Annotated in this window: 57 protein-coding genes and 1 pseudogene (2 of these 58 only partly in view); 27 read left to right on the forward strand and 31 right to left on the reverse strand. The window is 66.2% G+C overall.

The genetic code is table 11. The annotated features are described in order from the left end of the window. The 3 genes in view from MFM001_RS01650 to MFM001_RS01660 are tightly spaced (at most 2 nt apart) and all read right to left on the reverse strand, a layout consistent with a single transcriptional unit that may run on beyond the window. A protein-coding gene (locus MFM001_RS01650; protein WP_116372898.1) for an LLM class flavin-dependent oxidoreductase crosses the window boundary here: on the reverse strand, positions 1–117 show its 5' end (the start). It extends 1,062 nt beyond the left edge of the window; the window shows 117 of its 1,179 coding nt (coding positions 1–117); the start codon lies at positions 115–117; its stop codon lies off the left edge, out of view. Then, on the reverse strand, positions 114–1,487 hold the full coding sequence (locus MFM001_RS01655) for a Rieske 2Fe-2S domain-containing protein (protein WP_116372900.1): 1,374 nt from the start codon (positions 1,485–1,487) through the stop codon (positions 114–116). The genes MFM001_RS01650 and MFM001_RS01655 overlap by 4 nt, the downstream gene beginning before the upstream one ends. Before the next feature lie 2 nt (positions 1,488–1,489). After that, on the reverse strand, positions 1,490–2,338 hold the full coding sequence (locus MFM001_RS01660; RefSeq protein ID WP_116372902.1) for an SDR family NAD(P)-dependent oxidoreductase: 849 nt from the start codon (positions 2,336–2,338) through the stop codon (positions 1,490–1,492). A gap of 156 nt (positions 2,339–2,494) precedes the next feature. Here MFM001_RS01660 and MFM001_RS01665 point away from each other — a divergent pair, with 156 nt between their 5' ends. The 6 genes from MFM001_RS01665 to MFM001_RS01690 all read left to right on the forward strand — a co-directional run bounded on the left by MFM001_RS01665 (position 2,495) and on the right by MFM001_RS01690 (position 10,009). Then, entirely contained in the window at positions 2,495–4,090 is a 1,596-nt protein-coding gene (locus MFM001_RS01665; RefSeq protein WP_116372904.1) for an SMP-30/gluconolactonase/LRE family protein, read from the forward strand. Next, a complete protein-coding gene (locus MFM001_RS01670) occupies positions 4,083–4,814 on the forward strand; it encodes a GntR family transcriptional regulator (RefSeq protein WP_116372906.1) in 732 nt (243 codons plus the stop codon). The genes MFM001_RS01665 and MFM001_RS01670 overlap by 8 nt, the downstream gene beginning before the upstream one ends. Positions 4,815–4,825: 11 nt before the next feature. Next, positions 4,826–6,379 carry an AMP-binding protein gene (locus tag MFM001_RS01675; RefSeq protein ID WP_116372908.1) on the forward strand — a complete coding sequence of 518 codons (1,554 nt, stop codon included), beginning with the start codon at positions 4,826–4,828 and terminating at the stop codon, positions 6,377–6,379. Position 6,380: 1 nt separating this feature from the next. Next, positions 6,381–7,127, forward strand: coding sequence for an SDR family NAD(P)-dependent oxidoreductase (locus MFM001_RS01680; protein ID WP_116372910.1), 747 nt, complete (start codon positions 6,381–6,383; stop codon positions 7,125–7,127). A gap of 9 nt (positions 7,128–7,136) precedes the next feature. Further along, complete coding sequence (locus MFM001_RS01685; protein WP_116372912.1) at positions 7,137–8,597, forward strand: AMP-binding protein; 1,461 nt, start codon at positions 7,137–7,139, stop codon at positions 8,595–8,597. Between the two features lie 71 nt (positions 8,598–8,668). Continuing rightward, a complete protein-coding gene (locus MFM001_RS01690; RefSeq protein WP_116372914.1) occupies positions 8,669–10,009 on the forward strand; it encodes an MFS transporter in 1,341 nt (446 codons plus the stop codon). Between the two features lie 8 nt (positions 10,010–10,017). Here MFM001_RS01690 and MFM001_RS01695 read toward each other — a convergent pair whose 3' ends face one another. The 14 genes from MFM001_RS01695 to MFM001_RS01765 all read right to left on the reverse strand — a co-directional run bounded on the left by MFM001_RS01695 (position 10,018) and on the right by MFM001_RS01765 (position 22,377). Further along, positions 10,018–10,527: an SRPBCC family protein gene (locus tag MFM001_RS01695; protein WP_238158842.1), complete on the reverse strand. Its 510-nt coding sequence runs from the start codon at positions 10,525–10,527 to the stop codon at positions 10,018–10,020. A gap of 141 nt (positions 10,528–10,668) precedes the next feature. Next, positions 10,669–11,052 (reverse strand): DUF732 domain-containing protein, encoded by a 384-nt coding sequence (locus tag MFM001_RS01705; protein WP_116372918.1) that lies wholly within the window; start codon positions 11,050–11,052, stop codon positions 10,669–10,671. Positions 11,053–11,057: 5 nt separating this feature from the next. Beyond that, a complete protein-coding gene (locus tag MFM001_RS01710; protein WP_116372920.1) occupies positions 11,058–11,531 on the reverse strand; it encodes a CAP domain-containing protein in 474 nt (157 codons plus the stop codon). 6 nt (positions 11,532–11,537) lie between these two features. Further along, positions 11,538–12,416 (reverse strand): alpha/beta hydrolase-fold protein, encoded by an 879-nt coding sequence (locus MFM001_RS01715; RefSeq protein WP_238158882.1) that lies wholly within the window; start codon positions 12,414–12,416, stop codon positions 11,538–11,540. Between the two features lie 22 nt (positions 12,417–12,438). Further along, positions 12,439–12,927 (reverse strand): hypothetical protein, encoded by a 489-nt coding sequence (locus MFM001_RS01720; protein ID WP_116372924.1) that lies wholly within the window; start codon positions 12,925–12,927, stop codon positions 12,439–12,441. Further along, on the reverse strand, positions 12,924–13,472 hold the full coding sequence (locus tag MFM001_RS01725) for a mammalian cell entry protein (protein WP_116372926.1): 549 nt from the start codon (positions 13,470–13,472) through the stop codon (positions 12,924–12,926). Before MFM001_RS01725 ends, MFM001_RS01720 begins: the two co-directional genes overlap by 4 nt. Next, positions 13,439–14,845 (reverse strand): MCE family protein, encoded by a 1,407-nt coding sequence (locus MFM001_RS01730; protein WP_116372928.1) that lies wholly within the window; start codon positions 14,843–14,845, stop codon positions 13,439–13,441. The genes MFM001_RS01725 and MFM001_RS01730 overlap by 34 nt, the downstream gene beginning before the upstream one ends. Before the next feature lies 1 nt (position 14,846). Next, complete coding sequence (locus MFM001_RS01735) at positions 14,847–15,968, reverse strand: MCE family protein (protein WP_116372930.1); 1,122 nt, start codon at positions 15,966–15,968, stop codon at positions 14,847–14,849. Next, positions 15,965–17,227: an MCE family protein gene (locus MFM001_RS01740; protein ID WP_371685017.1), complete on the reverse strand. Its 1,263-nt coding sequence runs from the start codon at positions 17,225–17,227 to the stop codon at positions 15,965–15,967. The genes MFM001_RS01735 and MFM001_RS01740 overlap by 4 nt, the downstream gene beginning before the upstream one ends. Continuing rightward, positions 17,224–18,462 carry an MCE family protein gene (locus tag MFM001_RS01745; RefSeq protein WP_116373563.1) on the reverse strand — a complete coding sequence of 413 codons (1,239 nt, stop codon included), beginning with the start codon at positions 18,460–18,462 and terminating at the stop codon, positions 17,224–17,226. Before MFM001_RS01745 ends, MFM001_RS01740 begins: the two co-directional genes overlap by 4 nt. Further along, positions 18,459–19,487 (reverse strand): MCE family protein, encoded by a 1,029-nt coding sequence (locus MFM001_RS01750; RefSeq protein ID WP_116372932.1) that lies wholly within the window; start codon positions 19,485–19,487, stop codon positions 18,459–18,461. The genes MFM001_RS01745 and MFM001_RS01750 overlap by 4 nt, the downstream gene beginning before the upstream one ends. Positions 19,488–19,511: 24 nt before the next feature. Next, complete coding sequence (locus MFM001_RS01755; RefSeq protein WP_116373565.1) at positions 19,512–20,825, reverse strand: MCE family protein; 1,314 nt, start codon at positions 20,823–20,825, stop codon at positions 19,512–19,514. A gap of 5 nt (positions 20,826–20,830) precedes the next feature. After that, positions 20,831–21,652, reverse strand: a complete 822-nt coding sequence (locus tag MFM001_RS01760) for an ABC transporter permease (protein WP_238158844.1) — start codon at positions 21,650–21,652, stop codon at positions 20,831–20,833. Further along, a complete protein-coding gene (locus tag MFM001_RS01765) occupies positions 21,649–22,377 on the reverse strand; it encodes an ABC transporter permease (protein WP_116372934.1) in 729 nt (242 codons plus the stop codon). The genes MFM001_RS01760 and MFM001_RS01765 overlap by 4 nt, the downstream gene beginning before the upstream one ends. Before the next feature lie 442 nt (positions 22,378–22,819). On the opposite strand from MFM001_RS01765, the gene MFM001_RS01770 reads away from it, so the two are divergent. The 3 genes from MFM001_RS01770 to MFM001_RS01780 are packed head-to-tail and all read left to right on the forward strand — an operon-like array spanning position 22,820 to position 24,732. Further along, the gene (locus MFM001_RS01770; RefSeq protein WP_116372936.1) at positions 22,820–23,716 is read left to right on the forward strand and encodes an alpha/beta hydrolase; all 897 of its coding nucleotides are present in this window, start codon (positions 22,820–22,822) and stop codon (positions 23,714–23,716) included. A 3-nt stretch (positions 23,717–23,719) separates the two neighbouring features. Continuing rightward, entirely contained in the window at positions 23,720–24,355 is a 636-nt protein-coding gene (locus tag MFM001_RS01775; protein ID WP_116372938.1) for a class I SAM-dependent methyltransferase, read from the forward strand. Beyond that, a complete protein-coding gene (locus MFM001_RS01780) occupies positions 24,352–24,732 on the forward strand; it encodes a nuclear transport factor 2 family protein (protein ID WP_116372940.1) in 381 nt (126 codons plus the stop codon). The genes MFM001_RS01775 and MFM001_RS01780 overlap by 4 nt, the downstream gene beginning before the upstream one ends. On the opposite strand, the gene MFM001_RS01785 is transcribed toward MFM001_RS01780, so the two are convergent. Then, positions 24,683–25,438: a DUF2182 domain-containing protein gene (locus MFM001_RS01785; protein ID WP_160117983.1), complete on the reverse strand. Its 756-nt coding sequence runs from the start codon at positions 25,436–25,438 to the stop codon at positions 24,683–24,685. The two genes, MFM001_RS01780 and MFM001_RS01785, sit on opposite strands and share 50 nt — an antisense overlap. 187 nt (positions 25,439–25,625) lie before the next feature. Between MFM001_RS01785 and MFM001_RS01790 the strand changes: the two genes are divergently transcribed. Continuing rightward, a complete protein-coding gene (locus MFM001_RS01790; RefSeq protein ID WP_116372945.1) occupies positions 25,626–30,434 on the forward strand; it encodes a cation-translocating P-type ATPase in 4,809 nt (1,602 codons plus the stop codon). Here MFM001_RS01790 and MFM001_RS01795 read toward each other — a convergent pair whose 3' ends face one another. From MFM001_RS01795 to MFM001_RS01810, 4 genes are read right to left on the reverse strand one after another with little or no spacing between them, the layout of a single operon-like run. Further along, entirely contained in the window at positions 30,435–31,652 is a 1,218-nt protein-coding gene (locus tag MFM001_RS01795) for an Ig-like domain-containing protein (protein ID WP_116372947.1), read from the reverse strand. Then, entirely contained in the window at positions 31,649–33,211 is a 1,563-nt protein-coding gene (locus MFM001_RS01800; RefSeq protein ID WP_116372949.1) for an AMP-binding protein, read from the reverse strand. Before MFM001_RS01800 ends, MFM001_RS01795 begins: the two co-directional genes overlap by 4 nt. Continuing rightward, entirely contained in the window at positions 33,208–34,077 is an 870-nt protein-coding gene (locus tag MFM001_RS01805) for an SDR family NAD(P)-dependent oxidoreductase (RefSeq protein ID WP_116372951.1), read from the reverse strand. The genes MFM001_RS01800 and MFM001_RS01805 overlap by 4 nt, the downstream gene beginning before the upstream one ends. Next, entirely contained in the window at positions 34,061–34,951 is an 891-nt protein-coding gene (locus MFM001_RS01810) for an alpha/beta fold hydrolase (RefSeq protein ID WP_238158847.1), read from the reverse strand. The genes MFM001_RS01805 and MFM001_RS01810 overlap by 17 nt, the downstream gene beginning before the upstream one ends. A gap of 53 nt (positions 34,952–35,004) precedes the next feature. On the opposite strand from MFM001_RS01810, the gene MFM001_RS01815 reads away from it, so the two are divergent. The 3 genes from MFM001_RS01815 (at position 35,005) to MFM001_RS01830 (ending at position 37,873) form a co-directional block, all read left to right on the forward strand. Beyond that, positions 35,005–35,724 (forward strand): methyltransferase domain-containing protein, encoded by a 720-nt coding sequence (locus MFM001_RS01815; protein WP_116373569.1) that lies wholly within the window; start codon positions 35,005–35,007, stop codon positions 35,722–35,724. A gap of 277 nt (positions 35,725–36,001) precedes the next feature. Further along, positions 36,002–36,415, forward strand: coding sequence for a type II toxin-antitoxin system VapC family toxin (locus tag MFM001_RS01825; protein ID WP_116372957.1), 414 nt, complete (start codon positions 36,002–36,004; stop codon positions 36,413–36,415). A 30-nt stretch (positions 36,416–36,445) separates the two neighbouring features. Beyond that, positions 36,446–37,873 carry a YdiU family protein gene (locus tag MFM001_RS01830; protein WP_116372960.1) on the forward strand — a complete coding sequence of 476 codons (1,428 nt, stop codon included), beginning with the start codon at positions 36,446–36,448 and terminating at the stop codon, positions 37,871–37,873. A gap of 3 nt (positions 37,874–37,876) precedes the next feature. Here the strand turns inward: MFM001_RS01830 and MFM001_RS01835 are convergent, their stop codons facing one another. Further along, a complete protein-coding gene (locus MFM001_RS01835) occupies positions 37,877–38,365 on the reverse strand; it encodes a hypothetical protein (RefSeq protein WP_116373571.1) in 489 nt (162 codons plus the stop codon). Positions 38,366–38,537: 172 nt separating this feature from the next. Between MFM001_RS01835 and MFM001_RS01840 the strand changes: the two genes are divergently transcribed. After that, complete coding sequence (locus tag MFM001_RS01840; protein WP_116372962.1) at positions 38,538–40,148, forward strand: cytochrome bc complex cytochrome b subunit; 1,611 nt, start codon at positions 38,538–38,540, stop codon at positions 40,146–40,148. Between the two features lie 79 nt (positions 40,149–40,227). Here MFM001_RS01840 and MFM001_RS01845 read toward each other — a convergent pair. The 6 genes and pseudogenes from MFM001_RS01845 to MFM001_RS01870 form a co-directional block, all read right to left on the reverse strand. Continuing rightward, positions 40,228–40,545 (reverse strand): annotated as a pseudogene (locus MFM001_RS01845) (PIN domain-containing protein); the annotation flags it as partial. Beyond that, positions 40,542–40,784, reverse strand: a complete 243-nt coding sequence (locus MFM001_RS01850) for a type II toxin-antitoxin system Phd/YefM family antitoxin (protein ID WP_116372966.1) — start codon at positions 40,782–40,784, stop codon at positions 40,542–40,544. The pseudogene MFM001_RS01845 and the gene MFM001_RS01850, both read right to left, overlap by 4 nt. Before the next feature lie 37 nt (positions 40,785–40,821). Next, positions 40,822–41,415, reverse strand: coding sequence for a class I SAM-dependent methyltransferase (locus tag MFM001_RS01855; RefSeq protein ID WP_116373572.1), 594 nt, complete (start codon positions 41,413–41,415; stop codon positions 40,822–40,824). A gap of 14 nt (positions 41,416–41,429) precedes the next feature. After that, positions 41,430–41,825 carry a glyoxalase/bleomycin resistance/extradiol dioxygenase family protein gene (locus MFM001_RS01860; protein WP_116372969.1) on the reverse strand — a complete coding sequence of 132 codons (396 nt, stop codon included), beginning with the start codon at positions 41,823–41,825 and terminating at the stop codon, positions 41,430–41,432. Further along, positions 41,779–42,621 (reverse strand): AraC family transcriptional regulator, encoded by an 843-nt coding sequence (locus MFM001_RS01865; RefSeq protein ID WP_192886836.1) that lies wholly within the window; start codon positions 42,619–42,621, stop codon positions 41,779–41,781. Before MFM001_RS01865 ends, MFM001_RS01860 begins: the two co-directional genes overlap by 47 nt. 83 nt (positions 42,622–42,704) lie before the next feature. Further along, on the reverse strand, positions 42,705–43,490 hold the full coding sequence (locus tag MFM001_RS01870) for a hypothetical protein (protein ID WP_238158849.1): 786 nt from the start codon (positions 43,488–43,490) through the stop codon (positions 42,705–42,707). 284 nt (positions 43,491–43,774) lie between these two features. Here MFM001_RS01870 and MFM001_RS01875 point away from each other — a divergent pair, with 284 nt between their 5' ends. The 3 genes from MFM001_RS01875 to MFM001_RS01885 all read left to right on the forward strand — a co-directional run bounded on the left by MFM001_RS01875 (position 43,775) and on the right by MFM001_RS01885 (position 45,002). Next, complete coding sequence (locus MFM001_RS01875) at positions 43,775–44,308, forward strand: XRE family transcriptional regulator (RefSeq protein WP_116372973.1); 534 nt, start codon at positions 43,775–43,777, stop codon at positions 44,306–44,308. A gap of 110 nt (positions 44,309–44,418) precedes the next feature. After that, the gene (locus MFM001_RS01880) at positions 44,419–44,664 is read left to right on the forward strand and encodes a CsbD family protein (RefSeq protein ID WP_116372975.1); all 246 of its coding nucleotides are present in this window, start codon (positions 44,419–44,421) and stop codon (positions 44,662–44,664) included. A gap of 71 nt (positions 44,665–44,735) precedes the next feature. Further along, positions 44,736–45,002 (forward strand): YdeI/OmpD-associated family protein, encoded by a 267-nt coding sequence (locus MFM001_RS01885; RefSeq protein ID WP_116373577.1) that lies wholly within the window; start codon positions 44,736–44,738, stop codon positions 45,000–45,002. A 2-nt stretch (positions 45,003–45,004) separates the two neighbouring features. Here MFM001_RS01885 and MFM001_RS01890 read toward each other — a convergent pair whose 3' ends face one another. Continuing rightward, on the reverse strand, positions 45,005–46,174 hold the full coding sequence (locus MFM001_RS01890) for a cytochrome P450 (protein WP_192886837.1): 1,170 nt from the start codon (positions 46,172–46,174) through the stop codon (positions 45,005–45,007). A gap of 24 nt (positions 46,175–46,198) precedes the next feature. Further along, positions 46,199–46,972: a spirocyclase AveC family protein gene (locus MFM001_RS01895; protein ID WP_116372979.1), complete on the reverse strand. Its 774-nt coding sequence runs from the start codon at positions 46,970–46,972 to the stop codon at positions 46,199–46,201. 187 nt (positions 46,973–47,159) lie between these two features. On the opposite strand from MFM001_RS01895, the gene MFM001_RS01900 reads away from it, so the two are divergent. The 10 genes from MFM001_RS01900 to MFM001_RS01945 all read left to right on the forward strand — a co-directional run. Beyond that, on the forward strand, positions 47,160–47,843 hold the full coding sequence (locus MFM001_RS01900; RefSeq protein ID WP_116372981.1) for a TetR/AcrR family transcriptional regulator: 684 nt from the start codon (positions 47,160–47,162) through the stop codon (positions 47,841–47,843). A 53-nt stretch (positions 47,844–47,896) separates the two neighbouring features. After that, positions 47,897–49,252, forward strand: coding sequence for a wax ester/triacylglycerol synthase family O-acyltransferase (locus MFM001_RS01905; protein ID WP_116372983.1), 1,356 nt, complete (start codon positions 47,897–47,899; stop codon positions 49,250–49,252). A 90-nt stretch (positions 49,253–49,342) separates the two neighbouring features. After that, on the forward strand, positions 49,343–50,248 hold the full coding sequence (locus MFM001_RS01910) for a metal-dependent hydrolase (RefSeq protein ID WP_116372985.1): 906 nt from the start codon (positions 49,343–49,345) through the stop codon (positions 50,246–50,248). Then, positions 50,245–50,433: a ferredoxin gene (locus MFM001_RS01915; RefSeq protein ID WP_116372987.1), complete on the forward strand. Its 189-nt coding sequence runs from the start codon at positions 50,245–50,247 to the stop codon at positions 50,431–50,433. Before MFM001_RS01910 ends, MFM001_RS01915 begins: the two co-directional genes overlap by 4 nt. A gap of 4 nt (positions 50,434–50,437) precedes the next feature. Then, positions 50,438–51,631, forward strand: coding sequence for an NAD(P)/FAD-dependent oxidoreductase (locus MFM001_RS01920; RefSeq protein WP_116372989.1), 1,194 nt, complete (start codon positions 50,438–50,440; stop codon positions 51,629–51,631). A 105-nt stretch (positions 51,632–51,736) separates the two neighbouring features. Further along, positions 51,737–52,384 carry a glycoside hydrolase gene (locus MFM001_RS01925; RefSeq protein ID WP_116372991.1) on the forward strand — a complete coding sequence of 216 codons (648 nt, stop codon included), beginning with the start codon at positions 51,737–51,739 and terminating at the stop codon, positions 52,382–52,384. Positions 52,385–52,467: 83 nt separating this feature from the next. Then, the gene (locus tag MFM001_RS01930; RefSeq protein WP_116372993.1) at positions 52,468–53,355 is read left to right on the forward strand and encodes a fructose bisphosphate aldolase; all 888 of its coding nucleotides are present in this window, start codon (positions 52,468–52,470) and stop codon (positions 53,353–53,355) included. A gap of 35 nt (positions 53,356–53,390) precedes the next feature. Beyond that, positions 53,391–53,816, forward strand: coding sequence for a hypothetical protein (locus MFM001_RS01935; protein WP_116372995.1), 426 nt, complete (start codon positions 53,391–53,393; stop codon positions 53,814–53,816). Between the two features lie 193 nt (positions 53,817–54,009). After that, positions 54,010–54,408 carry an MmpS family transport accessory protein gene (locus MFM001_RS01940; RefSeq protein ID WP_192886838.1) on the forward strand — a complete coding sequence of 133 codons (399 nt, stop codon included), beginning with the start codon at positions 54,010–54,012 and terminating at the stop codon, positions 54,406–54,408. A gap of 35 nt (positions 54,409–54,443) precedes the next feature. Next, positions 54,444–56,325: the 5' portion of an RND family transporter gene (locus MFM001_RS01945; RefSeq protein ID WP_371685120.1), read on the forward strand. It continues 917 nt past the right edge of the window; the window shows 1,882 of its 2,799 coding nt (coding positions 1–1,882); the start codon lies at positions 54,444–54,446; the stop codon falls past the right edge of the window.

The following is a 56,325-nucleotide window of genomic DNA, read 5'->3' on the forward strand; positions in this document are numbered from 1 at the left end:
AAGCGTGCCCTGCACGCATTTCCAGTCGGGGGTCGCGGGCGGCTGGCTGAAGTCGCCCGCCAACACCCTTTCCCAGTCGTGGGAGTTGTGCGCTCCGAACCCAAGGTTGACTTTCACTGTTGCGACTCCCTTTCTAATTCCCGCGGTGCACCGGTGCCCATGTAGGCGGCCAGGTTGCGGTGCAGGTTGACGGTGGCTTGCTCCATGTACGGGTTGGGTTTGGTGCCTTTGAAGCCCAGGGTTTTCATGCCCTGCTGCACCGCGGCCATGTTCGAGAAGTCCTGCGGAAACACCGTGCGCCAATTCGGATCGTCGGGTGGCATGTACACCCATTCCGCCTGTGGCTCTTGGCCTTCCGGATAGAGCTCGTAGCAGGATGCTTCGAAGATGCAGCTGCTCGGGTCGTAGCCGTTGGGCCGGGCGCTGTAGCACAGCGCGGTGGTCAGGCCCTGGCCGATCTGGAAGTTGGGGAAGATCTGCCACGCGGTGCCGCTTTGGGCCAGGTGCTCGGGATCGATGGTCGGCCAGATGACACCGCGGGCCGCGTCGTCGCGCCGCGCCGAGGACAGCCAGTGCTCGAGCACCTGGTCGGCCGGGGTGTCTTCGGGCAGTTCGTCGACCAGCCGGCGCGCCGCATCCACCAGCGTCTTGGTGGTGGTGGCGTTGGTCTCCTCCAGCGTGTAGATCTGCATCTCGGCGGTAGAAATGCGCGGGTCTCCGGACCCGAGCCGAATCTTCGACCTGGTCTCCTCTAAGTCTTTGGGCGCGTCGTAGCCGATGTTGCTGTGCTTGCCCTGTGCCTTGGCCCAGCCGCGAAAGCTGCTGAACTTGTTGAACTGCGGATGCGTGGTGGCGACGTGGTAGGTCTCGTTAAAGGCCTCCATCGCCACCTTCCAGTTGCAGCCGAAGTGCAGCCATTTGCGCCATTTACACCGCATGTTCTGCAGGCCGAACGGGTCGAGCATGGTGGCGGCGGGCTCGAGATAGTCGCGCAGCGACTCGCACTGCGGGTCCATGTTGATCCAGATCCATCCGCCCCAGGTGTCGACGTTGACCGGTGCCAGGTGGGTGTTCTGCGCCGTCAATGCGCCCTGCCAGTCCTGCTGCTCGGGGATGTGGACGCAGCTGCCCTCGAGGTCGTAGGTCCAGCCGTGAAATCCGCATACGAACGACTTCTTGTGCCCGCAAGCATTTTTCGCACCGTCGGGGGTGTCGACCAGCCGGCGGCCGCGGTGCATGCACACGTTGTGGTGCGCGGTGAAGCTCTCGTCACCGGTGCGCACGACGACGATGGAGTCGTCGAGGATGTCGTAGGTGAGGTAGCTGCCGACTTTGGGAAGGTCTTCGACCCGCCCGACCTGCTGCCACACCTTGCGCCACAGCCTGTCGCGTTCGGCACGCGCATAGTCTTCGGACAGATAGGCGTCCACCCCGATCGTCATCGGCGCGGAAAGCTGTTCGGCCGCTTCGACTTCGGTGTCGGTCATTGTCACATGCTCCTTAGCGCGGCTTTGAACGACTCATCCTTGAGGAACAACGACGTGTTGTCGGCGTCCAAATGTGTCCACTTGAGGTCGAGGCCGCCGTCCACCAGCAGGGTCTGACCGGTGATGTAGCTCGACAGGTCCGACAACAGAAACAGGATGGCGCCGGCCACCTCCTCCGGCCGGCCGCGCCGGCCCATCGCGATTGCGCGACGGTCACGTTCGCCGTCCTGGTCGACATAGGTTTGCGACGCGGGCGTCTCGGTGACTCCGGGCGCGACGGCGTTGACCCGGATGCCGTCGAGCGCCAATTCGACTGCCATCGTGCGTGTCACCGCCACCACCGCAGCTTTCGCCGTGCCGTAGGCGATATGGAAAGGGGCGGTGTTCATTCCGCTGATCGACGAAATCGACACGATCGATCCGGGCCGCTGCTGCGCCTTCAATTCCGCGGCCATCGCCTGGCTCATGAAGAACGTCGTCTCCAGATTCCGGGTGAATAGGTCACGCCAGTCGGCGCGCGTCACCCGGGTCGACGGCATCCAGGTCGACGGGTCGGCACCTCCGGCGACGTTCACCAGCCCGTACAGCTCCCCCTGTGCCCGCCGCGCGTGATCCATGGCCGCCCCAACACCGCCGTCCGTCGCCACGTCGGCGGCCACGGGCACGATCGGCAGTCCTTGCGCGATCAGCGGCCCGATGTGCTGGTCGAGGTTGTCGCGGCAGCGGCTCACCGCGATCACCGTCGCGCCGGCGCGAGCGACCATCCGGGTCACGGTGGTGCCGATGCCGCCGCCGGCCGCGCCGGCCACCACGACCACGCGACCATCGAGGGTCAGCAAATTATCCGGCATGTTTGTCCGGACAAGATAGTCTGGTGTGCATAATTGAGAACATGATTCTCTGCAAATCGCTTAGCGTCAAGGGCTGCTTTCCGCATCGGTCTTCCCTATTGTCTGGACCAGCCGCGGTTGCTAGCGTCACCGACTGAACGCGGAGGTCATCGACGGATGTTGCTGCAGCAAGGCCGCTACCCGGTCGCAAGTCCAGTCCAGCTCGCCGAAGGTTGGCGCCTGGAACGTCTCACTCCGCCGAGCCGGCTGTTCGGCGCCAACGGCCTGCGCACTGGTCCGGACGGCCGGATCTACATCGCGCAGGTGACCGGCAGTCAGATCAGCGCCCTCGATATCGACACCGGTCAGGTGGAGACCGTCAGCGCCAAGGGAGGCGACATCGTCGCACCCGACGACGTGGCGTTCGATCCGCGCGGCAACCTCTATGCCACCGAGGTGATGGACGGCCGGGTGAGTGTTCGAAGCACTGACGGCCAGACCCGGGTGCTGCGTGACGACGTTCCCAGCGCCAACGGCATCACGGTTCACGACGGCCGGTTGTTCATCGGCGAATGTCGGGAAGGCGGACGGCTTCTCGAACTTTCCCTGGACGGCGGCGCCCCGCGGGTGTTGCTCGAGGGTGTGCCATCGCCCAACGCGATGGAGGTCGGCCCCGACGGCCTGCTGTACTTCCCGGTGATGGGCGCCAACGAGATCTGGCGCGTCGACGTGAACGGCGGTGAGCCGCAGCGTGTCGCGACCGGGCTGGGCGTGCCCGACTCGGTCAAGTTTGATTCCGACGGCTACATCGTCTCCACCCAGGTTCACAGCGGCCAGGTGTTGCGGATCGATCCGCGCACCGGCAATCAGACGGTGCTGGCGGATCTGAATCCCGGCCTGGACAACCTGACGTTCGTCGGCAAGCGACTGTTCGTCTCGAACTTCACCGGCGAGATCACCGAAATCCTGGACGGCGCAACACGAACGGTGCTACCGGGCGGCCTGAACTGGCCGCTGGATTTGGCCGTCGGCGCCGACGGCAACCTCTACGTCGCCGACGGCACGTACTTCTACGTTCTGGGTCCCGACCGCACGCTGCAGACGGTGAGCATGCTCTTCACACCGGGCTACCCCGGCTTCCTGCGCGGGCTGGTGCCCGCCGGGCCCGGCGAGTTCGTCGTCACCACCTCGGGTGGTCAGGTGTCGCGCTACCGGCCGGCTGACAGCGAAAGCACCGTGCTGGCAGACGGATTCGACCAACTGTATGGCGTGACGGTGTCGGATGACACCGTCGTGGTAGCCGAACTCGGCACCGGGCGGGTGCTGTCGATCCGGGCTGGGCAGGCCGAGGTGATCGCCGCCGGCCTGCAGGACCCGGTCGGGGTCGCGATCGGTCCCGACGGCGGCTGCCTGGTCAGCGAAGCCGGCCGGGTTGTGAAGGTGAGCGGATCCAGCATCGAGACAGTGCTGGACGAATTGCAGCGACCGCAAGGAATTCTGGTGCGTGACGGGCTTTTGTATGTGGTCGACGCCGACGCGAAAGAGTTGGTCGAATTCGACCTCGAGCACGGGACCCGTCGTACCGTCGCGGCGGAATTGCCGGTCGGCGCCCCACCCGGAGTGGTACCCAAGCCGCTGAAGGGAATGCCGCCGTTCTCCGGGCCGCAGGGCCCGTTCGCCGGTATCGCCGCCGGATCCGATGGGACGCTGTATGTTTCGGCCGACGGCGACGGCAGCGTGCTAGCGCTTCACCGGGAGAACCGTCATGGCTGACGCCGATCATCGCTACCTGCAGGTCGCGCGGACACTGCGGAAAGAGATCGTCGACGGCGTGTACCCGGTGGGCTCCCAGCTGCCCACCGAACATCAACTGTGCGAGCGGTTTTCGGTCAGCCGCTACACCGTGCGGGAGGCGTTGCGGCGCCTCCGCGACGACAACCTGGTCGCATCCCGGCCTCGGTCCGGCACCCTGGTGGTCCCGCGGCCATCTGCGGATTCCTATGTGCAGGACGTCGTCTCGATCAACGATCTGCTGGCTTTCGCGACCGGCGCGCAATTCGCGATCGAGTCCACCAAGATGGTGCCGATCGACGACGAACTGGCAACCCGCACCGGACTGGCCCGCGGCGAAGAATGGCTGGCCGTCCGCGGGTTTCGGCGCATCGAGGGCGCGGACTTTCCGTTGTGCCGCACCGAGTACTACATCAATAGGGCGTTCGCCGCCGTGGGCCGGTTGCTGCAACGTCACACCGGGCCGATCTTTCCGTTGATCGAGGATCTGTTCGGGTTGAGCATCGTCGAGGTTCGCCAAGAGATCGCCGCGGTGCTGATCCCGGCCGAGCTCGCCGGCGAGCTCAGCGTCGAGCCCGGATCGCCGGCGCTGGAAGTGCACCGCACCTACACCACCTCGGACGGCGAAGTCGCCCAGGTCACGATCAACACCCATCCCGCCTCGCGGTTTCGGCACTCGATGACGATGCGACGAGTGCGCGGTTAGATGTGCATGGAATGACTGACGACGCGAGGCTGATCGGGCGGCACCGCTGGGGCGCCGGCGACGCCTACGCCCGCGGCTGGTGGGTTCGGACCACGCTGGCGGACACGCTGGCCGAGGCCGCGCAGCGCACCCCGCGGCGGGTCGCGGTGGTCGACGGCGAACACCGGCTGGACTGCCAAAGCCTCTACGAGCGAGCGGCGTCGCTCGCGAGCTACATGCTGGCCCGCATACCGGGGGGCAGCGTGGTGTCGTTCATGCTGCCCAACTGGCACGAGGCGGCGATCATCTACCTAGCGGCGACGCTGGCCGGAATGGTGGTGAACCCGATCCTGCCGTCGCTGCGGGACCGCGAGCTGCGCTTCATTCTCGAGGATGCCGACAGCCGGATGGTCTTTGCGCCACCGGTTTTCCGTGGCCACGACTATGCGGCGATGCTGGATCGGGTGACGGCACAGCTGGCGTCACCGCCCGAGGTGGTGGTGGTGCGCAGCGACGCGCCGCTGCCTGGAGACCACCCGGCCGAGCTGCCCGCGCTCGACCCGGATGCGGTGCGCATGCTCCTCTACACCTCGGGCACCGCGGGGCGGCCGAAAGGCGTTCTGCACAGCCACAACTCGATGCATGCGCTGATCTGCCAAATCCGCGACTACTGGCACGTGCAACCCGGTGACACGTTTCTGGTCCCGTCGCCGATCGCCCACATAGGCGGCTCGATCTATGCCTTCGAGTGCCCGCTGCTGCTGGGCACCACCGCCGTGCTGATGGATCGCTGGGACGCCGACGAGGCCGTCGCACTCATGCAAGCCGAGCACTGCACCCACATCGCCGGCGCCACACCGTTCCTGGAGCAACTCCTGACGGCCGCAGAGCGCGCCGGCACCCGACTGCCCGACTTGAGGTTGTTCATCTGCGGCGGCGCATCGGTGCCGCCGTCGTTGATCCGCACGGCGGCACGGTATTTCGAGCGGGCTGCCGTCACCCGCGTCTACGGTTCGACCGAAGTGCCGGTGACGACTGTCGGGGCGCCGTCGGACGCCGAGCACGCCGCCGACACCGACGGCCGCGCCGGAATCGCCGAGATCAAACTCGACGACGGCCAGATTTGCGCCCGGGGGCCGCAAATGCTCGTCGGTTACCTGCATCCCGAGGACGAGACCGGCGCATTCGACGCCGACGGCTACTTCCGCACCGGAGATCTGGGGCGCTGGGTTGACGACGACTACTTGATGGTCACCGGGCGGGCCAAGGACATCATCATCCGCAACGGCGAGAACATCGCGCCGAAGGAGATCGAGGACATCCTCATCGGCCATCCGGGCATCGCGGAGGTCGCCGTCGTCGGCCTGCCCGACAGCCGAACCGGGGAGCGCGCGTGTGCGGTCATTGTCCCCACCGATCCGCCGGGTCCGGACGTGGCGAGCCTGCGCAGTTTTCTGCAGGGCCACGGGCTGGCCCGCTTCAAAGCGCCGGAGCAGGTGGAGATCTGGACCGAGTTGCCGCGCAACGACGCGGGCAAGGTGCTCAAGCATCAGATCAAGGCGGCATTGACTAAGGCGGGCGGGTGAGATGCAGGTAGCGATCGTCACCGGAGCGACGGGCGGCATCGGTTTCGGCTGTGCGACCAAACTGGCCGACGCGGGGATGGCGGTCCTGGCGACCGGGCGCAACGAAGCCAAACTCACCGAATTGGCCGCAGCCATCGGCGATCCCGACCGAGTTGGCACCGTCGCCACCGATCTGACCGACGACTACGCGCCGCGACAGATCGTGGATGCCGCCGTCGAGCGGTGGGGCCACATCGACTTCCTGGTCAACAACGCCGGGGTGGGCAATCCCAAGCCACTACACGAAACCGACGACGACACACTGGATTACTTCCTCAATGTGATGCTGCGGGCGCCGTTCCGGCTGGCGCGCGACGTGTTGCCGCACATGCCGCCCGGCTCCGCCATCATCAACATCACGTCGACGTTCGCGGTGGTCGGCGGTCTTCGGGGTGGCGCGTATTCGGCTGCCAAGGGCGGACTGACCGCGTTGACCACCCACATCGCCTGCCAGTACGGAGCGCAGGGAATCCGTTGCAACGCTGTGGCTCCCGGCGTCATCCAGACACCGATGACCGAGCACCGGCTGGCCGACGAGCGGTTCCGCCGGATGAACACCGAGATGACACCGCATCAGCGGCTGGGCACCGTCGACGACGTCGCGAGCGCCGTCGCGTTCCTGTGCTCGCCCGGCGGCAGCTTCATCAACGGCCAGACCATCGTGGTCGACGGCGGATGGAGTTCGACGAAGTACCTGTCGGACGCATAGGGCTGGCCGTTGAACCTTTTCACGATCCTCGACCAGACCGCGACCCGCTTCCCGGATCGCGATGCCGTCTATCGCGGCGAGCGCCTGTTCTGCACGTGGCAGGAACTGCGCGAGCGCGCATTACGACTGGCCAGTTCACTACCACCGCCGGGCGCGCGCATCGCAGTTGCCAGCGAGAACCGCCCGGAGATCGTGGAACTGCTGTTCGCGATCTGGGCGGCCGAGTGTGTGGCCGTCCCGATCAACTACAAGCTGCACCCGCTCGAGATGGCGCAGATCCTCGCGGATGCCGGCGCCTCGAGGGTTTTTGCGTCGCCGTCGATCGCGGAGGCGCTGGCACCGGTGACTGATGTGCCAATCGAAGCCATTGGGACAGACGACTATTCACGCCTGCTCACCGCCTCGCCGACCACGCCACCGTGCAGCGATCCCACGGCGCTGGCGTGGCTGTTCTACACCAGCGGCACCACCGGGCGGGCGAAGGGCGCCATGCTGACGCATCGCAGCCTGATGGCGATGACGATCGCCCACCTTGCCGATATCGATGCGCCCGACGAGCATTGCAGCTTCGTGCACGCCGCACCGATGTCGCACGGCTCGGGCTTGTACATTCCCGCTTACGTGCTGCGCGGCGCCCGTCAGGTGGTCCCGGCTGGTGGCGGATTCGATGCCGACGAAGTCCTGGACCTGTGTGATCGTCATCCCGGCTGCGCTATGTTTCTCGCCCCAACCATGGTGCAGCGCTTGGTCGATACTGGTCGCGCCTGCCCGCGACAACTGCGGACGATCGTCTACGGCGGCGGCCCGATGTACGTCGAGAGCATCAAGAAAGCGCTGGCGGCGTTCGGGCCGATCTTCGCGCAGATCTACGGCCAGGGTGAGGCGCCGATGACGATCACCGGTCTGCGGCGCGGGGACCACGACGTTGCCGACGACGCGGTGCTCGGGTCGGTCGGGTACCCGCGCTCGGGTGTGCAAGTCGCGGTGCTGCGCAGCGACGGCACGCCGGCGACGGTGGGTGAGATCGGTGAAATCGCCTGTCGTGGCGATGTCGTCATGTCCGGCTACTGGAACAATCCCGAGGCCACCCGGGAGGCGCTGCACAACGGCTGGCTGCACACCGGCGATATGGGTTCCTTCGACCCGCGTGGCTATCTGACCTTGCGTGACCGATCCAAGGATGTAGTGATCAGCGGCGGCAGCAACATTTATCCGCGCGAGGTGGAGGAGGCGCTGCTCGAACACCCCGCCGTGTCGGAAGCCTGCATCGTCGGGGAGCCCGATGCCGAGTGGGGCGAAGTGGTGGTCGCGTTCATTGTCGGGACGGCCGGCGCCGACGAGCTCGACGCCCATCTGCTGTCGCGCATCGCCCGTTTCAAACGCCCCAAGCGTTACGTGTTTGTGGACCACCTACCGAAGAACAGCTACGGCAAGGTCTTGAAACGAGAACTGCGACAACAGTTGGTCTGATCCGCGAGCACTTTTGATCATGCCGCGGTTTAGCAGTGCCATCGCGACGCGCGACGCACACAATCCGACGCATGACATCGACAACGACCGACGTGTCGATCCAGCAGGAGAAGGCGCCTCTCCGCACGAGCGCGACCCGCGACTTGAGCGCGCAGATCCCGCTTCGCGACTCCTTGCTGGTGGCGGTGACCGCGGGGCTGGGGTACAGCTTCGATGCTTACGCGGTAAACATCTACGGACTGGTTCTCCCGCTGATCGCCGTCAGCTTCGCCGTCGACCTCACCACACTGGGCTTCATCGGCTCAATTTTCCTCGTCGGTTACATGGTCGGGACAATCGGCTTCGGTATCGCGGCAGACCGCTGGGGCCGCAAGGACACCCTCGGCGTGTCGATCCTCCTGTACGGGGCCACCACATCCCTTGGCGGACTGACCGCCAACATCCCGCTGTTCGCGGCGCTGCGGTTTCTCACCGGTGTGGGCGGCGCCGGTGAACTTGCAGTTGGCGCGCCGTACACGTGCGAGATGTTTCCACCGCGGTACCGCGCGATCGGCGTCGGCGGAATCATGTTCTCGCTCTTCTCATTCGGCTACATTCTTGCCGGCTTAGCCGCCCTCTACATCGCACCCCGGTTCGGGTGGCAATGGACCTTCATCATCGCGATCGTCCCCGCCGTGGCGGTCTTCGCGCTGCGGCGCCTTGTGCAGGAGTCAGTTCGATACGCCATCCAGAAAGCCGATGACAAGGTTCGGGCCGCTCAGGAACTCGAGCGTTCTTCAGGAGCGAAGGAGCGGATCTGGCGAATCCCGGGTGTGCCCAAGCGGATTGGCATCGGTTGGCTGCTGTACACAGCCAACGCAACCGGCTATTGGGGGCTTAGCGTCTTCCTCACCACGTTCATGGTGAAGAAATTCGGCGTCTCGCCGACCACCGCGATCGGCTATGCGATCGGATTCTATGTGGCCCAGTTCTTTTTCTCCTATCTGGGCACGGGACTGTCGGATTGGCGCGGACGTCGGCCGGCCGGGATTGCAGGCGCGGTGCTGATGATCACTGCCACCGTTATGGCAACGACGGCTTCCTCGCTCGGACTTTTCCTCGTCTTCGGTGCGTTGATGATGGCGTTGCTCGGCTGGCTGTGGGGCGTTGGTGACACCTATGTGAGCGAACTGTTTCCGACCCGGATCCGGGGAACGGGTTTCGGGCTGGCCGTCGGAGGGGGGCGATTCGCAGCCATCTTTGCCCCGTTGCTGGTGGGTGCCGGCATCACGGCCTTCGGCCCCACGATTCCCTTCCTGGCGAGCGCTGGACTCTGGCTGCTGACCATTGTCGGTTACCTGCTCGGCCCGGAGACATCGCGCAAGTCCCTCGAACAGATCGAGGCCGAATTCGAGGCCGCAAGCAGGAGTTGAGCGACCTGTCACGCTCCTGGCCGAAAGTGGTCGCGGATACCGGCCAGCATCGCACGATGCGCATCGACGGCCTTGCGCACAGTCATCGCGGCCAACGGTCGGGGAGCCGAGATCCGCAGCCGCTCGGTGATGCGGGTGCCCGCGGCGATCGGGTCGAAGCTCACCCGACCGCTCAGACGCACCCGAGGGAATTGACGGGCCTCGGTAGTCACGTCGCCGTGTGCCGGCACGTGCAACCGCGCCCAATAGCTCACCCGCAGGTTCAGGGCTCCCAGCGGAATCCGGTCGACCACGCAATAGGTCTGCTCATACCCGTCGGCAGTTTGATGGCGCGAGAGCGTGCGCACCGAAACAACCAGCGGGTGAACCGCTTTGATGCTGTCCAGGTCAACATAGAAGTCGCGCACAAGCTCCGCCGCCGCTGGCACCTCTTCGGTGAGCGTCCGTTCAGCGCGAGACAGAAGCCAGGGCTGCCAGTAACCGATTTCTGCAGCCCTCGGTTCTGTTTCGCGACGCATAAGAATCAGTGTAAAGAAAAGGCTTCCATGCGCCCCCGTCTCATGAGAGCGTGACCAGACGATGAATCCAAACCCGGACTACGACGCCAGCGACGAGCTGGAATACGGCTTCGCAGCGTTCGCGTGGCTCCTTCGAGGCGTCTACCCGCCGCCCTCGTATGCACCGGACCTCGGAGCGGCCGACGGCACATAGTTGGCCGCTGAGTTGCGCAGCTGCCAAATCTGAGCCGGGCACAGCAGATTCACCGCGTACGAAACCAGGTAATTGGCGGCAAACTCGTCGTCAGGGGCCACGTCACGTTTCACGTCGGCCATGACCTGGGGGTAGCCGACGCCATGGCTGACCTTGTCGCAGATTCCGTAGCCGTAGTCGACGGCGTCGGCCGGCGTCGCAAAACTGTAGTGCCGCCGCACTGTCACGTCATAGACATATTCGACCTCGGGTGCCGGAGCGGCGTGCGCCTGAGGCGAAAGCGGCAGCGTCGCTGCGACCAACGCTGTGCCGAACCACATACCGAACTTCATGACGATCAGACCGGCCTTCCGTACACTGCGACGACGACGCTGCGGTCGACGCTGTTCTCCGACCACACCCCGATTTGGGTGTTGGCGCAGTTCGACATGATCGCGTAGTAGTCGGGCCGGTAGAACCAATTGTCCATCACGTCAAGGCCGTTGATCGCCAACGACTGGTTGATCGCGACCGTCTCGGCGACCGTGCCGGTGTAACCTGCGTCCCGCGCGCGGTCTTGCGTCGTCGACCCGTCCGACCCGAGATCACCGTCAAGGGCAGGGTTGTTGAGCACGTCGAGGGTGTGACGTTGCGCAGCGGACTGCAGCTGCGGATTGATATGCAGGTCGCTCGTGCAGCCGGCGTGCTTCCTGATCGTGTCGACGTTGACAACGACGCCGTTGTTGAGCCGCGAGTTGTCCGCAGCAGCCGGCGGTACGGCGACCACGCCCGGCGCGATCAACGCAACGACGACAGCGAACCGGATTCTCATGACGCGTTACCGGATGTTCGCCACGAGATCGCCTGACATGGCGCCCAACTGTCGCCCCCACGTCGACCAGCCGTTGTCTCCGCCGCCACCCAGGTCGAAGTGACCGTTGCGGCCCCCGGCGTCTCGGTAGTGGGAGTAGAAGGTGGCGTTGGTGCCCTGCGCGATGTCCGGGTAGCCGATCATCGCCGCCTGGTCACTGGCGGCCCCGCTTCCCGGACTGTAGACCCAGAGCCTCGTGTTGTTGTCCACCAGCAGCTGAATGTTCTGGTTTGGGGAATGCCACTTCCAGCGCCCGAGTTGCGGTGCGCCCCACATGTTGTCGGTGTCGACGCCGCCGCCCTGCTTCAAGCCGTCGGTGATGGCACCGTCCACCCCGGTCCGTTCCGGCGCAAGGAAGCCCGACAGCGACCCGGCGTAGCGGAACCGGTCGGGATGGAAGGCGGCCAGCGCTGCGGCCGCATAGCCGCCTTGCGCGGCACCGACTACACCGTGGCCCCCGGGGACGAGGCCCTTGTTGGCGGCCAGCCAATCCGGTAGCTCGCGTGATAAAAACGTCTCCCATTGCCTGCTGCCGTCCTGCTCCCAATCGGTGTACATGCTGTAGGCTCCGCTGGCCGGCGCCGCCACCGAAACCCCCTTGCCGGCAAGCGTGTTCATCGCGTTGCCGGCAGTCACCCAGTTGCTGACGTCCGGGGCGGCGTTGAACGCGTCGAGCAGATACACCGCGTGTGGTCCGCCGCTCAAGAAGGCGACCGGGATGTCGCGGCCCATCGCAGCGGAGGGCACCATCAGGGTCTCGTAGTTGGCCGCGTGGGCGACGCCGGCGAATCCGGGCGCCAGCACGAGAGCGCACAGCACCCGGAGTGCCACCGAGACGCGTCTCACGTTCATCTCACTTCTCCCTTGCTCACACCGGATCGAACTGCGAGATGAGCCATCGATCGTGGACTTTGTCCAGAGCTATCCGCACACTGGAGGTCGTCTGGGTGGGCGCATCGTTGCCGATCGTGGTGGTCTGATTGATGAAAACTAAGACCACAGCGTGGTTTTGGGCCGCAGACACCGAAGCCGCGGCCGGCACTGTGGCGACAGCCGAAATGTGCTGCTGCTTGGCGCCGGGCGTAACGACGTCATTGATCAGCTGTGCGTACTGTTGACGGAATCCGCCCGTCAGCCGGTCGGCCGCTCCCGCAAGATCGTGTTCGACGGTGTCCGCACGGTAGGACAGGATCGCGATGGTGCTGTCCGTGGCGGCTTTTACCGACTGCTCGGCCGCTGCCTGTGATTCGCGCGCCGAGCCGTCGAGCCACTTCAGATAGCCGTCTCCCAGCGCGAGGAGCAACGCCAGGCCGGGCAGCACCCCGTAGGCCGCCAGGCGAGTGGTCTGGCCGCTCATGGCACGAACTCCACATTGGAGACCTTGGCGCCGTCACCCGTTTGCTCGACACTGACCCGCAGCCGCCATCTGCGCGGTTCTTGTTCCGGCGCAGCGGCAGTCGAGGTCTTCACCGACACCGCAACCAGCACCTGCGCCTGGTCATCGGCTTCGGATAACAGTCCAGCCTCGGAGACGGTACCCTCCGATTTCGACTGCACATTTTTGACCACGTCGATGAACGGCTGCGATCTCTTCTGGAAGTCATCCCGGAAGGTGCCGGTCGCCGATTCCAGGATCCGCCGGATGTCCGCGTCGACGTTGGCGTAGTCGATCGTGGTGAGGTTGACCGCAGCCTGCCGAGCGACCTGCACGTAAAGGCTGCGGTGCCCTCGCGACTCGCGGTCCTGGTACGTGCGGTACCCCAGCCAGCCGCCCACCCCGGCCAAGGCCGTGACGATGACAAGACCCACCGTGGTCACCGCGCGGATGCCCGAAAGATCCGGCAGCGCAGGGCGCTCCGCTGGTTCGGTTATCTGCTCGGCGGTAGCAACATGCTCTGCCATGTCTTACCTTTCGTGCTGTCGGCCAGGTCGGACTGGGTGGAGGGCCGCCCGTCCGGACCCACGTAGCGCCCGGTCGCCGGGTCGTAGGGGACAACTGCGGCCGGCGGGTACTGCGGCACGCCCTGGCCGCTGAGCGTCGCATTGGGATCGCCCTTCCAGTTGAGGCCATCGTTGAGCGGGACGTATTCCTCGTCGCTTTCACACAGCTCGACTGTCGGGGCGCGCTTGCCGGGCTTGCCTTCGCACGGGATGTTGCGCACGCCACGGACATTCATGTCGGAGTCCTGCGGGATACGGCAATACAACTCGCCGGCGGGCCGATCGGGGTAGTCCTGCATCGACGGCACGCGCTGCTGCTGGACCGGCAGGAAACCGGTGTTGCACGGTGGCGGCAGGTTGAGGTTCAGGTTGAAGTCGAGATAGACGCCTTTGTAATCCTGCTTGCTGTCGGAGTCCGGCAACGCGATCGCCGACATCACCGCGGTTCCCTGCGGGAAGAGCACCAGTAGCTGCTCGAGATCGTTACGGTAGGTCACCGCGATGTCACCGAGGCTCACCAGGTTGGCCAGCAGCACCGGCAGCGCGGGAGCGAGCCGATCGAACATCGCCGTGCCTTCGCGCAGCGCCGGACCCCCGACGTGCAGTAGGTCCGCGAAGGCTGCATCCTGCGCTTTGAGCTGACCGGTGATCGAGTTCATCCGTTGCGCCCAGGTCGCGATCGAATCCGACGTCCGCACTTGGGAATCGAGCACCGGCGGGGACTGGTCGATCAACGAGGCGAGCGGTGCAGTGGTCTTGGCACCGTCGATCGCCAGTGCCGTCGATCCGTCCACGAGGCGCGACAGTTCCGGCCCCAGACCCGCGACGGCCTTGGCGCTCTCGTCGACAACCGTGTGCAGATTGTCTTGCGGGATCGCCTGCAGCGCCCTGTTGGTCGCGTCGAGCAGGAAACCGATGTCGACGGGAACCTGCACCTTGCCGGCCGGGATCACATCGCCGTCGCGCAGTTTGGCGCCCGCGCCGTCGTGCGGTGTCAGCTCGAGGAACTGCTCGCCGACGGCCGAGCGGCTGTGTACGGCGGCGGTCGCGTTGGCCGGAATCGCGATACCCGAGTCCAGCGTCAAAACAGCGCGAACGCCGTTGCGAGTCACGTCGATCGACTTGACGCTGCCGACTTCGCTGCCGCGGTAGTTCACCACCGACGTCGGGTACAGACCGCCGGACGCGGGCAGCTCGACCGTCACCGTGTATCGGCCGATCCCCAGCAGCGCCGGCACTTTCACGAAGCCGAACGCCATCACGCCGACAGCGACGAGGGTGACCGCCGCGAGAATCGCCAACTGCGTCCAGATCCGGCGAGACAACCGCAGCACGCTAGTACCCGCCGAAGTGGTAGGGCACAATCAACGGATTGGCCGCGGTGTACGGGCTCGGCATCTGGCCGATCGTGCGGCCCCACTGCAGTTCGAGTTCGGTGAGGTTGCCTTCCCACCTCGTCCCGGTGAAGAAGCCGCTGTCGATTCGGCTCAAGGTCAGATCGATGACCAGCGTGATGTTGGCGAAGTCGCCGCGAAACCAGTTGGCCACGTTGCTTTTCACCCACGGGTACGTCGACAGGAAGTCCAGGCCCTTGGTCAGGGCGGGCCCGGCGTTGGCCAGTTCCCGCAACGCCGGCGCGACGTTGCGCAGGTTGTTTGCCAGCGATTCCTTGGTTTGGCCGATTGTCGAGGCGGCGACGGCGCTGAACTTGCCCACCGCATCGATGGCGTCGGCCAACTTGTTTCGCGAATCCGACAGCACGGCCAGCGCCTGCGGGATCGTGGTGAGCGCCTTGTCGACGGTCTTGTCTTTCGCGGCGACCTGTCCGGCCAACGAGTTGAGACTCTCGGTGGCCGCGATGATGTCGTCGGTCTGGGCATGCAACTCCCCGATGAAGGTGTCCAGCTGGTTGAGCAGGCTGCGCATGTCGCTTTCCCGGCCCGCCAACGCCGTGGCAAACGCCTGGTTGATTTCCTGCAGATGCCCCAGCCCGCCGCCGTTGAGCAGAATCGACACCGACGCAAGTGTCTGCTCGGTGGTCGGGTAGGTGGCGGCTCTGGCGAGCGGAATCACCGAGCCGTTCTTGAGTTCGCCCTGCGGTTGCTCGTCGGTCGGCGGGGCCAATTCGATGTGCATGGACCCCAGCAGGCTGGTCTGCCCGACCTTGGCGGTGCTGTTGGCTGGCAGATGGACATCGCCGTTGATACGCATGGTCACCAGCGCATGCCAGTCCTGTACCTCGATCTTGGTGACGTTGCCGACGTTGACGTCGGCGACACGGACCCGGGTGTTCGGCTGGATGACAACGACATCGGGCAATTGCGCCTGGATGACGTAGGAGCCCTTGCCGGTGCCTTCGGTTCCGGGCAGCCGCAGTGAATTGAGGCCTCGCCACTGGCAGCCGGTTGACGCCGACAGGCACGAAACGAGAAGCGCCGCAGCCACTATGCGTCTCATGGCGAGCCGTCCGGTGGCGCGGGCGGGGGCAGCATCAGCCCCGCAAGTCCTTGGCTGGGGTCGACGGACTGAGCGGCGTGCGGGTTGAGCCAGTCTTCGCTGTAGGTGATCTCGTTCGGGCGTGCCGATGCGCCCACGAATGGGTTGAGGCCGACCGGCGGGAAGTTGTACTGGCGGTTCTTGATGATCGGAGCCAGGTACTGCACACACAGCTTTGCCGATTGCTTTGCGCCGATTCGGGCCGCGGACTCGATAGCGCCGCAGAGGAATTGGACGGTATCAGCGAAGTTGACCGGGGCCAGAATGCCCGTGACTGCGCTCTGCGCGGGCTGGTAGATGTTCATGAAGTTCTGGAACACCGTCGGCGCGATATGCAGGGTCTGCTTGATGTCACCTCGGCTGTCGTTCATCGCGGTGGTGATCGCGTTGAGGTGGTCGAAGGTGGTGCCGAGCGCTTCCCGGTTCTCGGCGACGAAGCCACGCAGGTCGTTCACCGCGTCGTCCACGCCCTTCATCGCCTGGGCCCACTCGTTGGGGGTATCGGACAACACGGTCGTGATGTCGGCGAGGTTGTTGTTGAACGCGGCCAGCAGATCGCTGCTCGACGACAGCGCGGATACCAGCAACTGCAGGTTGCGTACCGTGCTGAAGATGTCGGTGCTGTGGTCGCCGAGCGCCGAAACCGCCTGGGAGAGCTTGATGACCGTGTCGCGTGCGGTGTCGCCCTCGCCGCGCAGGTTGGCCGCTGTGGTGTCGATGAATTTGCCCAGCGCGCTGGGTCCGCCGGGAGTGGTGGGCTGCAAGGAGTCGGTCAGCTTCTCCAGTTGCTTGCGCAGGTCGTCCCACTCGACGGGAACCGCGGTGCGCTCTTGCGGAATGGTCGCGCCGTCGGCGAGCTTCGGGCCGCCGGAGTAGGCGGGGACGAGTTGGATTGCGCGCGCGGTAACCAACGACGGCGATAGGATCGCCGCCCGGGCATCGCCGGGAACCGGGTAGTGCGCGTCGACCGTGAAGGTGACCTTGGCCGCGTCGGGCTGGGGGTCGATGTGCTCCACCGTTCCGACGGCGACCCCGAGAATCCGGACTTCGTCGCCGGTGTAGAGGCCGTTGGTGTTGGCGAAGTAGGCGACATAGGTGTTTCTGCTGATGTGCTTCCACCATGGGGTGGCGACGGTGGTGATCCCGATCCCGAGGGTCAGCACCAAGCTGAGCGCCGTCGCAATCCGCACGGCGCGTGGATGTTTCGCGAGCACGGTCACTGCCCTCCGCTCGCCGGCGGACCCGGCGGCGGCCCACCGGGCGGGGGCGCGGGTGCCGGTTCCCGGTAGGGGTAGCGAGGATCGCCCGGATTGCCCGTGATTGCGTCGGGCAGCGTCCGGTTGGGCTCGCCGCCTTGTCCGGTCCGCGGATAGGGCAACGGCAGCGGCGGTGTGCCGGGCTGCCCGGTGGGCGGGTCGACCAGTTGGGACGGCAGTAGCACGTTGGGGTCAAGTCCCAGATCGGAGAACGCGGCGTCGACGAACGGCTGGGCGAACTGGCCGGGCACCAGGTTGACCAATGAGGCTTTGAAGAACGGGCCGGACCCCAGCACCTCCCCGAACGACATCGCGTATCGGCGAAGTAGATACAACGTGCGCTGGAGTTCCTGCTTGCGGTTGTCCAGGATTCCCAGCACGCCGTTGAGCTTGTCGAGGGCCGGCTTGAGTTGCTTGCGGTTGTCGGCGACCAGACCGGAGATCTGCCGGGACGCGGCGGTCAGGTTGGTTATCAACGCGTCGACCGAATTACGTTGCGAAAGTAGCTCGGCCAGTAGTGCATTGGCGTTGGCGACGAGGCCGGCGATCTGGTCGCTGCGCTTGCCCAGCACCGCGGTGACTTTGTTCGCATCGCCGAGCAGGTTGCGTAGCTGCGCATCGCGGGTGTCGAGGGTGTCGGAGAATCGCGCCACCCCCTCCAGCGCGACCTTCAGGTCGGGTGGGGTGTCCTTGAACGTGTCGGCCAGAGTGGTGAGCGCCGAGGACAGCTTCGTGGTGTCCAAAGCGCTGATGGTGCTTGTCAGATCGCCCAGCGCCGTGGGCAGGTCGTAGGGAGAGTGGGTTCGCTCGATCGGGATGACACCGGTGAGCTTGCCGTCCCCGCGAGGGGTCAGTTCGAGCATCTTGGTGCCGAGCACGGTCTCGGTTTTGATTGCCGCCTCGGTCCGCTCTCCCAGCGCGACACCCCTGCTGACCGAAAAGGTCACCAGTACCTTCGCCCCATCCAAGGTGACGCCGGAAACCTTGCCGACCGACAGGCCCGACACCCGAACGTCGCTGCCGGTCTTGATCCCGCCGGCCTCGGAGAAGTAGGCGGAGTAGTCGGTGCTGCCGTTGACGAACGGAATCCTGTTGTAGGAAAAGACCGCAACTACCAGCGCGACCACGGCGAGTATCCCGACCACACCCACGGTGATCCGGTTGCGTTCGGCAAGCGGTTTGACATGGAGGCGCTTCATTTCGGCGTGCACCGCCCCGTCACTTGGCTCACCAGCTTGACGAACACAGGCTGGCCGTTCTTTCCGTTGACTTTCAGAATTGCGTCGCAGAGGTAGAAGCCGAAGTAGTCGCCGTAGAGTCCGTTGCGGGCGAGCACCTGATAGGCGTCGGGGAGGGTCTTGACCAGGTCGTCGACGTAGTCGTGATCCGCCTCGATTTGCCCTGCGACACGGTCGGTTTGCACGACGGTGTCTTTGATCGGTTGGCGAGCGACGGTCAACAGGTCGGCAACCGAGGCCGCCGCGGCATTGATGTAGGCGACCCCCTTGGTGATATCGGTCTTGCGCGCCGCCAGCGCCTCGACGAGCTGTGAGAGCTTGTCCAATCCCGTGGAGAACTGATCGTCGCGGGCGGCGAAGGTGTGCAGGACGGTGTTGAGGTTGGCGATCACCTCGCCGATGAGCTTGTCGCGGTCGGCCAGCGTGGTGGTCAGCGCGGAGGTCTGGGCAAGCACCGACGAGATGGTGCCGCCCTGTCCCTGGAACACCCGGAGCAGTTGACCTGACAGCGCGTTGACCTGGTCGGGGTCCAAGGCGCGAAACAGCGGCCGGAAACCTCCGATGAGTGCGTCGACGTCGAGTGCCGGGGATGTCCGGGTCAGCGGAATCGTCTGGCCGGGCCGCAACTTTCGCGTCGGGCCAGGCCCGTCTTCGAGCGACAGGTAACGGTCACCGATGAGGTTTTCGTAGCGCACCGACGCCTTCGTGCCTTCGGTGAGGGTCAGCCCTTTGTCGACGGCGAAGTCGACGGTGACGGTGCCGTCCTTGTGCAACGTTAGGTCCTTGACCTTTCCCACTTCGACGCCGGCGATGCGGACGAAGTTTCCGCCTTTGAGGCCCGACACGTTCGTGAACACCGCGCTGTAGGAGGCCCGTTGGTCGAACCGGAACTGACCGAACACCGTGACCAGCACGAAGGTGAAGGCGAGGCAGACAACGGTGAACAGCACCACGCGCGTCACGGCGCGAAAGCTGATGCCTCTCATAGCTGTTCCCTGCTCATTCGGTGGTCACGGTGACGGTGGGTTGTCCGGCGCGCCGTACGGCGGCGCTCCGGGGTAGGGCGGCAACGGGCCCGGCGCAGGGCCGCCGGGGTAGCGGATCCGCGGCGGTTCGGGCGTGCCCTTGGTGACGGGGAAGTAGTTGGCGATGCCCGGGAACCCGATACCGGGATTGGGCCGGATATCCAGACCGGTGCCGAAACCAGTGTCGGTGACCAGGTACTTGACCGGGAAGTTCTTGCTGACGTCCGGAAGGGAGCCGCAACTGGGTTTGCCGCCGGGGCCGCCCTTGGCCTGCACGACCGGCAGGTTGTCGGGATAGCGGTAGGGATCGTCGCCGAACAGCAGCGCGGCATCCATGATGACGGATTTGCCGTTGCCTCCCAGAGCGTCTCGGCCGCCGTGCTCCAAGAACCATTGAGCACCCTGAAACAAGCAGGTGTAGGTCGGCGAGTACTTCATCAGAAGGTCGGTGGTGGGCAGCAGGATATTGACCGCGCCGACCAGGTTCTGCTGGTTTTTGCCGATCGTGTTGATACCCGATTGGGCGAATCCGATTGCGGAGAGCAGCAACTCGTCGAGTTCCTTGGCATCTGCGGTGATTGTTGCGCTGGTCGCCGAAAACGAATCGAGAACCGAGAGGATGTCTTGCGCCGCATCCGAATACACGTGAGCGGTCTTGCCGAACAACTGCCAGTCTTGGCGAACCGTCGGCATTCTCGGGTTCACGGTGAGCAGCACCTGGTTGGCGCCGGTGATCGCCTGCCCGATGCGATCACCCTTGCCGCGCACTCCGTCGGCCACTGCCGAGAGCACTGCATTCAGCTTCGCGGGGTCGATGGCGTGGACGATGGCCTGGAGGTTCTCGAATACGGTGTTGACCTCGACGGTCACGTTGCGTGAGTGCAGCACGGCGCCCGGCGCCAACGGCCGGGGGCTGGCGCCTGCAGACGGAACGACGAGGTCGACGTATTTGGCGCCGAACGCGGTGCTCGACTTGATCTCTGCCTGGACATTGCTTGGCAGGTAGTCGAACTCGCGCGGAGAGATCTTGAGTCTCAACTTCGACAAGTTGACGCCGGACGAATCGGCGTAGGCATCAACCGAGGTGACTTCGCCGATCTGGACGCCGCGCAATTTCACCTTGGCGCCGTCCTCCATGACCAGACCGGCGCGGTCCGAAACCACTGTGAGCGCAACGGTTTTCCGCGGCGTTCCAGAGAACGCCATACCTGTCAGCACGCTCACTGCCGCGATCACCAGAAGCAGCACCGGTGCCCACCAGATCGGATCGATCTCCCCACGTCGAAGTGTGTTGTTCATCGCCGTCACCCCGACAGATGAAAGTTGCCGGACTGTCCGTATACCGACAGCGTGATGGTCAGCAGAATGAACACCCCGGCGGTGATGGAGGTACGCACCGCACGCCCGACCGCCTCTCCCACGCCGGCCGGGCCGCCGGTGGCGGTGTAGCCGTAGTAGGTGTGCACCGACATCACGGCCGCTGCCATCGCGAGCGCCTCGGTGAAGGACCACAGCAGGTCCGTCGGGTGCAGAAACGACGAAAAGTAGTGGTCGTAAACGCCTCTCGACTGGCCGTAGATGATCGTCGTGCCGAATCGGGTGGCCAGAAACGACATCAGCACCGCGACGGTGTAGATCGGGATGACCGCCAATATTCCGGCCACGATGCGGGTGGACGCCAGGTAGGTGATCGGCCGGATGGCCATCGACTCGAGCGCGTCGATCTCCTCGTTGATGCGCATGGCCCCGAGTTGCGCGGTGGCGCCGGCGCCGATGGTGGCCGCGAGCGCCACGCCCGCCGTGGCCGGTGCGATGAAGCGGACGTTGAGAAACGCCCCGAGGAAACCGGTGAGGGCTTCGATCCCGACGTTGGACAGTGTGTTGTAGCCCTGCACGGCGATCAGCGCGCCGGTGGTCAGTGTCAGAAAGCCGACGATGACCACCGTGCCGCCGATGACAGCCAGGGCCCCGGTACCCATCCCCATGACGGCGATCAACCGCAGCACCTCGGCGGGATAGCGCCGGACCGCGTCGGCGGTGGACCTAAGGGCGTTGCCGTAAAAGGCTGTCTGCGCACCAAGGCTGCGCGTCGAGTCGACCACTCGAGTCAGGACGGGGCTGGTCACGGCGCCACCTTCACGCCGAACGCGGTGGCCAGGATGTTGATCAGGAACAGGGCCATGAACGCGAAGACCACGGTTTCGTTGACGGCGTTGCCGACAGCGGTCGGTCCGCCACCGACCGAAAGCCCCTTGTAGCAGGCGATCAGGCCGGCGGAAAGTCCGAAAAGCAGTGCCTTGACCAGCGATACGATCACCTGCGGTAGGCCGGTGAGCAGCGTCATCCCCGCGACGAACGCCCCCGGTGTGACGTGCTGGATGAACACCACGAAGAAGTAGCTTCCGGACAGGCCCACCACCGCGACCACCGAATAGAGCATCAGCGCAACGAATGTCGCGGCGATCACCCGGGGTACCACCAGAGCTTGGATCGGGTTGACGCCGATCACCTTCATCGCGTCGATCTCCTCGCGAATCGTCCGGGCGCCGAGATCGGCGCACATCGCGGTGGAGCCGGCGCCCGAGACGACGATGGCGGTGACGACCGGGCCGACCTGGGTGACCGAGGCGAGCGCGGCACCGGCGCCGGACAGATCGCCGGCCCCGACCTCGATCAGCACGATGTTCAACGTGAAGACGATCAGAACGGTGTACGGGATCGACAGCACAAGGGTGGGGATGATCGACACCCTCGCCACGAACCAGATCTGATCGATCAGCTCGCGCAAGGCGAAGGGCCGCCGGAATGTGGCGGCGGCGGTTTCGCCGGCCAGCACGACGAAATCGCCCATTGCGACTGCGGGCTTCGACCAATCGACCTTTGACGCGGCCGGTAGCGCGAGGAGTGCGGGCACCGGTTTACCCCGTCCGCCCATAGGCATGCTCGCGCGGCACCGAGGCCATGCGTTGACCGCGCACAGAAATCACGCGGGAAATCTATGGGTAAGGCGCTTGTTCGCCAGAGGGTTGGAATCAACCAGAACAAATGTGGCAGAAATCCGGGCGTTGACCAGGGCATTTTGCCCATCCGACACATAGGGTCACACGAGCGTGACGAGCGCGGCCTGAATGGCATTACCGCCGTATCCGAGACAAGTCGAACGCCATAATTTGATCCGACAGTAGGAACTCTGCGGAGAGGAAGTGCAGACATTCCCGATTCGATGTCCGCCCGGACGATCCGCCTCGTCGACGACCCCGAGTTGCTTGTCAATCGCGCAGCGGGCGGCGTCAATGCGTGAGCTACGGCTCGACGTCAGCGAAGCGGTCGGCGAAACAGCGTCGCTGGCCGCGAGCTACTACCCCGCCGGCACGCCGCATCCGACCGTGCTGGTGTGCCTGCCCGGTGGAACGTACAACCGCGGCTACTGGCACCTGGATGTGCCCGGCCGATCCGGCTACAGCTTCGCCGAATACGCGTCGCAGCGTGGCTACTCGGTGGTGGCGATCGACCCGCTCGGCACGGGTGACAGCAGCAGACCATTGCGCGACGTCACGTTGGCGGATATCGCCGCGGCGCTCGCCTGCGCCGTGGCCGGTCTGCGGGAAATCACCGGCAGCACAGAGCGTCCCGTCGCGCTGGCGCATTCGCTGGGCGGATACCTCGCGATACTGCAACAAACCGCGGCGGCCAGTTACGCGGCGCTGGCCATCCTCGGTTGCACCAACCAACACGTCGCACCGCTGAACCTCGATCCCGAATTCATCGCCGCGGCGTCCACCCCGCATGGCCGCGCGGCACTGATCGACCAGTTTGCCGCCGTGCTCCCCGAGCCGTACATGGAAACCTCGCGGGACTGGCTGCAGGGCTGGTTTCATCTCGACGACGTCCCGCCGGACGTGGTGCAGGCCGACAACCTGACGACGATATCCGTTGCGCCACGGTGTTTTTGCGCGGCGGCGATTCCGGGCGTGACCGCCGACGAGGCGGCTTTGGTGGACGTGCCGGTTTTCCTGGGCTACGGAGAGGTGGACGTGTCGCCCGATCCGCACAGCGAAGCGCGGTTCTATCGCGGCAGTCCCGACGTCACGACGTTCGTCGTTCCGGGAAGCGCACACTGTCACAACATGGCCTCGACCCGCCGCTTGTTGTGGCAGCGGTTGCTCGACTGGACGGGGCGGTTACCCTGAACCATGGCAACGACTCGACGGCGGGGCTTCAACGAAGCCGTCACGCGGTTCTGGAGTTTCGCAGCACCCGCCTACAACCTTCCGGTTCTGCAGCGCTGGGTTTACCGTCCGCCGCAGGACGAGGTGATCGCGCAGCTACGCGCCCACGGATCTCGCCGTATTGTTGACGTCGCCTGTGGCACAGGAGTTTTGGCCGACCGCATTCAGCGCGAGCTGGAGCCGGATGAGGTCTACGGGGTGGACATGTCCGACGGGATGCTCGCTCAGGCGCGGGCCCGCTCGGACCGGGTGCAGTGGCGCAAGGGGCCGGCTGAGCACCTGCCCTTCGACGACGGCGCGCTCGATGCGGTCGTGACGACCTCGGCGTTTCATTTCTTCGACCAGCCGGCTGCCGTGCGTGAGTTTCACCGCGTGCTGGCTCCCGGCGGCCTGGCCGTCGTCGTTGCGCTCAGCGCGCGACAACCGCTGCTGCAGGCACCGGTGGCCAGCCGGTGGAAACCGGCGCACCACGCCTCGCAGGCAGAAATACGGGCGATATTCGAGGACGCCGGTTTCACCGTCACCGATCAACACCGCGTCCCCCGGCCCGCGTGGATCACGTTCATCTCGGATCTGGTTACCGCCGGGACGAAGTCATGAGCACGGTCGAGCGCTATCTGACCTGCCTGGCTGCGCATGATTGGGACGGCTTGGCCGCCACCATCTCTGACGAAAGCCTGCACAGGGAGGGCCCGTTCTGCGACGTCGTCGAAGGCAAGCAGCCCTACGTCGCCTACCTGCGCGACGTCGTCGCGCCGTTAAAGGGCCACCGGCTGGCGGTGACACGGATCTCGCAGGTGTCCGACCGGGCTTCGTATGTGGAGCTGATCGAGGGCTTCGAGGTCGACGACGCGCGAGTCGAGTACCCCGAGTGCATCCGCTTCGAGCAGGGCGACGACGGCCTGATCAACCACGTGAGCGTGTTCATCAAGCAGCCGGGCGGAGCTCGGCGATCGCAGTCAGCGTCTGAGGGCTGAGTGCAATCACGAGACCAACGGCGATAAGAGCCAACCCGATTCCGAACCGCAGCGCCCTGCGTTGAGGCCAGGCTTTTTCCGCCACGCTGACGACGCTGATCACCGCCATCCAGCTGACACTCATCACCCCGACCACGAGAAGGACTGACATCAACGCCCACGACGAGCCCACGCACCGGACACCGTGGGACAGGCCCGCGCCGAACGCATCTGCGGTGCCCAGTTGGCCACGGCCACAGTCGTTTCCAAACATTAGGTGCTTGTAGCGAGTGAACTGGTATGCGCCGGCCAGAGCTACGGCCACGCCGCCGATGCGGCTGAGCCAGGGGTTCGGGTGACCGACTTCGTTCAGAGCCGTCAATGCCGCGAAGGCGATGGCAGCCGTCGGCAACCACACGGCGAGATATCCGGAGGCCACGGCTGTGCCTGTCAGCGGATGCGTATGGCCGCTCCTGGCTATCAGCGGGATGATGCCCGGCAGCATCATCGCGGCCATCATCACGATCCACATGCCCGCGAAGCGGACCGGGCCGGTGTCGAACGGCATCCCGCTGCCCGCATGGGCGAGGCCGTCGACCATTCCCGGCATCCGTCGCGCCTCGTTGACCGTCAGCCACCAGGCCAGCGCGACGACAACCGCCAGCAGGACCGTCCCGGCGACCCGAATGGCCGGATGTACAGCCGCCCGCGGAACGCTCTGGCTCATGCGCTGTTTGTAGGCGATCATGCGGTCGGGCGGTATTCGCGACACGCGGCGGCATGCCGTCGAGTCGGTAAGCGCTCAGCGCAGCGACGTTGCTGCGGTCACCCATGTCCTGTAGTCGTGGACTATTCGTGGAAGGTGCTGGGTAAAGCGCCCGAGACGCCCCAAGAAACCATCGAAGGGTAGAGGAATGAAGGTTCCCGGTGTGGCCACCGTGGTAGGTGGCCTGACCGACGGAGCAGTGCAGGTGTTGCGCGCCGGGGTACAAAGTGCGGCCGGGGCCGCGGGGGCCGTGCAAACGCTCACCGGGCCGGCTTTGCGGACAGTCAGTGAATCGACCGGCCGGATAATCGGCGTCGACAACGGCTCCCCCGACCACGACGGGCCGCCGGTGCGCTGGCAAAGCGGGCGGCGGGTGCATCTGGACCTTGACCCGCTGCTGCCCTTTCCCCGCTGGTACGAGCATGCGGCGGTGGTGGAGGAGCCGGTTCGCAGGATTGCCGGCGTGGCCGCCGCCCATGTCGAGGGCGCGCTGGGCCGGCTGGTGGTCGAACTCGACGACGACCTAAACGGTGCAGACGACGACAGTGTCTTGGAGGCCGTGCGTGACACGGTCGCTGCGGTGGCCGCCGACTTGGCCCCGGCAACATCGGAAGCCGCGCCACGGACCGCGCCTTTCGCCGACCCGGGTAACCCGCTGGCCTTCGTGGTGCCGCTGACCGCTGCGGCGATGGACGTCGTGGCAATCGGTGCCGCGGTCACCGGCTGGGTTGTCCGGCTGCCCGCCGCACCGCGAACCACCCGCGCCGCGGCCGCGATCCTCAGCAATCAGCCCCGGGTGGTGTCGTTTCTCGAGTCGCGGCTCGGCCGGGTCGGCACCGATATTGCGCTCAGCGCCTCCACCGCGGCGGCGAACGGGCTGACTCAGGCGGTCGGCACACCACTGCTGGACCTTGCGCAACGTGCCCTGCAGATCTCGGAGGCGGTGGCGCACCGCGACAGATGGCGGCACCGGGAGCCGGAGCTCGCCTCGCCCAACCGGCCGCAAGCTCCCGTCGTGCCCGTGATCTCCTCCGCCGGACCCGGGTCGCACACACCGCGACACAGCTGGGCGGCCGCGGACGCCGGGGAGGCGTCACACGTCGTCGTCGACGGCGCCATCGACGCCGCGATCGACACCGAGAAGGGGTCGATGGCCGGACCGGTGGAGGAGTACTCGGCTCAGGCCGCCAACGGTTCGCTGGTCGCCGCGGCAGGTGCGTTGCTCGGCGGCGGGGGCACCGAGGACGCCGCCGGGGCGATCCTGGCCGGTGTGCCCAAGGCCGCGCACATGGGCCGACAGACATTCGCGGCCGTCCTGGGCCGCGGGCTGGCGAACGACGGGCACATGGTCCTCGACCCGGGCGCGCTGCGCCGCCTGGACCGGCTCAAAGTGATCCTGATCGACGGCGCGGCGCTGCGCGGCGATGCCCGGGCGGTCCTGCATGCGCGCGGGGACGCCACCGGCTGGGACGACGACCGGGTCTACGAGGTGGCCGACGCCCTGCTGCACGCCGAACAGCCGCCGGAGCCCGACCCCGACGAACTGCCGGCCACCGGGGCCCGACTGCGCTGGGTCAAGGCGCAGGGCCCGTCGGCGGCGCCCGCACAGGGCCTCGAACGCGCCGACCTCATCGTCGACGGCGAATGCGTCGGCAGCGTCGACGTGGGCTGGGAGGTCGACCCGTACGCGATCGCGCTGCTGCAGACCGCGCACCGCACCGGTGCCCGGGTAGTGCTGCGGCATGTCGCCGGCACGCAGGACCTGGCCGCCAGCGTGGCGGAGAGCCATCCCGCCGGGACGCCGCTGCTGAAGTTGGTGCGCGAGCTGCGTTCCGATCGCGGACCGGTGCTGCTGATCACCGCGTTGCACCGCGACTTCGCGTCGACCGACACGTTGGCGGCGTTGGCCGTCGCCGACGTCGGGGTGGCGCTCGACGATCCACAGGCGGCCACGCCGTGGACCGCCGACATCATCACCGGCACCGACCTCGCGGCGGCCGTGCGCATCCTGTCGGCCCTGCCCGCGGCCCGGCGGGCCAGCGAATCCGCGGTGCGCCTCGCCCAGGGCGGCAGCACACTGGCGGGGCTGCTGCTGGTCACCGGCGACTCGCGTCCGACCAGCCCGCTGGCCGTGCGGCGCTGGCTCAACCCGGTCAACGCCGCCGCCGCGACCGCCCTGGTGTCCGGAGCCTTCTCGGCGACCAAGGTGATGCGGCTGCCCGATCCCACTCCGCAACCGCTGACCGCGTGGCATGCGCTGGACCCGGAGATCGTCTATGCGCGGCTGGCGCGCGGGGCGCGACCGTTGGCGGTCGAGCCCGGGATGGCGCCGTGGCGGCGATTCCTCGAAGACCTGTCCTACAACCCGCTGGTGTCGCCGCTACGCAGACCGGCGGCCCAGGTGATGCGGCTGGCCGCCGCGACGCGTGCCGAACTCGCCGACCCCCTGACGCCGATCCTGGCCGTCGGAGCGGCGGCGTCGGCGATCGTCGGCAGCAACATCGACGCCCTTCTGGTCACCGGCGTGATGACCGCCAACGCGATCACCGGCGGTGTGCAACGGCTGCGGGCCGACGCCGCGGCCGCCGAACTCTTCGCCGAACAGGACCAGCTCGCGCGCCGCGTCGTCGTCCCGGCCGTCGCGACCACACGGCGCCGGCTGGAGGCGGCCCGGCACACCGAGCGCACGGTCACGGTCGCCGCGAGTTCCCTGCGGCCGGGTGACGTCATCGACCTGGCCGCCCCGGACGTGGTGCCCGCGGATGCGCGGCTGCTGGTCGCCGAAGACCTCGAGGTCGACGAGTCCTTGCTCACCGGCGAATCGCTGCCGGTGGACAAGCAGGTCGAGCCCGTAGCCGCCGCCGATACCGAACGCGCCAGCATGCTGTTCGAGGGCAGCACGATCGTCGCGGGGCACGCCCGGGCCATCGTCGTGGCGACCGGCGCGGCCACCGCGGCGCAGCGCGCGATTTCCGCCGTCGCCGACGTCGAGTCGTCGGCCGGGATCCAGGCCCGTCTGCGCGAGCTGACCAGCAAGGTCCTTCCGCTCACACTCGCCGGCGGTGCCGCGGTGAGTGGTTTGGCGTTGCTACGCCAGGCGTCGCTGCGTCAGGCGGTCGCCGACGGCGTCGCCATTGCGGTGGCGGCGGTCCCCGAGGGCCTGCCGCTGGTGGCGACGCTGGCCCAGCTCGCTGCCGCGCGACGGCTGTCGGCGCGCGGGGTGCTGGTCCGCGCTCCGCGCACCGTGGAGGCGCTGGGTCGCGTCGACACCGTGTGCTTCGACAAGACCGGCACGCTCACCGAGAACCGGCTGCGCGTCGTGCGGGCCGTGCCGGGCGCCACCAGCCCGCAGGGTCCGTTCCCCGCCCCGGCCGATCCGGGCGCCGTCGACGTGCTGCGGGCCGCCGCCCGCGCGTCCACTCAGCCGCAGAACGGACAGGGACACGCCCACGCCACCGACGAGGCCATCCTTACCGCGGCCAATGACCTTGACAGTTCGGATTGGTCGTTACTCGCGGAGGTCCCGTTCGAGTCCAGCCGCGGCTTCGCCGCCGCGATCGGCACCACCGGAGCCGAGCCATTGCTGATGCTCAAGGGGGCGCCCGAGGTCGTGTTGCCGCGCTGCCGGTTCGCCGATCCGCAGGCCGACCTCGATCATGCGGAATCCTTGGTGCACAGCCTGGCCGAGCAGGGCCTGCGGGTGCTGGCGGTGGCGCAGCGCAGCTGGGAGCACGGCACGTCCGACGACGACACCGACGCCGACGCCGTCGACGCCGCCGCGCACGACCTCGAATTGCTCGGCTATGTCGGCTTGGCGGACACCGCGCGGCCCTCGGCACGGCCGCTGGTCGAAGCGCTGCTGGACGCCGAGCGCAAAGTCGTGCTGATCACCGGCGACCACCCGGTGACCGCGCGGGCGATCGCCCACCAATTGGGTCTACCGTCCGACGCGCGGGTGGTCACCGGCGCCGAATTCGCCGGCCTCGACGAAGACGCCTGCACCAAACTGGCCGCCGACGTCCAGGTGTTCGCGCGAGTCAGCCCCGAGCAGAAGGTGCAGATCGTCGCGGCGCTGCAGCGCTGTGGACGGGTCACCGCGATGGTCGGCGACGGCGCCAACGACGCGGCCGCGATCCGGATGGCCGACGTCGGGATCGGGGTCAGTGGTCGGGGTTCGTCGGCCGCCCGCGGCTCCGCCGACTTGGTGCTGACCGAGGACGATCTGGGCGTGCTGCTCGACGCCCTGGTCGAGGGCCGCGGGATGTGGGCCGGGGTGCGTGATGCGGTGACGATGCTGGTCGGCGGCAACGTCGGCGAAGTGCTTTTCACAATCATCGGGACGGCGTTCGGCGTAGGCCGGGCACCGGTGGGGACGCGTCAACTGCTGTTGGTGAACCTGCTGACCGACATGTTCCCGGCGCTGGCGGTGGCCGTCACGCCGCAATACCCGCAACCCGAAGAGGCAGACGACCAGGATGCGGACGCGGCGCGATGGGCGTATCAGCGCGCGATACTGACCGACCCGGCGCCGTCGCTCGACGTGCCGCTGATGCGCCAGATCATCAGCCGCGGCGCGGTCACGGCCGCCGGCGCGACTGCGGCCTGGGCCATCGGACGCTGGACACCGGGCACTGAAAGGCGCACGGCGACAATGGGACTGACGGCTCTGGTCAGTACGCAACTGGCGCAGACGCTGCTCGCCCGTCGGCACAGCCCGCTGGTGGTGGCCACGGCGCTGGGCAGCGCGGCTGTGCTGGTGGGCATCGTCCAGACGCCGGGCATCAGCCACTTCTTCGGCTGCACACCGCTGGGTCCGGTGGCGTGGACCGGCGTGATCGGCTCCACCGCGGCGGCCACCGTCGTCTCGATCGTGGCCCCCAACTGGCTGATCAAGACAACCAGCGACGAAACACCGGCCGTGCCCGACGATGCGCCGCGGCTACACCTCGTCGAGTAGTCACTGTCCGCGCAGTGCGCTGCCTTGCCGCCACTGATCCCACGGAAGGGTCCAGTCGCCGTTCTGGGACAGCTGTAGCGGCGGACCGCCGGTGTTGCGCACTTCCACGACATCGCCGGGCTGGGAGAAGTCGAAGAACCATTTTGCGTTCTCGCCGTTGAGATTCAGGCATCCGTGCGACGTGTCGACGCTGCCCTGCGCCCACACGGTGTCGTCGAGCTGGTGCAAATAGATGCCGTCGGTGCTGATCCGGACCGCGTAGTGGATGGTCTCGCGGTAGCCGAGGCGAGAGTTCTTGGGCAGCCCGAAGGTTGACGAATCCATGATCACCGGGTTGCCCTTGTCCAAGACGGTGTAGGTGCCCGGCGGGGTCCAGAACGACAGAGTGCGGCCGTTGATCTGCTCGGTCCCGCCCATCCCCATCGATGTGGGCATGGTGCGCACCAGCCGGCCGTTGTCGAACACGCTGACTTGTTTGGTTGTGTCGTCCGCGACGGAAATGTGCGCGTCGCCGATCGTGAACGAGACCTTGGTGTCTTCTTGCCCGAAAAGCCCTTTGCCCAACTCAATTCCGTAGATTTTGGCCTCGGCGGTTACCTTGGTGCCCGGCGTGTAATAGCGCTCGGGACGCCAGTGGGCGTTTTGGTCGTCGACCCAATACCACGAACCCTGCACCGGCGGCGTGGTCGTCACGACCAACTGGCGCTCGGCGGTGGCCCGATCGCTGATCTGCTCGTCGAAGTGCGCCGCGATCACGATCCCGACGCCGTACGTGCCGCCATCCTGTAACGCTGCGTCGGACGGACTGCGGAACGTCACCTTGGTTTGGTTGCGCGGCATCAGGGTTGAGAATTTCGACACCTGAGTCGCCGGAACTCCGCCCTCTCCGCGACTGGCGACGGTGATGGTGTAGGTGCGCCCGTATCCGAGCGGCTCCACCGGATGCCAGTACACGTGGTCGGGCGTGACGACGCCCTGCACATGCTTGCCGTTGTCGTTGACCATCTGCACATCGGTCAGCGTCCCGGACTCGGCGCTCACCGACACGGGTTCCAGCGGGTCGACGTTGCGGGCATCGGGTGCCGGCTTGATCGTCACCTTCGCGGGTGCATGCAGTGCCGCGGCGTCCGGCGGGTGTGTTTTGTCGCCACTGCCGCACGCTGCCAGAAAGATGCTCAGCGCCGCGACGAGAAGAGTCACCAACACGCGGAGGTTCATGTCGGTAAGTCGTTTCGTAGGACCTTGCCGGCGGGATTGCGCGGAATGGCCTCGACGACGCTGATGTCCCTCGGCTGCTCGAAGCGAGACACCTTGTCCTTCAAGTACTCCCGTAGCGCTGCCTCGTCGAGGCCACTGCCCGCCTTCGCTACCACGAACGCTGCCAGTCGTTGACCGAACTTTTCGTCGGGGACGCCGACGACTGCGATGTCGGTGATGTCGGGATGCTCGGCGAGAGCGTTCTCCACCGCGCGAGGATAGACGTTCTCGCCTCCCGACACGATCATGTCGTCTGCGCGGCCGACGATGAACAACCGGCCCGATTCGTCGAAGTAACCCATGTCGCCGGTGCCGGTCATGTTGTCGACGACGGACGTGGCGGCGCCGCCGGTGTAGCCCTCGAACGTCAATTCGCCGCCGACGAAGACCCGTCCGGTGACATGCGGGGCGACTGGCTTGTCGTCGTCGTCGAGGACCCGCACCCGGCAGCCCAGCGACGGTCGTCCGACGGTCTCGGGGTTGTCGCGCAGATCGGCCGGGGTTGCCAAGGCGCCGATACCGACTTCGGTTGAGCCGTAACCGTTGTAGAGGATGTCGCCGTAAGTGTCCGCGAACCGTCGCACCAGGCCGGGTTCCAGCCGCGCGCCGCTGGAGAGCACAACCCGCAGCGAGGGCACCGGATTTCGGGCCCGCACCGCCTGGGGTAGCTCGAGGATGCGCGTCAGCATCACCGGCACTACCGTCAACGCGTCCGCGCGATGCAGCGACGCCTGCGCCAGCGTCGCCTCGGCGTCGAAACGGCGATGGGTGAGTATCGTGCCGCCCAAGGCCACGGTGAGAATCGTCATGCCCAGGCCCAAACCGTGAAACATGGGTACTGCTACCGCAATTCGGGAGCCGGCCCGCAGGCCGGTGCGTTCGAGGATTGTCACGCCGACGCCCACCACTCCGGGATTGATCCGCGGCGCCCGCGGCACGCCTTTGGGCTTGCCCGTCGTGCCTGAGGTGAGCAGCACGATGCGCCCGCCCGGCCCCACCCTGGGTCGTGAATCCGGCTTTGTGGTTGCGGCCGCGTCGACGGCGGTGACCGACCCGTCGGCGGTCTGCACCCGCTCAGTGAATTCGCTGTCGCAGACCACGGTTTCGATCTGATGTGCGCTCAGCGCGGCGCCCAGCGCGTCGGCACTGAATTCGGTATTGACCAGCACGACGTCGGCGCCGACCAAGGCGACGGCGAACACTGCCTCGACGAAGCGGTGTCCGTTGCGGCACATGACCCCGACCGCCTGGCCGGGCTGAACGCCCCGGCGCTGCAACTCGCGGGCCAACGCCTCGGTGTTCGACTGCATTTCGCGGTAGCTGACGGCGCCGTCGTCGTCGATCACCGCGGTCCGGTTCGGCCATCGCGCAGCCGTAACCGCCAGCAGCGTGAACGTGTTCATCCCGCCACGACGCACCTCGTTCAAGACGCGGGCCAGCGCAGCCGGGCCGGGCGGGCTGAGCAGTCGAGACCGCAACAGGGCGCGCGCCGCGGCGGCGGCCACCCCGATGGCCGTCATCGCGGGCCTCGATCGGAGTCGACGACGTTGCGGTACCAGAGGCGCGCCGCCCGATCGATCGGGCCTGCCAACACCACCGAGGCGACTTCGGCGGGCCACGTCCACGCCGGGGCGATGGTGCGCGGCCGTTCGACGATCGCTTTGGCGACCACGTCGGCGGCCTGGTGCGGATCCAGTCCCGGCACCCTGCGCAAGAACGGCGTCGGCTCGATCATCCGGGTGCGAACTATCGCGAAGTAGATCGACGTGACGTCGATGCCGTCGACGCGCAATTCCGGTGCGACACTGCGTAACCAGCGGTCGAACGCACCTTTGGACGCCTGGTAGGCGCCCCACTGCGGGGCCGGCGGAACGCGGACACCGACACTGGAAACGTTGACGATGTGCCCGCCACGGTTCTGGCGCATCGCGGGTAGCACCCCGAGCAGCAGCCGAATCGGACCCAGGTAGTTGACCGCGATGGTGCGCTGGAAATCGTGCGGCCGGTCGTACTGGTGGCACAGCGAGCGGCGCAACGACTTGCCGGCGTTGCTCACCACGACGTCGATCGGGCCGTGCTCGTCGCTGATCCGTGTCGCCAACGTGCTGACGGCGGTTTCGTCGCTCAGATCCGTTGGGTAGGCGAACGCCTGTCCGCCGCCCGCGGTGACCGATGCGACGAGGTCGTCGAGCCGGTCGGCCGAGCGGGCCACCGCGAGCACCGTCGCTTGCGCGGCGGCCAACGCGCGGGCGGTGGCCTCGCCGACTCCGTACGACGCTCCGGTCACCAGCACGGTCTTGCCCGCGACGGCGCGCCGCAACCTGTCCGGATCCGTGATGCGCGCCGGGTTGGCCAGTTTGTCGATCGTCTTAGCTGCCACGTTCATCGGCCCGCTGTTCGACGAATCGATGCACCGCCGCGGCGATCTCCTCCGGGCAGTCCTCTTGCAGAAAATGCTTGGCGGGCAACAAGGTTACCTGCGCAGTGCCGGTGGCCAGCTGGGCCTGCACGCCGTGGCGGCGCCAACTGAGCATCCGGTCTCGCATCCCCCAGACGATCTGGACGGGATACGGCACGTTACGCAGCGCCGCCAAATAGCGACGCTGAGCTTCGGCGTTGAGTTCGAAGCCCCGCATGATCTTCAGGAACGCCCGACCGCCGTCGTCGCCGAACAATAGTGGCTTCCAGCAAGAGATTTCGGCGAGCGGCACGTTGCGGCTGACCCCGACCATCCGCATGATCGCCTCGAACGCGCCCGGGACGCGCATCGACTGCAGCCAGGCCTCGCCGAGGCCCCGATGCGCGAACGGCTCCATGGGCCAGGGTCGATGGAACGTTTCGACCGCGATGATCGTGTTGAGTAAGGTCATCGACAGCACGCGGTCCGGAACCGCGTGTGCCACCTCGAATCCCACCGGCCCGCCGATGTCGTGCAGCACCAGGTGGAATCGCTCCAGTTCGAGCGCATCGAGCGCCGAGAGCAGCCAGTGGCCCAGTCCGCTCCAGCTGTAGTCGAAATCCTTCGGCCGCTCGGCCAGGCCGAGCCCCGGCAAGTCGACGGCGATGCCGCGCAGAGCCCGTCGCGCCAGCGCGGGAACCACCTTGCGGTACAGGTACGCCGACGCGGGTACCCCGTGCACGCACACCACCGGCGGCGCATCGCGCGGGCCGTCGTCGAGCACGAACGACGAGATGCCGTCCGCGGTGAACGATCGTCCGGAAGCCCGGTACTCCTCGAGCAGCCGTGACACCGAACTCATGCTCAAAGTCTGACAGAGATTCGCGCGTAGGCTCCCCGACGGGAGGGATGCACATGACCGATTTGCCGCCGGCGTTGCGGCGCGCGCTGGAGTTGCTCGCCGATCCGCCCGCCGAACCCGACGTCAGCACGGGCTATCTCGATCTGCTGGACGACTCGGCGGTGCCGACGAACACCGGCGCGATTCAGGCGCTGTGGGCGTCGCCGATCGGGTCGCTGTTCTACGACAACGCCCAGACGGTCGCGCGGCGGCTGCTCAGCGCCTGGCAGCACCCCGTCGAGTGGTTGAACATTCCGCCCGGCGGGACCGCGCTGGATGTCGGCTGCGGCCCGGGTACGGTCACCGCGTCACTGGCGCGGGCGGCCGGCCCCGACGGGCTGGCACTGGGTGTGGACATCTCCAAACCGATGCTGGCCCGCGCGGTGCGCGCCGAATCGGGGCCGCAGGTTGGTTTTCTGCGGGCCGACGCACAACGCCTTCCGTTGCGCGACGACACCGTCGATGCGGTGGTGTCGATCGCCGTGCTGCAGTTGATACCGGAGCCCGCGGCGGCGCTGGCGGAAATCGCGCGGGTACTGCGACCGGGCGGGCGGCTCGCGGTCATGGTGCCCACTGCGGGGCGGGCCGCCCGGTTCTGGCGGATGCTGCCCAACACCGGCGCTCACGTGTTCGACGACGACGAACTCGGCGACATCCTCGAAGACCACGGCTTCGTCAGCGTGCGGGTCAAGAACTTCAGCACCATCCAGTGGGTGCGCGCGAAACGCGGGTGAAAGTTGTAGCACGCGCGCTACGCTGGGGCTGTGACTCGAGAGATCACTCAGCGCGAGCTCCGCAACAACAGCGGCGAAATCATGCGCCAACTTGACCAAGGCGCATCCTTCGTCGTGACCAGGAGTGGTGTGCCGGTTGGTGAGCTTTCCCCGTTGCGGCGGAATCGATTCGTGAGCGCCGAGACAGCGGTCGCGGCGTTCCGGGGTGCTCCCCGGGTGGAGTTTGACCGGTTCCGAGCAGATCTCGACCGGGGCGCTAGCCAAGAGATCGCGCCTCGTGGCTGAAGTCTCCCGCCCGCCGCGAGGTCTCGTTGACACGTCGGTCGTAATCGACCTCGATCGAATCGCCGTCGAGCAGCTCCCGCGGGAGCTTGTCGTCAGCGCACTCACGATGGCGGAGTTGGCGGCGGGACCGCACGCAACAAGTGACCACGACGAGCGAGCGCGGCGTCAAGATCGCCTACAGCGCGCCGAAGCTACGTTCGATCCACTGCCGTTCGACGGCGAGGCGGCGAGATGTTATGGGCGCATTTTTGCGGCCGTCGCCGCCAGCGGCCGCAAAGCACGCGGGCCGCGTGCCGTCGATCTGTTGATCGCTGCAACCGCTCTCGCCGCCAAGCTTCCTCTCTATACGCGCAACGTTGACGACCTTCGAGGCCTCGACGACTTCTTGACAATCGTCAGCGTCTGACCATGGTTGTGCCTCCGTACTCTCGATGAGGTGAGCGTTACACCGCAGACGAGCGTCGTCCTGGACGACTGCTTTCGCCGTGAGCTGCCGGAGTTGGCGATCCCGTGGAAAGCCGAACCGGTTCCCGAGCCGCGACTGCTCGTGCTCAACGAGTCGCTGGCCGCCGAACTCGGTCTTGACGCCGCGTGGCTGCGCAGTGGCGACGGCTTGCGCTTTTTGGTCGGCAACCTGGTTCCCGACGGCGCCGATCCGGTTGCGCAGGCCTATGCCGGGCATCAGTTCGGCGGCTACGTGCCGAGGCTCGGCGACGGGCGGGCCTTGCTGCTGGGCGAACTCGTCGACGCCGACGGCCGGCGGCGCGACCTTCACCTCAAGGGCTCCGGGCCCACGCCGTTCGCGCGCGGCGGCGACGGGTTGGCCGCCGTCGGCCCGATGTTGCGCGAGTACGTGGTCAGCGAGGCGATGCACGCCCTCGGTATCCCGACGACCCGATCGCTTGCCGTGGTGGCGACCGAGCGCTCGGTGCAACGCGAAACGGCGTTGCCCGGAGCCGTGCTGTGCCGCGTCGCCAGCAGCCACCTGCGGGTGGGCAGCTTCCAGTACGCCGCAATGAGCGGCGACGTCGGCCTGCTGCGCCGGCTGGCCGACCACGCGATTGCCCGCCACCACCCGCGCGCCGCGCAGGCCGAGCAGCCCTATCTCGCGCTGCTGGAAGCGGTGATCGCGGTCCAGGCGTCGCTGGTGGCGCAATGGATGCTGGTCGGGTTCGTGCACGGGGTGATGAACACCGACAACATGACGATCTCGGGCGAGACCATCGACTATGGCCCGTGCGCGTTCATGGAGGCCTACGACCCGGCCACGGTGTTCAGTTCGATCGACTTCTGGGGCCGCTACGCCTACGGCAACCAGCCGGCCATCGCCGAGTGGAACCTCGGCGCGTTCGCCGAGGCGCTGCTTCCGCTGCTCGCAGATGACCGAGAGCAGGCGGTCGCGGTTGCCGTGGAGACGCTGAGCAGTTTCCGGCCGCGCTACGACGCCGGGTGGTCAGCCGGCATGCGGGCCAAACTCGGCCTGTCCCACGACGCCGACGAACTGATCAGCGAGCTGCCCGAATTGTTGGAGCACAACAAGGTCGACTACACGTCGTTCTTCCGCCGGCTCAGCCGAGCGGCACGCGGCGAGGCAGCTGACCTGCCTGGGTTCGATGACTGGTTGGCGCGCTGGCGGGCTCTCGATCCGGACGCCGAGGCGATGGACCGCGTCAACCCCGTCTACATCCCCCGCAACCATCTCGTCGAGGAAGCGCTGGCCGCGGCCACCGAAGGTGATCTGGCACCGCTCGAGCGGCTGCTGGCGGCGCTGTCCGCGCCGTATGCGGAACGGCCGGGATTCGAGCGCTACGCTGCCCCCGCCCCGGAGGACTTCGGTCCGTACCAAACCTTTTGCGGCACTTGAAACTTAGCCGCTGCCACCCTCCTCGGCGGGCAACGGTGGCGGCAACGGCGCCGCGGGAGTAGTCGTCGGGGTTGACGTCGCTGCCGGCGGTGGCGGCGTTTGCGGCGAGTGGAAGTCGACCATCGGTTCCTCGCGGATCACCTGGTTGCCCGCGCTGACGACCAGAGAACTCGCGGTGACCGTGTAGGTGATGCCGTCGTTCTCAGCGACGAATCTCCCCTCGCCGGACTGCGTAGCGGGGACGATCAGCTTCGCGCCGTCGCGCACCCGAACTCCGCGATACTCGTATTGACCGCCCGGCGTCTTACAGATAGCCACGCGCGATGTCTCGGTGTCGCCGAAGGCGACCGCCGTGTCGGGCGCGGTGCACCGCGCCACGGAGTCGACGAAACCTTGACCGTCGCTGGCGGGCGCGGCGATGGCCGACGGTGTCCCGGCGACCAACAGAGCCGAATACACCGTCGCGGCGACAGCAAGGCGGATGGGGTGCATCGCTTTCCACCAGACCATTGCTGCCCCGATCAGGCGAGTGTCCACGCCGTGATGCACGAAATCGTTAGGTCCCTGAAACACGCAAAGGGCTTCCGCATGGCTACTACAATAGGTAGTATTACGTCGTGTAGGAGATCGGCTGCGCGTCACCCAACGACGGAGGACCGGCGCTATGAGTCCGAAACATGCTGATACTGCGGCGAATCTGGGCACTGCGATCGATTCGCGATATCACCCCTCGGCCACGCTGCGCCGCCAGCTGAACAAGGTCTTCCCCACGCACTGGTCATTCCTGTTGGGCGAGATCGCCCTGTACAGCTTCATCGTCCTGCTCATCACCGGGGTGTACCTGACGCTGTTCTTCGACCCGTCGATGGCCGAGGTCACCTACAACGGCGTGTACCAGCCGCTGCGCGGCGTGCAGGTGTCGCGGGCCTACGAATCGGCGCTCGACATCAGTTTCGAGGTGCGCGGCGGGCTGTTCGTGCGCCAGATCCACCATTGGGCCGCACTGATGTTCGCCGCCGCGATCATGGTGCACCTGGCGCGGGTATTCTTTACCGGCGCGTTTCGCCGCCCGCGCGAAGCCAACTGGGTCACCGGGGTAGCGCTGCTCGTTCTCGCGATGGCCGAGGGTTATCTCGGCTACTCGCTGCCCGACGACCTGCTCTCTGGGACCGGGTTACGCACGGCGCTGTCCTCGATCACGCTCGGCCTGCCCGTCGTCGGCACCTGGCTGCACTGGGCGCTGTTCGGCGGCGACTTCCCCGGCGACGCGATCATCCCTCGGCTGTATGCCCTGCACATCCTGGTCATTCCGGCAATCATCCTGGCGCTCATCGCAATTCACCTGGCGATGCTGTGGTTCCAAAAGCACACCCAGTTCCCCGGCCCGGGCCGCACCGAGCGCAACGTCATCGGGGTCCGCGTGATGCCGGTGTTCGCGGTCAAATCCGGCGCGTTCTTCGCGATGATCGTCGGCGTGCTGGGCCTGATGGGTGGCCTGTTACAGATCAACCCGATCTGGAACCTGGGGCCCTACAAGCCATCTCAGATCTCCGCGGGTTCGCAGCCCGATTTCTACCTCATGTGGACCGAGGGCCTGATGCGGCTGTGGCCGGCCTGGGAGATCTACCTCGGCCGCTACACCATCTCCGCGGTCGTCGGCGTCGTCGCAGTGCTCGGCACGGTGGTGACCGCACTGCTGGTCTACCCCTGGATCGAACGGAAGGTGACCGGTGACCACGCCCATCACAATCTGCTGCAGCGACCCCGGGATGTGCCGGTGCGCACGGCAATTGGCGCGATGGCGATCAGTTTCTACCTGGTGCTCACGCTCGCCGCGATGAACGACGTCATCGCCCACAAGTTCCATATCTCGCTGAACGCGACGACCTGGATCGGGCGGATCGGGATGGTGGTCCTGCCGCCGATCGTCTACTACATCACCTACCGCTGGGCGGTGGGGCTGCAGCGCAGTGACCGGGACGTGCTCGAGCACGGCATCGAAACCGGCATCATCAAGCGGTTGCCGCATGGCGCTTACATCGAAGTGCACCAGCCGCTCGCTCCAACCCCGCTGAAATACCAAGGCGCGCCGGTACCCAAGCTGATGAACAGGCTCGGCTCCGGCGGCGCTCCCCCAGCCGGCAGCCTGCTGACCGCCGACCCGGAATCCGAACGTGAAGCGCTCGCCTTAGCCGCTCACGCATCCACGCAACGTTCCCTCACCGCGCTGCGGGAGCGGCAAGACGAGGCGCCTCGTCGTCCCTCTACACCCTGATCACGGTCAGGGCGGGACAAGCGCGTGCGATCTGGTCGAAGTCGGCATCCTGGGCGATGACCGGAAGACCGTGCTCGATCGCGGTTGCCGCGATCAAAGCGTCTGTCAGCTTTACTGCGCGGTGCACGCCGGCGACTTGACAGTCCGCAACGAGGCGCGCCCACGAAACCATCACCGCTTCACTGACCGGGATTGGATCCGCCGCGCGCGCCAGGGCGAGGGTGTCCGCGCGTCGTGCTTTAGTCGCCGAATCGGACGCATTGATCACACCGAGTTGCAGTTCGCCGATCGTAATGACGGAAAGTGCCACGCGTTCAGGAAGTTTCGCAAGAGCACGGCCGCTTTCACGCGCGATGAAAACCGACGTGTCGACAAGACCGACTTCGGCCTCAGTCACAGCTCATCGAGGGTCTGGCCGACAAGTTCATCGAGTTCGGCGGTGAGACCTGCGTCGGCGGAGCGTTCGGCCAACTCGGTTCGCAGACGTTCCCCCGACAGCCAACGGAGGCGGCGCCGGTGCGGGACGATATCGGCCACCGGCTCACCATGCACCGTAAGCGTCACCTGCTCGCCGGCCTTGACCGCGTCGACCACCTGACTTGTGCGATTACGCAGGTCCCGAACACCAACCTCCATGTGCTACACGGTAGCACAATTTTGGGAATCTGCAGCTTCAAGCCCGTTTGACGGTCGCCAACCAGGCCGGTGCGCCGTCGGGGCCGTGAATCCTGGTCTGAATCCGCTCCGCGTCGACGGCGGCCACAGTCCACCCGGCGCCCGGATTGAACGCCGCCGTGAGCTCGTCGCGACTAACCGGGTGCGGGCCGACGTCAGGACCAATGTCGCTGAAGCACAACACGAGCAGGGTTCCGTCGTGCTCGATCACCGACGCCAGGCTCGCCGCATAGTGCTGCCGTTCGTCGCCGTCGAAGGTGTGAAAGAGCCCGCAGTCGAGCACCGTGGTGAACCTGCGGCCAAAGTGCCGCAGCCGCAACGCATCCGCCGCGACGAACTCGACGTCGAGACCGCGGTCATGCGCCTTCTTCCGGGCCGTCGCCAGCGCCGTCTCCGCCACGTCGACGCCGACAACCGGTAACCCCAGGGCGGCCACATGCAGAGCGTTCTCACCGGTGCCGCAGCCGGCGTCGAGCACCGCCCCGGCGAACGCACCCGCGGATGCCAGTCGCGCTATTGCCGGTTGCGGACGGCCGATATCCCACGGCGGCGGGTCGTCGCGGTACGACGCATCCCAGGCCCGTCCGCTCATCCGTTCGTGACTGGTCACCCCGGTTCGCCGGCGTAGTCGCCGAATGACCACAGGTTGCCCTCGGGATCGCGGACGGTGAATTCGTTTGCGCCGTAATCGGTTTTGGCCAGCGGGCGAACGACGTCGGCCTTGCGGGACAGCACGCGCTCGTAGAGGCGGTCCGGGTCGCTGGTGACGACGTAGCCCCCGGCGGTTCCCGGTTCGCGGCACCACTCCGCGCCGGGCTTGTAGCTGCCCAGCATGATGCCGCCGCTGCCCTCAGGCCACTGCAATTCCGCGTGGTCGACCCGATCCCCGTCGCCGCAGCGTGTCGTCACGACGAAACCGAATGTGTCGACGTAGTAGTCGATGAGCTTGGGGGCGTTATGCGCCTGCAGCGTCAACCAGACCGTTGGATTCGAAGTAGTCATGGTCCCACTGTGACGCCCAAGAGTGCCCGCCGTCTTGGATGTTTCGGAACTCCGCGGCCAGCCAGGCGCGCGGCGGTGCACCGGCGAACTGGACGAATTCTCGGGTCAAATGCGCCTGGTCGCAGTAACCGGCGTCCGCCGCGACCGCCGCCAGGTCGACCCGGCCGTGTGTGCGCGCCGATGCCGCGATTGTCGCGAACGCGTGCTGGAAACGCATCAGCATCGACACCGTCTTCGGTGATCTGCCAACTTCCCGCTGGAACAGCGTAGTCAGATAGCGGCTGCTCACCCCGACACGATCTGCCAACGCGCCCACCGGCATTCGCCCCCGGGTGCGCTCCAGCAGTCGCCACGCGTAGGCGACCTCGGGCCGCACGGTCACTCCGTCGCGGCGCCGGCGGGCGTCCACAAGGTAGCCGGCGACGGCGGCGAACACCTCGGGCCAGTCGCGTGCGTCTGCCGCGCGCTCGGGCAGCTCGGCCGCCCGCCGGCCGAGTATGTCGAGGCCGTCGAACCCGGTGACGGGCAGCTCGGCCGCGGGGACACCGAACAGTGCGCGCGACGCCAACGGATGCACGGCCAGTTGCACACCCGCCTGACCGGCACGCTGCCGCACATGGCTGGCCCGCACATGCAGGCCGCCGAGGACCAACGGGTTGGGCCGGGCGGCGGGCAGCGCGTCGGCGGTATCGGCGGCCTCCACCCCGTCGTCAAGGCTGACGATAAACGTCAACGTCGACGACGGCATGCCGACGTGCACCGCGTCGGGCACATCCAAAGCGCGGTAGCCCACCATCGACGTGACGCCGGGCGCGCTGTGGGGCGGCGCCGTCACGAACTCCCAACTGGGCTGTGTGTCGTCGGTCATCACCGACAACGCTAGCGCTGCGCGTTGTCCTCAAGGCCGGTTCGGAGCAACTCCCAGGCGAGACGCCGGGCGTCCGCCGCTCTGGCATGCATGAGCCGCTGCACCGGCGGGATCGGATTGGGTTCGGGCACATTGCCTTCGACGACGGCCGCGTGGATGTCCTGTGCTACCTGGACCGCCATCACGGCCGCCTCGTTGACCCGGTCCAGTGCGTGGTGCAGGTGGTCGTCCTCGACCAGCAGATGCGCGTTGGCCAGCTCGATCGAAAAGTCGTTCACCACTTGGCCGATCTGCTCGAAGACGGGGTTCATCGCCAACTCCCGCTCGTCGCGGTCCTCGATGCGCAGCAGTCTGGCGGCCTCATTCCACAGCGTCGCCAGCATCTGTGTGTGCGCGCCGACAGCGCGCGACACCTCGATCATCGCCTGCTTCTGAAGCCGCTTGAGCAGGTGCATGCGCTCGACGCGGGCCACTTCCCGTTGAGCCTCCATCTGCGCGCGATGCAGGTTCTGCTTGGCTTCCATCTCCTCCTGGTGCAACCTGCGCGTGATCGCGACTTCACGGGCCGACCGCTCCTCGGCGGCGACAAGCTCCCGCCGGAGTCGTTCGCCGGCCTCGGCCACCTTCTGCGACGCCTGACGCTGGATGGTGACGGTCTGCCACAGCGAGACCAGAACGACGCCCAACACGACCGCGCCGAAGAACCATTCGGCCTTGGATCCGCTCTCGCCGGGACCGAGAAAGATGAACCACGCAATGGCGACGACGGCGACGACACCGCAGGCCAGCCACCCCAAACCGAGCCCGCCGAACCCGCGCCGAGGTGGCTCACTTGGCGGCGTCCGTCTTGCAGAGCCGTTTACCTCGCCGGGCTGTCGAGGCCCGGCGGGTGGGGCAGATTGCGCTAGTCCGGGCACCGTGGCCTCCCTTCGCCCGAGCAGTCCGGCAATGCGGCTTCAGACTAGAGGCGCGCGGTTACAGCGAGACCGCTTGGTCCCTCGCTCGCGGTGTACGCCGTGCGCGCAGACCGCTAACCTCTATTGCACCGCCGTGGAATTGACCGCTGAAGAATTGAGGGACCGTGGGACAACCCGCGCCGCACGAAGGTGAATCGTCCGTCATCGTCAGCCTTTCCGAGGCTGCGATCCACATGCACGCGGCCGCGATCGAGGCGTTGCCGTCGCCGACCGACAAGACGTTTCACAAGCGGGCGGGGGTCGTCTTGTCGGGCATGCGGAAGCTGCGGTCGGCGCTGACCGAAGCGGCCGGCCGCAGCAGGTCCTCACCGATGGTGATCATGGCGCTCAGCGACGTGCGGCGACGCTATGACGAGTTGATGACGCGCGCCGCCGCCGCGCCGGGCTCGAGCCTGGGCCAGCAGTTGTACGCCGCACGCATCCGGGCCAAGCTGTCCGCCCAGGAAGTGGCCAACGGCAGAGGCCTGCGGGCCGAGTTGATCGACGACCTGGAGGCCGGTGAGATCCCCACGCAGGACGAAGCGGCAAAGGTCAAGGACCTGATCGCGGCCCTCGGCGGCGTGCCCGTCACCGGCCATCAAGAACCAGCACCCGTCGATTCCTGGGAGGCAGCGCTCGTTTCCACCGACGCCGGCTAGCCCGCCTGTGACCACAGTCACCGCTGCGACGGGTTTGCCGTCGGGGCGCGGTGGGAACAGAGACCGCCTAGGCGGGGCAATGCCATCGCCCTAAGGAATTAGGAGGAGATATGGCAGAGGACAAGAGCGGACCTGGCGAAGCCATCCGGGGCGTCGTCGAAGGCGCCAAGGGACTGGCCAAGGAAGCCGTCGGCGAGGTGACCGGCAACGAGAAGCTGGTCGACGAGGCCAAGGCTCAGCAGGACAAGGCGGAGGCTCAGCGCGACGCGGCGAAGAGGGAAGCCGAAGCCGAAGCGGCCCGCAGCAGCGCGAAGGTCGCCGAAGAGCGCCAGAAGGCCCACCAGGACAACGACTGACAACCCCGACAGAATGGGCCCAGCCGGATCATCGGCTGGGCCCATTCTCGTTGTGACACGATGGCGTGAGCATGAGCAGCAACCGAATCCCCGGCGGCGTCGTGCACAAGTTGCCGGCAGACCTGCGCGAGGCGCTGGCTGGCAATTCCACAGCGCTGGCCGCGTGGAACGACATCACGCCATTGGCGCGCAACGAGTTCATCTGCTGGGTCGAGGATGCCAAGCAGCAGAAGACTCGTGAGCGCCGAATCCGCCGGACCCAGGAAGAGTTGGAAGAAGGCCTGCGCAGGCCATGCTGCTGGCCCGGGTGCAAGCACCGCGAGCGGACCGGCAAATAAAGCTACTTCGTCTTGACGGGTAGCTGCGCCCACCCCCGAACACTGGACGTGTGTGCCCTGCGCGCGTTGTCGTAGTCGACGTCCCAGTCCGTCCATCGCTTGAGGACCTCTTCGAAGGCGACCCGGGCCTCGAGGCGCGCCAACGCCGAGCCCAGGCAGAAATGCAACCCGTGGCCGAAGCTCAAATGCCCGCCCTTGCGGTGGATGTCGTAGCTGTCGGGATCGGCGAACCGGGTCTCGTCACGGTTGGCCGACCCGTTGAGCAGCAACATGTAGGACCCCTCCGCCACGGTCTGCCCGTAAAGCTCGGTGTCGCAAGCGACATAGCGCGCCTGCACCGGCGACGGTGCCTCGTAGCGCAATGTCTCCTCCACCGCGGAAGGAATCAGCGACGGGTCGGCGACGAGTTCGCGTCGCTGATCGGGATGCTCGCCCAGCAGTTGGCCCATGAACCCGATCAGCCGGGCGGTGGTTTCGTTGCCGGCGCCGGCGATCATCGCGGTGTAGGCCAGGACTTCGGTGCGGTCGAGCGGACGCGTGGATCCGTCGGGTTCTTCGACGTGCGCGTTGAGTAGCTCCGTCATCAGATCGTCGGAAGGATGGCTGGCCCGCCACTCGATGTAGTCGGCGAACATCGCGATTGTGTCTTCGAAGATCGTCGGGCTGACGTCCCGCTGTTCGCGGAGTGCGATGTTCTTGTCGGTGCGATCACGGATCACCTGCTGGCCCTCCTCGGGGATGCCCAGCAGGTAGCCGATCGTGCGCATCGGCATGATCGCACCGAGGTCGACGACGAAGTCGAACCCGTCCAGATCGCGCAGCGGATCCAGTGCGCGCGAACAGAAGTCGCGTACCAACCCTTCGACGGACAGCATCCTCCGCGGGGTGAACACACCCGACAACAGGCGCCGGTGCAAGTCGTGCAGGGGCGGATCCTCGAACAGCAGGATCCCCGGTGGCACTTCGATGCCGCTGAACAAGATGTCGGCGGTGGTGCCGCGCCCCGACCGATACGTCTGCCAATCCGGCAGTGCGCGTGCGACGTCGTCGTAGCGACTCAGCGCATAGAAGTTGTACTTGTCGTTGAAGTACAGCGGCGCCTCGGCGCGCATCCGTTGCCAGACCGGATACGGATTGTCGTCGATATCGAGGTCGAACGGGTCGTAGTACAGCTCGGTCACTGGTGGGTCTCTCCCTTACCGGGGTTGGTTGGCTACGCCCGGAAACAGCGGTGCCGTCGGCCCCACCGTCACCCAGCCGCCCAGCTTCGTCACGAGATGGGGCGCGAAAACCGCGCCGTAGAGCAGGTTTCCGACGACGACCACCGCGACAATGGACAGCACCGACGCCTGCAGACGGCTCCGCGATCTCCGGTCGGCCCACATCTCGATGACATTTCGTCCTTCGGAATCCGTGCGTCCGAGCAGGTAGGTGAACACCATCATCTGCACGCCCATCGCGAGCGAGTCGTAGAGCGGGTACTGGTACTTGGTGCCTTCCGACAATGCAAGCCCGGGAATCACGTAGCCGTAGTGGAAGATGCCGAGTCGCGCCCCCAGGACAGCGTTGAAAAACAACGCCCAGCAGAATCCGACGACGAGCCCGACGCTCAGCAGCGCAATCGGCCTGCGCCAGTGCAACTTTGCGCTCAGCCATCGCCCTAGCGCAGCACCGATCACGGCGGGCAGCACGAAGTACGACATGTAGCCGACGGGCACCGCCGACGGCAGCCCGCCCCAGGTCATGTTCAGCGGCCACCACGACGGCATGCGGGGAAGCGCGGGCGGAAACTGCGCGTACATCGCCCAGTCGTAGGGCGCCTCGATCCAGGAAAACGAGATCGCGGAGATGCACAACAGGAGCAGTGGGTGCAGCCGGCGACGACGAAAGCTCAGATACAGCCCGATCACGAAGAACGAGATGCCGCCGACATAGGCGAACGCGATGCCCGCCTTCAGCAACGGCGTCATTGGTCCCGCTCCCGCGCTTGCCGTGCTTCCGGGTCGAAGTAGATGACCGCGCCATAGATCAGCACGATCAGCCCGAACAGCGTGCCGAGCATGATGACCGCACCCACAACCGGGCCCCTTCCCGTCACTAACCGCCTGGAGATAGTGGACACTATCTTAAAGAGAATTTCAACGGCGACTATGTTCAATGCCGGTAACCGCCGCGGCGCGGTTTGAGGAGTCAACAACGGTGCCCCAGCGACCAACGGCCAAGAACCCCGCATCGCGTCGGCCGCGCGGTGCGCCGCGGACACTGCTGCTCGACGCCGCCCGTGACCTGTTCGCGCGCCGCGACTACCGCAGCACCACAACCCGCGAAATCGCCGAGGCCGCAGGCGTTACCGAGCATCTGCTCTTTCGTCACTTCGGCTCGAAGGCAGGACTGTTCCGGGAAGCGCTGGTCCTGCCTTTCACCAGCTTCGTCGACGAATTCAGCAGCACGTGGCAGTCGGTGGTACCCGAGGAAACCGACGAGGAGGAGCTGGCCCGGCATTTCGTCGGGCATCTGTACGACGTGCTGGTGGAACATCGCGGCCTTCTGCTCACGCTCGTCGCATCCGAGACGCTCAGCGAAGAGGAGATGGCCGATGCCGGCATTGCCGACATCCGACGGGCGTTCACGGTGCTCGGCCAGATCAGCGCCGAAGGCATGCACCTGCGCGGAATGCGCTCGAGCCAGCCGGACCTGCCGGCCCACTCGACGGTGGCGATGATCGCCGGCATGGCTGCGTTGCGGTCGACGTACTTCGGAGTCAAGCCGCCGTCCCGCGACGCGATCGTGGAGGAGCTGGTCCAGGCGATCCTGCACGGCTTCCTGCACCGGCGCGAGTGACCGCAAACGTTCGTTTGGGTTAGCCGACGCCCGCTTTGGCTACAAGGTGGGCCATGGAACCGATATCGCCAACGGACGCGCTGTTTCTCATCGGTGAGTCACGCGAACATCCGATGCACGTGGGAGCACTGCAACTCTTCGAGCCGCCCGAGGACGCTGGACCGCACTTCGTCCGCGAGTCCTACCAAGCCATGCTCGAATGCGCCGAGCTGCAGCCCACGTTCCGTAAGCACCCCGCCTTCTTCGGCGGTATCACCAACGTCGCATGGTCGTTCGACAAGAACGTCGAACTCGACTACCACCTTCGGCGCTCGGCCCTGCCCGAGCCGGGACGAGTCCGCGACCTGCTGGAGCTGGCGTCCCGGTTGCACGGCAGCCTGCTCGACCGGCATCGCCCGCTGTGGGAAGCGCACCTCGTCGAGGGTCTGCAGGACGGCCGGTACGCGGTCTACACCAAATACCACCACTCGCTGATGGATGGCGTGTCGGCGCTGCGGCTGATCCAGCGCGCCTTCACCACCGACCCGAACGACGACGAGGTGCGGGTTCCGTGGAACCTTCCCCCGCGTAAGAAGGAGCCGCGCAATCGGCGGTCGCTAGTTGACCGGGCCACCCGCACCGCGGGGTCGGCGTTCGCGTTGGCGCCCTCCACGGTGAAGCTCGCGCGGGCCGCGCTGCTCGAACAACAACTCACGCTGCCGTTCCGGGCGCCGCGCAGCATGTTCAACGTACGGATCGGTGGTGCCCGCCGAGTGGCCGCGCAGTCCTGGTCGCTGGACCGCATCAAGGCCGTCAAGTCGGCTGCCGGGGTGACGGTCAACGACGTGGTGCTGGCCATGTCGTCCGGCGCCCTTCGCGCTTACCTCCTCGATCAGAACGCGCTGCCGGAGGATCCGCTGATCGCGATGGTGCCGGTCAACCTCCGCAAGGGCGAAGACGACAGCGGCGGCAACATGGTCGGCACGTTCCTGTGCAACCTGGCGACCGACGTCGACGACGCTGCCAAGCGGCTCGAGATCATCGGCACGTCGATCCGCGACACCAAAGAGGTCTTCCAGCAGCTGCCTCCGGTGGAACAGCTGGCGCTGTCGGCTTTCAACATCGGCGGGTTGTTCTTCGGGTTGATCCCGGGCTACCTGTCCGCCGCCGCACCGCCGTTCAACATCGTCATCTCGAACGTCTCGACCGGTCGCACGGAGCCGATGTATTGGCGCGGGGCCCGATTGGATGGCAACTATCCACTGTCGATCGCGCTGGAAGGGCAAGCGGTCAACATCACCGTCACGAACAACGCCAACAACCTCGACTTCGGGCTGGTGGGCTGCCGTCGCAGCGTGCCGCACCTGCAGCGACTGCTGGGACATCTCGAGACGTCGCTCAAGGATCTGGAGCGCGCCGTCGGCGTCTGAACAATTCGGCATGCATAGTCGGCTGCCCGCGTGGGTACGGGTTCAGTGAACACTTGTTCCGAATTGCCCTCGACCGCGGGAGGAGCCCTCATGCCAGAGGTCGAACTTCACCACGACGGACATCCGAAGTATCGCCGGATGGTGCGCTTCGACTGGGAAAACACCCCACTGCACTGGGTGCCCGGCGACCCGTTCTCGACGCACATGATCAACGTGCTGCACCTGCTGCTGCCCGAGGGCGAGCGGCATTTCATCAAGGCGGTCCTCGAGGCGTCGTCGCTGGTCGACGACCCCGACCTGGAAGCGGCGATCAAACCGTTCATCCAGCAGGAGTCGTGGCACGCCTGGGCGCACCAAGTGGTGCTCGACCATCTCGCCGAGCAGGGCATCGACACCACGCCGTACACCGATCGGCTCCGAAGGGCGCTGTCGAGAACGCTGGGCGATCCGCCGAACTTCTTCCCGCCCGTCCTGAAGCGGTGGTGGCTGTATCGGCGGCTGGCCGATGTGGCCGCGCTGGAACACTTCACCGCGGTTCTGGGACAGTGGGTGCTGCAGAACCGGGGCCTGGATTACGCCGACGCCGATCCGGTGATGCTGGATCTGCTGCGCTGGCACGGCGCCGAGGAGGTCGAGCACCGCTCACTGGTCTTCGACGTTTATCAGAACGTGTGCGGGAGTTATCTGATCAGGGCGCTGTCGATGCTGATGACTGCGCCGGGGTTCGTGGCCTGGTGGATCGCCGGGGCTCGCTACCTGATGGCCCACGACCCGACCGTCGACCAGAAGTGGCGCTGGCGCGATTGGCTGCGGGCGGCCCGCCAATACCGGTTACCCGGCCCGTGGAACATCCTGGTGACGCTGCCATTTCGGTATCTGCGGCCCACTCATCATCCAGGCCCGGAGGCGTGCACGGAAATGGCGGTCGGCTACCTCGAGTACTCGCCGGCAGCCAAGGCCGCCCGCGAGCGAGCAGGAAAGGCCGCGCTGCGATGAAGGTTTTCGTGGACCTCGACACCTGCGACGGCAACGGCGTCTGCATGAGCTTGTGTCACGAAGTGTTCGACGTGCGAGAAGACGGCCTTCACCTGCTTCAAGACGAGCCGCGGGCCGAGTTGCGCGGGCAGGTCAAAGCCGCCGAAGTGTCATGCCCCACCCAGGCAATCACGGTGAAGGACTGACTTGATGCTCAGACAGGTTGTGGTCGTCGGCGCCGGCGTGGCCGGAGCCCGGGCGGCGGAATCGCTGCGGCAGGAGGGCTACGACGGTGCGCTCATCATCGTGGGTGCCGAACGGCATGCCCCTTACCACCGTCCGCCGCTGTCGAAGAAACTGCTCAGCGGCACGGTGCACCGGGCGGGCGTCGACCTCGCGCCCCAGTTCGAACTCGACGCGCGCGTGCTCAGAAGAGTCACGGCGCTCAAGCTGGACATGGCCTCGCGAACCATCCACCTGCGCGACGCCGACCAGGACTTCTCGGTGCAATTCGACGGCTTGGTGATCGCCAGCGGCGCGGCCCCGCGGCCGTGGCCGGGCGGTCCCGTCCCCGACGGCGTGTTGCTGCTGCGCACCGTCGACGACTGCCTGGCCATCCGGGAGCGGCTCGGCTCGCGGACTCGTGTCGCGGTGGTCGGCGGCGGGTTCATCGGTGCGGAGGTCGCCGCGACGTGCCGCTCGATGGGGCTCGACGTGGTGCTGATCGAGAAGTCCGACAGCCCGCTACTGGCCGCGCTTGGCAAGGAGTTGGCGCCGCGGTGGGCCGGGCTGCATTCCGACCATGGCGTCGACGTCCGGCTCGGTGTGAGCGTCGACAAGTTCGTCGGTGACGGACGGGTGAAAGCCGTTCGGCTCACCGATGGTTCGCAGGTTCCGGCGGAAGTTGTCGTCGTCGGCCTGGGCGTGGCGCCCGCGACCGACTGGCTGGACGGCTCGGGATTGCGCGTCGACGACGGAGTGGTCTGCGACGCGACCGGCGCGGCCGAAGGGGGCACCAATGTCGTCGCCGCCGGTGATGTCGCACGTTGGTGGCATCCGCTGTACCAACGCCACCTGCGCATCGAACACTGGGATCACGCCGGGCGCCAAGGCGCAGCTGCCGCTCGAACTCTGTTGGCAGGCCCCGACGCCGCCGAAGCCTACGACGAAATCCCGTATTTCTGGTCCGATCAATACGATGTCAAAGTCCAAATGCTCGGTGTGCCAACGGGTTACGACGAACTGGAAATCGTGGAGGGCGGCCCTGACGCGTGGGAGTTCGTCGCCGCATACGGGTGCGACGGGCGCACCATCGCCGTGCTGGGAACGATCCCTAATCGGGTGCACGCCTATCGCGACGCGATTGCAAAACGTGCCGAGTTTCCGCCGAAGCGACCGGATTAGACAACTGACTAATAACTAAGACTGCCACGGGCTTTCGCAGGGGACACTAAAGTGCTCTGCGTGGGCAGAGGCGTGTTAGCCAACGGGCGGGGCCGCTGGTTGGCCATGGCCGGCTTGCTCGTCGTCTCTGCCGCGATGCTCTATGCCCAAAGCACCGAGACTCCGTGTTGCGCTAGGAGTTCGGCAGCGGCTCAGGCAGTCAAGCCGAGCGCGCCCACTACGGCGGCACACGCCAACGATCCGGTCAAACCGCACATCGCCACTCCCGCGGAAGTCGACATGCTGGCCGCGGGCGCTCCCGCCACCGCCCAGAACTTCCAACTCGCGCTGCCCGCCGGCGTCGCGCCGGAGCAAGGGCTGCAGGTCAAGACCATTTGGGCGGCCCGAGCCATCAGCGTGTTGTTTCCGCAGATCAAGACCATCGGCGGCTACCGGCAAGATGCATTGAAATGGCATCCCAACGGGTTGGCGATCGACGTGATGATCCCGAACTATCACAGTCCCGACGGCATCGAGCTCGGCAACCAAATCGCCGGCTATGCCTTGGCGAATGCCAAACGGTGGGGAGTGCTCCACGTGATTTGGCGGCAGAAGTTATACCCGGGCATCGGCGCGCCGAGCTGGACGGCGGACTACGGCTCGGAAACCCTCAACCACTACGACCACGTTCATATCGCCACCGACGGCGGCGGGTACCCGACCGGGCACGAGACGTATTACATCGGCTCGATGAGCCCCGAGCCGCCGCAGTAAACCAACCACGGCCTTTGCCGTGGTGGTTTGCGGTCCTACCCAAAAGTGGTAGTCACAGAGGTGACGGTGACGGAAGGACTGCAGTGAACGAAGAACAACGCAACCTGATGGCCTCGGGGCGTGGCTTCATCGCCGCACTGGACCAGAGCGGCGGCAGCACCCCCAAGGCCTTGAAGCTCTACGGGATCCCGGAGGACGGCTACCAGACTGAGGAGCAGATGTTCGATCTGATCCATCAGATGCGGGCGCGCCTCATCTCGAGTCCCACCTTTACCGGCGACAAGATCCTGGCAACCATCCTTTTCGAGCAGACCATGGACCGCACGATCAACGGCGAGGACTCCGCGGCGTTTCTGTGGAAGCAGAAGCACATCGTGCCGTTCGTGAAAGTCGACCAAGGCCTCGATGACGCCAAATACGGTGTGCAGCTGATGAAGCCGATGACCAAGCTCGACTCGTTGTTGGAGCGGGCGCTCGAGAAGGGGATCTTCGGCACCAAGATGCGCTCGTTCATCTCCGAGGCGAACGAAGCCGGGATCAAGGCGATCGTCGACGAACAGTTCGACTACGGGCACAAGATCGCCGAGCGGGGACTCATGCCGATTCTCGAGCCCGAGGTGAGCATCAAATGCCAAGACAAGCCCAAAGCGGACAGGCTGCTGGTGGAGACGATCAAAGCGAAGCTCGACGAGCTTGACTCAGACATGCAGGTGATGCTCAAGCTGACCTTGCCCGACGAGAACGACCTGTATGCGCCACTGATCGAGCATCCTCGAGTCCTACGGGTCGTGTCGTTGTCCGGCGGCTACAGCCTCGCCGAAAGCTGCACGATCCTGGCCCGCTGTCACGGGCTCATCGCCAGTTTCTCCCGGGCCCTGACCGAAGGGCTGACTGTCGACCAGACCGACGAGGAATTCGACGAGAAGCTCGGTTCGAACATCGACGAGATTTACCGCGCCTCGCTGACCTAGCGCACATCACTCGGCGCTAGGTAACGTTCGACAGCGTGAGTTCGGGCGTATTTGGTTACCTGACCGTACTGAGCCTCGTGTTGGCACTGGTGTTCGTGGCCATTGCCGGCGTATACGTCATGCGGCTGGGCCAGCGAGCGACTCCTCCGATAAGTGAAGAAATCGGGAGCGCGAAAACGGTGATGGCCAAAGTCCGTAAACGCCAACCCATGTCGCGGGACGAGTTGGACTACGCGAAGCAAATCGTTGCCGATCGCGGCTCGCTGATGGCGTTCTGCATTCCCGGGGCGTTGTTCATGGTGGGCTGCTTCTATGTCTTCGGCAGCCTCTACCACCTGCATGGTGCTACGCCCTCCGAGCGGACCTTTCTTGGGGTGTTCCCCATGTTGGGAGCCGCCAACTTCACGCTTCGGCTTCTCGGCAGCGCCAAGTACAAGCGCCGCCTGCACAAGATGTCTTGACGCAACCCGCTGCCCGTCCAGGTCGCGTTCCGGCCCCGGGGCCGATACTCTTTGCAGATCGTAGCCAGTTAGGTACATAACCGTCTACTATCTGCAGTGGCCTGAGTGCGGGAGCGAGGGAACGCGACGTGTGGATTGAGTTCATCGAGTGAGCCCTCGTCCAGTCGGCCGGACCGTCCTGGCGCGCGCCTGGATGCCGTTGGTTGCCGTCGTTGCGGTCGGCGCGGGAGCGGTGGGCATGTGGAAGGTGCACCAATTCTCCGCTCCCCCGCCCGTCATCACGGTCAATGGCCCGGCAGCGCCTGAGCAGACCACGCCCAAGCAGCTCACGTATGAGTTGTTCGGGTCCGTCGGCGACGGCGGGATGCTGGTCTACTTGGACATCGACGGACACCCGCATCAGGTTGACCTGACGACCTTGCCGTGGTCGCACACGGAGACGACGACGCTCACGGTGGTGTCCGGCAGCATCTCGGCGCAGGTTCATGGTGGCCAACTCGGCTGCCGGATGTTGGTGAACGGCGTGGTCCGCGACGAACAATCCGACACCCATGAGGACCCGCACGTCATGTGCCGGGTGAAGTCCGCATGAGCGAGCACCGGGCGCGACGGCCTTTCTTCCCCCGAATGGTCCGCGTGCTCGCAATACCGATCATCGCGTTTTGGGCGCTTCTCGCCGTGTCGACGAACACCTTTATGCCGCAAGTCGAGCGCGTCGCAGAAGAACTCGCGGGGCCGATGGTCCCGCACTACGCGCCGTCGCAGCGGGCGCTGCTGGCCATCGGCGAGAAGTTCCACGAGTCCAATTCGACCAACTTGACGATGCTCGTTTTGGAGGCCAACCGGCCGCTGGGCGATGTGGACCACCGCTACTACGACGACTTGGTGCGCCGGCTGAAGCAAGATCCCAAGCACGTGCAGTACGTCATGGATCTGTGGGGGAAAAAGATCACCGCGGCCGGGGCGCAAAGCGTCGACGGCAAAGCCGCGTATGTGCTGCTGCGTCTCGCGGGCGACATCGGCCAGATGCAGGCGAACGAATCCGTTGCCGCCGTGAGGGATATCGTCGCCAAGGACCCGGCGCCGCCCGGCCTGCGGGTCTACGTCAGCGGTGCGGCGCCGCTCGCCTCGGACACGGTGGCTATTGCCAATTCGAGCCTGAACAACATCACGATCGTGACGATCATCCTCATCGTCACGATGCTGTTGCTGGTGTACCGCTCCATCACCAACGTGGTGGTGCCCCTGCTCGGAGTCCTGATCGAGATGCTGGTCGCCAAGGGGGTGATCGCAACCCTCGGGCATTTGGGCTACATCGAACTCTCGTCCTTCGCCGTGAACATCGTCGTCGCGCTGACACTGGGAGCGGGGACCGATTACGGCATCTTCTTGATGGGCCGCTATCACGAGGCGAGACAGGCCGGCGAAAGCCGGGAGGACGCCTTCTACATTGCCTACAAGGGTGTAACGCCCATCATCGTCGGTTCAGGGTTGACGATCGCCGGGGCGTGTTACTGCCTGACGTTCGCGCGGCTCAACTACTTCCACACGATGGGGCCGGCCGTGGGGATCACGATGCTGTTCACCATCGCGGCAGCGTTGACGCTCGGCCCGGCGATCTTGACCGTGGGCAGCCTGTTCGGGCTCTTCGACCCGAGACAGAAGGTCAAGGCGACGTTGTATCGGCGGATCGGCGCGAGCGTGGTGCGCTGGCCGGTGCCAATCCTCACCGCCAGCGCCGCTGCGGTCATGTTCGGGGCGATCTTCGTGCCGACCTATCGGCAGAACTACGACGACCGCGCGTACCAGCCGCACAATGCCCCGGCCAACCAGGGTTTCGCGGCGGCGGATCGGCATTTCCCGAAGAGCAAGCTGTTCTCCGAGATGCTGATGATCGAGACCGATCACGACATGCGCAACTCGGCCGACTTCATCTCCTTGGACCGGGCAGCCAAGAGCCTCATCCGTCTTCCCGGTGTCGCGATGGTGCAAAGCATCACCAGACCGCTGGGCCGACCACTTGAACACGCCACGCTGCCCTACTTGTTCACCACGCAGGGCAGCGGCAACGGTCAACAGCTCCCGTTCAACAAACAGCAGAACGCCAATACCGATGAGCAGGCACAGATCACGGCCCACTCCGTCGAAGTCTTGCGGAAAGAGATCGTCTACTTCCAAAACATGTCCGACGAGCTGCACAACACGGTTCTCACCGTCGAGGATCTGCAACAGATCACCGACGAGATGAACCAGGAAATCTCGAACGTCGACGACTTCTTCCGGCCGATCAAGAGCTACTTCTATTGGGAGAAACACTGTTTCGACATCCCCATCTGCTGGACGTTCAGATCGCTCTTCGACGGGCTCGACAACATCGACCACCTGGCTGAAGACATCAAGGACGCCAGAACCTCCCTCGAAGCCGTGGACAGGATCCTGCCGCAAGTCATCACGCAGCTGAAACTCACCGCCGACGACTCGGAGGCGTTGGCCGCGCTTTTGGTCAGCA

It is taken from the genome of Mycobacterium sp. MFM001 (assembly GCF_003402475.1).
Taxonomy (GTDB): domain Bacteria; phylum Actinomycetota; class Actinomycetes; order Mycobacteriales; family Mycobacteriaceae; genus Mycobacterium.

Bases quoted from the DNA above. Each gene is read 5' to 3' on its own strand.
- MFM001_RS01655 (WP_116372900.1), bottom strand. From the start codon at position 1,487: ATGACCGACACCGAAGTCGAAGCGGCCGAACAGCTTTCCGCGCCGATG.
- MFM001_RS01660 (WP_116372902.1), bottom strand. From the start codon at position 2,338: ATGCCGGATAATTTGCTGACCCTCGATGGTCGCGTGGTCGTGGTGGCC.
- MFM001_RS01665 (WP_116372904.1), top strand. From the start codon at position 2,495: ATGTTGCTGCAGCAAGGCCGCTACCCGGTCGCAAGTCCAGTCCAGCTC.
- MFM001_RS01670 (WP_116372906.1), top strand. From the start codon at position 4,083: ATGGCTGACGCCGATCATCGCTACCTGCAGGTCGCGCGGACACTGCGG.
- MFM001_RS01675 (WP_116372908.1), top strand. From the start codon at position 4,826: ATGACTGACGACGCGAGGCTGATCGGGCGGCACCGCTGGGGCGCCGGC.
- MFM001_RS01680 (WP_116372910.1), top strand. From the start codon at position 6,381: ATGCAGGTAGCGATCGTCACCGGAGCGACGGGCGGCATCGGTTTCGGC.
- MFM001_RS01690 (WP_116372914.1), top strand. From the start codon at position 8,669: ATGACATCGACAACGACCGACGTGTCGATCCAGCAGGAGAAGGCGCCT.
- MFM001_RS01695 (WP_238158842.1), bottom strand. From the start codon at position 10,527: ATGCGTCGCGAAACAGAACCGAGGGCTGCAGAAATCGGTTACTGGCAG.
- MFM001_RS01705 (WP_116372918.1), bottom strand. From the start codon at position 11,052: ATGAAGTTCGGTATGTGGTTCGGCACAGCGTTGGTCGCAGCGACGCTG.
- MFM001_RS01710 (WP_116372920.1), bottom strand. From the start codon at position 11,531: ATGAGAATCCGGTTCGCTGTCGTCGTTGCGTTGATCGCGCCGGGCGTG.
- MFM001_RS01720 (WP_116372924.1), bottom strand. From the start codon at position 12,927: ATGAGCGGCCAGACCACTCGCCTGGCGGCCTACGGGGTGCTGCCCGGC.
- MFM001_RS01725 (WP_116372926.1), bottom strand. From the start codon at position 13,472: ATGGCAGAGCATGTTGCTACCGCCGAGCAGATAACCGAACCAGCGGAG.
- MFM001_RS01735 (WP_116372930.1), bottom strand. From the start codon at position 15,968: ATGAGACGCATAGTGGCTGCGGCGCTTCTCGTTTCGTGCCTGTCGGCG.
- MFM001_RS01745 (WP_116373563.1), bottom strand. From the start codon at position 18,462: ATGAAGCGCCTCCATGTCAAACCGCTTGCCGAACGCAACCGGATCACC.
- MFM001_RS01750 (WP_116372932.1), bottom strand. From the start codon at position 19,487: ATGAGAGGCATCAGCTTTCGCGCCGTGACGCGCGTGGTGCTGTTCACC.
- MFM001_RS01755 (WP_116373565.1), bottom strand. From the start codon at position 20,825: ATGAACAACACACTTCGACGTGGGGAGATCGATCCGATCTGGTGGGCA.
- MFM001_RS01765 (WP_116372934.1), bottom strand. From the start codon at position 22,377: ATGGGCGATTTCGTCGTGCTGGCCGGCGAAACCGCCGCCGCCACATTC.
- MFM001_RS01770 (WP_116372936.1), top strand. From the start codon at position 22,820: ATGCGTGAGCTACGGCTCGACGTCAGCGAAGCGGTCGGCGAAACAGCG.
- MFM001_RS01775 (WP_116372938.1), top strand. From the start codon at position 23,720: ATGGCAACGACTCGACGGCGGGGCTTCAACGAAGCCGTCACGCGGTTC.
- MFM001_RS01780 (WP_116372940.1), top strand. From the start codon at position 24,352: ATGAGCACGGTCGAGCGCTATCTGACCTGCCTGGCTGCGCATGATTGG.
- MFM001_RS01785 (WP_160117983.1), bottom strand. From the start codon at position 25,438: ATGAGCCAGAGCGTTCCGCGGGCGGCTGTACATCCGGCCATTCGGGTC.
- MFM001_RS01790 (WP_116372945.1), top strand. From the start codon at position 25,626: ATGAAGGTTCCCGGTGTGGCCACCGTGGTAGGTGGCCTGACCGACGGA.
- MFM001_RS01795 (WP_116372947.1), bottom strand. From the start codon at position 31,652: ATGAACCTCCGCGTGTTGGTGACTCTTCTCGTCGCGGCGCTGAGCATC.
- MFM001_RS01800 (WP_116372949.1), bottom strand. From the start codon at position 33,211: ATGACGGCCATCGGGGTGGCCGCCGCCGCGGCGCGCGCCCTGTTGCGG.
- MFM001_RS01805 (WP_116372951.1), bottom strand. From the start codon at position 34,077: ATGAACGTGGCAGCTAAGACGATCGACAAACTGGCCAACCCGGCGCGC.
- MFM001_RS01810 (WP_238158847.1), bottom strand. From the start codon at position 34,951: ATGAGTTCGGTGTCACGGCTGCTCGAGGAGTACCGGGCTTCCGGACGA.
- MFM001_RS01815 (WP_116373569.1), top strand. From the start codon at position 35,005: ATGACCGATTTGCCGCCGGCGTTGCGGCGCGCGCTGGAGTTGCTCGCC.
- MFM001_RS01835 (WP_116373571.1), bottom strand. From the start codon at position 38,365: ATGCACCCCATCCGCCTTGCTGTCGCCGCGACGGTGTATTCGGCTCTG.
- MFM001_RS01840 (WP_116372962.1), top strand. From the start codon at position 38,538: ATGAGTCCGAAACATGCTGATACTGCGGCGAATCTGGGCACTGCGATC.
- MFM001_RS01850 (WP_116372966.1), bottom strand. From the start codon at position 40,784: ATGGAGGTTGGTGTTCGGGACCTGCGTAATCGCACAAGTCAGGTGGTC.
- MFM001_RS01855 (WP_116373572.1), bottom strand. From the start codon at position 41,415: ATGAGCGGACGGGCCTGGGATGCGTCGTACCGCGACGACCCGCCGCCG.
- MFM001_RS01860 (WP_116372969.1), bottom strand. From the start codon at position 41,825: ATGACTACTTCGAATCCAACGGTCTGGTTGACGCTGCAGGCGCATAAC.
- MFM001_RS01865 (WP_192886836.1), bottom strand. From the start codon at position 42,621: ATGGTGGGCTACCGCGCTTTGGATGTGCCCGACGCGGTGCACGTCGGC.
- MFM001_RS01880 (WP_116372975.1), top strand. From the start codon at position 44,419: ATGGCAGAGGACAAGAGCGGACCTGGCGAAGCCATCCGGGGCGTCGTC.
- MFM001_RS01885 (WP_116373577.1), top strand. From the start codon at position 44,736: ATGAGCAGCAACCGAATCCCCGGCGGCGTCGTGCACAAGTTGCCGGCA.
- MFM001_RS01895 (WP_116372979.1), bottom strand. From the start codon at position 46,972: ATGACGCCGTTGCTGAAGGCGGGCATCGCGTTCGCCTATGTCGGCGGC.
- MFM001_RS01900 (WP_116372981.1), top strand. From the start codon at position 47,160: ATGCCGGTAACCGCCGCGGCGCGGTTTGAGGAGTCAACAACGGTGCCC.
- MFM001_RS01905 (WP_116372983.1), top strand. From the start codon at position 47,897: ATGGAACCGATATCGCCAACGGACGCGCTGTTTCTCATCGGTGAGTCA.
- MFM001_RS01910 (WP_116372985.1), top strand. From the start codon at position 49,343: ATGCCAGAGGTCGAACTTCACCACGACGGACATCCGAAGTATCGCCGG.
- MFM001_RS01915 (WP_116372987.1), top strand. From the start codon at position 50,245: ATGAAGGTTTTCGTGGACCTCGACACCTGCGACGGCAACGGCGTCTGC.
- MFM001_RS01920 (WP_116372989.1), top strand. From the start codon at position 50,438: ATGCTCAGACAGGTTGTGGTCGTCGGCGCCGGCGTGGCCGGAGCCCGG.
- MFM001_RS01925 (WP_116372991.1), top strand. From the start codon at position 51,737: ATGGCCGGCTTGCTCGTCGTCTCTGCCGCGATGCTCTATGCCCAAAGC.
- MFM001_RS01940 (WP_192886838.1), top strand. From the start codon at position 54,010: ATGCCGTTGGTTGCCGTCGTTGCGGTCGGCGCGGGAGCGGTGGGCATG.